Consider the following 57,671-nt stretch of genomic DNA (forward strand, 5'->3'; position numbering starts at 1 on the left):
CCCCAACTGCCTGCACGCGGAACCCGAACGCCAGGCGGTCTTCGCGGTCGCCCTCGGCAGATACGTCCCCGAGGACACCGACCCGGCGGAACTGGCCGCCGCCCTGGACCGGCTCCAGGACCAGCCGTGGTGGCCGCACGGCTACGACGGCTCGGCGGTGGCCCAGGCCCGCCTCAAGGACGCCACCAGCCAGCTCATCGGCCGCTTCTGCCTCGCCGCCGAAGGCGCCACACGCGCGGCCTACGGCAGCGGCCGGCTCACGCGCTACGCCGCAGAACTCGTCGTACCGCACGGGACAAGACTGGAGTGCGCGGTCCTCAAGGCCGTCGCCGACCGGTACGTCATGCAGCGCGCCGAACAGGAACGGCTGCGGGCCGACCAGCGGATCGTGGTCGCCGAACTCGCCGAGGCGCTCACCCTGCGCGCGCCGGACGGCCTGGAGCCGCAGTTCCGCGCGCTGTTCGACACCGCCCCCGACGACCGCGCCCGCAAGCGGGTCATCGTCGACCAGATCGCCTCCCTCACCGACGCCTCCGCCCGCTCACTGCACGCACGGCTGACGGGACGCCCGTGAGGGAGGCTCGTCCTGGTGGCTACTCCGCGACCTCGTCGTGGCCGGAGTGGAGCCCGCCACCGCTGCCGTCGCCGCCCGTGGTGGGCTCGGACACGACCGGTGTGCCGAGCGAGCTCAGGTCATGGGCGTAGGTGCCCACCGCGTTGGCGATGACACCGATGTTGACGCCGAACGCCTTCATGCTGATGTTCCGCAGGTCGTCGCAGGCCTCGTGGTAGCACGCGTCGTACGCGACCCCCGCCGTGCCGCCGTACTTCGCGGCCTGCGCCTCGGTCTTGATGCCCTCGGCGCCGGTGAAGGTGCCGCCGGAGGGGATGCCGACGGCGATGAACGGCCCGTAGTCGGAGCGGCCGGTGAAGTCGGTGCCCTCGTGCGGCCGGCCCTGGGAGTCGAGGTAGGCGTTGATGTCCCGCTCCAGCTGGGCGGAGCCCTCGGGGCCGGGGCCCGCGCCGGTGGCGTCCGAGTCGTCACCGTCGTAGACGAACTGGGCGTGGTTCGGGGAGGCGATCATGTCGAAGTTCAGATAGAGCCTGATCTGCCGGAGCTGCTCCTCGGTGAGCCGCTCGACATACGACTCGGAGCCGGCCAGACCGAGCTCCTCGGCCGACCAGAAGGCGAACTTCACCTTGTTGCGCGGCTGCTTGCCGGGATGGTGGCCGGTCTGCTGTCCGACAGCCTCGGCGAGTTCCTGCGCGACCTCCAGGAGACCGGCCGAGCCGGAGCCGTTGTCGTTGATCCCGGGGCCCTTGACGACGGAGTCGAGGTGGGCGCCGAGGAACACGGTGTCGTCCGCGTCGCCGCCGCGGGTCTCCGCGATGACGTTGTCCGTCGTGCGGGTCTCCTGGAGCTGCCGGACCTCGAAGGCGACCGTGACCTCGCCCGCGGCGACCTCGGCGGCCAGCGCCTCGCCCTCGGCCTGGCTCAGGCCCGCGGTCGGGATCCGGGCGCTCGCCGTGTCGCCGAGGGTGCCGGAGAGGACGCCCGAGGTGTTGTTGTAGATGATCGCGCCGACCGCGCCCGCTTCGGCGGCGATCTGCTGCTTCTGCGCGAAGGTGCAGCCACCGCGCTTGACCAGCGCGATCCTCCCGGTGAAGGCACCGGCCGCGTAGTCACCGGCCTCACAGCCGGGGGTAGCGTCCACCGCGGCGGCCGCGAGCGGGGCCGTGAGGCCGCCGACCGGCGTGGACCTGGTGTACGACATCGCCGAGATGCCGAGCTCGCGCGGCGCCGGCGAGACGACGGAGGCCTTCTCGGCGAGCGTCTCGATGTAGGTGAACTCGAAGGCGTCGTACGACACCCGGTAGCCGGCCTTCTTCAGCACCTTGTAGACGTACTCGGCGGATTCGGCGTGGCCCGGCGTACCCGCCGCGCGGTTGCCGCCGTTGGCGTCGGCGATCGCCTGAAACACCCTCAGATGTCTGTAGGCGTCCTTCGCGGACGACTCCCTCACCAGGGTCTTGGCGAGCTTCTTCGCGTCCTGCGCCGGAGTGCCGTGACCGCCGTGCGCGCCGGCTGTTCCGGCGGAGGCGATCAGCAGCGGTGCCGCGAGTGCGGTGGCGGCGATGACCGCCACGGCTCTGTGCGAGCGGGAGGATCTCTTGGATGATGCGTTCACAGACGTCCTTCCCCAGGGATGTGCGAACGAGGTGGGAGGGACGGTAGCGAGCCGCGGGAGACCCGAGTAGAGGGACTCATCCGAATGTGACCCTCCGTGGCCTGTTCGGGCCACTCCCTCTTCCCCCATCACGCTCCGTGCGGGACGCTCCCATGTGGCGGTACCCGCTGTGTTTTCCCGGGGGACACCCCCCGGACCCCCCGTAGGAGGCATGAAGTGGTCGACGCGGATCAGACATTCGTCATCGTCGGAGGCGGTCTCGCCGGCGCCAAGGCGGCCGAGACGCTCCGCACGGAGGGCTTCACCGGCCGCGTGATACTGATCTGCGACGAACGCGACCACCCCTATGAGCGCCCTCCCCTGTCCAAGGGCTATCTGCTCGGCAAGGAGGAACGCGACAGCGTCTTCGTGCACGAGCCCGCCTGGTACGCCCGCAACGACATCGAGCTGCACCTCGGCCAGACCGTCGACGCGATCGACCGTACGGCCAAGACCGTCCGCTTCGGCGACGACGGCACCCTCGTCCACTACGACAAGCTCCTCATCGCCACCGGCGCCGAACCCCGCCGTCTCGACATCCCGGGCACCGACCTCGCGGGCGTCCACCACCTGCGCCGCCTCGCCCACGCCGAGCGGCTCAAGGGCGTCCTCGCCGCGCTCGGGCGGGACAACGGCCACCTCGTGATCGCCGGTGCCGGCTGGATCGGCCTGGAGGTCGCGGCCGCGGCCCGGGAGTACGGCGCCGAGGTCACCGTCGTGGAACCCGAGCCGACCCCGCTGCACTCCGTCCTCGGCCCCGAGCTCGGCAGCCTCTTCGCCGACCTGCACCGCGAGCGCGGCGTCCGCTTCCAGTTCGGCGTCCGGCTCACCGAGATCGTCGGCCAGGACGGCATGGTGCTCGCCGCCCGCACCGACGACGGTGAGGAGCACCCGGCCCACGACGTGCTCGCCGCGATCGGCGCCGCCCCGCGCATCGCCCTCGCCGAGGCCGCCGGGCTGGAGATCGCCGAGCGGGCGCACGGCGGCGGCATCGTCGTCGACCAGCAGCTGCGCACCTCCGACCCCGACATCCACGCCGCCGGTGACGTGGCCTCCTTCCACCACGCCCTCTTCGACACCCGGCTGCGCGTCGAGCACTGGGCCAACGCCCTGGGCGGCGGTCCTGCGGCGGCCCGCGCGATGCTGGGCCGGGACCTCACCTACGACCGCGTGCCCTATTTCTTCTCCGACCAGTACGACTTGGGGATGGAGTACAGCGGCTGGGCGCCGCCGGGGTCGTACGACGAAGTGGTGATCCGGGGGGACGCCGGGAAGCGTGAATTCATTGCGTTCTGGGTGAAGGAGCGGCGCGTGCTGGCCGGGATGAACGTGAACGTGTGGGACGTCACAGAGCCGGTACAGCAGCTGATCCGTTCGAAGACACAGGTGGACACGGAGGCGCTGGCGGACCCGCACGTTCCGCTCGAAAACCTCGTCTCTTAGTTGTCAGTACGTCCCCGTAGAATTCACGCGTGGCAGGACGGATCAACGACGAGGACGTGAAGGCGGTACGGGACGCGGTCCCGATCGACGCCGTGGTGTCCGAGTACCTCCAGCTGCGCAACGCGGGCGGGGGCAACCTCAAGGGCCTGTGCCCGTTCCACGACGAGAAGTCGCCGTCCTTCCAGGTCAGCCCGAGCAAGGGACTCTTCCACTGCTTCGGCTGCCAGGAGGGCGGCGACACCATCACGTTCGTGATGAAGGTCGACCACCTCACCTTCTCGGAGGCCGTCGAGCGCCTCGCCGGTCAGGCGGGCATCACCCTGCGCTACGAGGAGGGCGGCTACAACCCCGCCCACCAGCGTGGCGAGCGGATCCGCCTGGTCGAGGCCCACAAGATCGCCGCCGACTGGTACATGGAACAGCTCGCCACCAGCCCGGAGGCCGACACCGGCCGCAAGTTCCTCGCCGAGCGCGGCTTCGACCAGTCCGCCGCCGAGCACTTCTCCGTCGGCTACAGCCCCCAGGGCTGGGACCACCTCACCCGCTACCTCCGCGGCAAGGGCTTCACCGACAAGGAGCTCCTGCTCTCCGGCCTCTCCCAGGAGGGCCGCCGCGGCCCCATCGACCGCTTCCGCGGCCGCCTGATGTGGCCCATCCGCGACATCGGCGGCGACGTCGTCGGCTTCGGCGCCCGCAAGCTCTACGAGGCCGACACCGGCCCCAAGTACCTCAACACGCCCGACACGGCGATCTACAAGAAGTCCCAGGTCCTCTACGGCATCGACCTCGCGAAGAAGGACATCGCCAAGGCGTCCCGCGCGGTCGTCGTCGAGGGCTACACGGACGTCATGGCCTGCCACCTCGCCGGGGTCACCACGGCCATCGCGACCTGCGGCACGGCCTTCGGCGGCGACCACATCAAGATCCTCCGCCGTCTGCTGATGGACAACGGCTCGGCACGCGTGATCTTCACCTTCGACGGCGACGCGGCCGGCCAGAAAGCCGCCCTGCGCGCCTTCGAGGACGACCAGAAGTTCGCCGCCGAGACCTACATCGCCATCGCCCCCGACGGCATGGACCCCTGCGAGCTGCGCCTGGCCAAGGGCGACGAGGCGGTCGCCGAGCTGGTCGAACCCCGCACCCCGCTCTTCGAGTTCGCCCTCCGCCAGATCGTCGTCCGCTACGACCTCGACACCCCGGCCGGCCGCGCCGCCGCCCTCGACGAGGCCGCCCCCATCGTCGCCCGCATCAAGAACAGCGGCGCCCAGCACGAGGTCGCCGTCCAGCTCGCCGGCATGCTCGGCATCCTCGACACCCAGTTCGTGGTCAAGAGGGTGGCCCAGCTGGCCCGTTGGGCCCGGGACCGCGGCGGCAAGGGCCCGGCACCGGCGGGCCGCGGCCCGCAGCAGCCGTACGACTCCGCCCCCCGCCCCACCGCCTCCGGCCCGGCCCTCAACCTCCGCAACCCCGTCTACGCCACCGAGCGCGAGCTCCTCAAACTCGCTCTCCAGCGCCCCGAGCTGGTCTCCCCGGCCTTCGACGCGTACGGCATCGACGAGTTCACCGCCGCGCCCTACGCCGCCGTACGCCAGGCGATCATGGAGGCGGGCGGCGCCGAGTACGGCGTACAGGATCCGCAGGACTATCTGGTCCGGGTCCGTGAGGCCGCGCCCGACGACGCGGTGCGGGCCATGGTCACCGAGCTCGCGGTCGAGGCGATCATGCGCAAGTCGGTCGACGAGATCTACGCGGGCGTGCAGTTGGTGGCGGTCCGCCGCCGGGCCGTCGAGCGCCGCGTCCACGACATCCAGTCCACACTGGCCCGGCTCGGCACCCATGGCGACCCCGCCCAATTGGCCGCCGTGCAGAACGAATTGTGGGTACTCCAGCAGTACGACCAGGCGCTGCGCGGGCACGGAGCCGCAGCTCTCTGAGGGGTTCGCGTCCGTCAGGGTAACCACCCGGTCACGGACCGGACTCAAAAAGTCACCGCACGCCCCTCGTGGCGGCCATGTGTCGTACTCCACACTGGGTTCCGGTGCCTGAGTCCTCGGAGCGCGGCCGATCCGTCCCCAGCGGGTCCCAGACCCCCGCGGTTCCGCTCATCGCGTACGGGACGGACAGCGGCGAGGCCGTCGACTCCGCCCCCGAAACAGCGCTGCCGCTCTCCTCCGCAGCGATCATCCTGGAGGTCGCCCCCGTGCAGACCCAGACCCTGACCCAGACCGAGAACAGTACGGACGGCACAGAGCCCGACGCGGAGACCGACGTTCTTGTCGCGGTCCCCCCGCAGAGCCGTGTCGTGCACCATCCCGAGGCGGAGCCGGAGGAGCCGCCGGCCGAAGCCCTGGAGGCCGCCGAACCGGAACCCGCCGAACCGGTCGAGGCCCCCGTACCGGCCCGCGGCCGCGCCGACACCGGCGGACCGTCCTCCGACCTGTTCCGCCAGTACCTCCGCGAGATCGGCCGCATCCCGTTGCTGACGGCGGCCGAGGAAGTCGAACTCGCGCGCCGCGTCGAGGCCGGCCTGTTCGCCGAGGAGAAACTGAGCAACACCCCCGATCTCGACAGCCAGTTGGCCGTCGACCTCGACCGTCTCGTCGTCATGGGCCGGATGGCCAAGCGCCGCCTGATCGAGGCGAACCTGCGCCTCGTCGTCTCGGTCGCCAAGCGGTACGTGGGCCGTGGCCTGACCATGCTGGACCTGGTCCAGGAGGGAAACCTGGGCCTGATCCGCGCGGTCGAGAAGTTCGACTACGCCCGCGGCTACAAGTTCTCGACGTACGCCACGTGGTGGATCCGCCAGGCGATGTCCCGAGCCCTGGCCGACCAGGCCCGAACGATCCGAGTCCCGGTCCACGTAGTGGAGTTGATCAACCGGGTCGTCCGCGTCCAACGCCGCATGCTGCAGGAACGCGGCTACGAACCCACACCGGAAGAGGTCGCCGCACACCTCGACCTCGCCCCGGAGCGGGTCAGCGAAGTGCTGCGCCTGGCACAGGAACCGGTCTCCCTGCACGCTCCGGTGGGCGAGGAGGACGACGTCGCCCTCGGCGACCTGATCGAGGACGGCGACGCGACGAGCCCGGTGGAGTCGGCGGCGTTCCTGCTCCTGAGGGAGCACCTGGAGGCGGTGCTGTCCACCCTGGGCGAGCGTGAACGAAAGGTCGTACAGCTCCGGTACGGCCTGGCCGACGGCCGCCCGCGCACACTGGAGGAGATCGGCCGCATCTTCGGCGTCACACGGGAACGGATACGCCAGATCGAGTCGAAGACCCTGAACAAACTGAGGGACCACGCCTTCGCGGACCAGCTGAGGGGCTACCTGGACTGACGCCGGGTGCGGGTGTGCGGGGGCTGGTCGCGCAGTTCCCCGCGCCCCTAGGCATCTCCAGCTGAGCCTGCGGGCATTCGTGCCGCCTGGGGCGGCACGGGTGGGCGCAGGCGGCCCCGCTAGCGCGGGCGAGCGCACCCACCCCCACCCCAGCCCCGACGGCGGGCACCCGCTCAGTCCACCTCGGCCACCGCCTGAGCGAACTGCGCCTTGTACAACCGCGCATACGCCCCGTCAGCCGCCAACAGATCCCCGTGCGCCCCCTGCTCCACGATCGACCCGTTCTCCATCACCAGAATCGTGTCGGCGTCCCGAATCGTAGAAAGCCGGTGCGCGATCACGAACGACGTCCGCCCATGCGCAAGCTTCGCCATCGCCTTCTGGATCAACACCTCGGTCCGGGTGTCCACCGAAGACGTCGCCTCGTCCAGCACCAGGATCACCGGGTCCGACAGAAACGCCCGAGCGATGGTGATCAGCTGCTTCTCACCCGCGCTCACCCCACTGCCCTCGTCATCGATCACCGTGTCGTAGCCGTCCGGAAGCGTACGGACGAACCGATCCGCATGAGCCGCCCGCGCCGCCTCCTCGATCTCCCCCCGGGTGACCTCGCGAGACGCCCCGTAGGCGATGTTCTCCGCGATCGTGCCGCCGAACAGCCAGGTGTCCTGGAGGACCATCCCGATCCCGGCACGCAGCTCGTCCCGGGACATACGGGAGATGTCCACCCCGTCGAGGGTGATCCGCCCGCCGGAGACGTCGTAGAACCGCATGAGCAGATTGACGAGCGTGGTCTTCCCCGCGCCCGTCGGCCCGACGATCGCGACCGTGTGCCCCGGCTCCACCTTCAGCGACAGATCCTCGATGAGCGGCTTCTCGGGGTCGTACCGGAACGACACGTGCTCCAGCGCGACCCGCCCCCGCAGCTCCGACGGCTTCTCGGCCTGCTCCGGATCCGCCGACTGCTCCTCCGCGTCCAGCAGTTCGAAGATCCGTTCGGCCGACGCCACCCCCGACTGCACGAGGTTCGCCATGGACGCGACCTGGGTCAGCGGCATGGAGAACTGCCGCGAGTACTGGATGAACGCCTGGACGTCACCGATGGACAGCGCACCCGACGCGACCCGCAGCCCGCCGACCACCGCCACCAGCACATAGTTGATGTTCGACACGAACATCATCAGCGGCTGCATGACACCGCTGTTGAACTGCGCCTTGAACCCGGCCTCGTACAGCGCCTCGTTCTGCTCGGCGAACTGCTTCGCCGACTCCTCCTGCCGCCCGAACACCTTCACCAGCGTGTGCCCGGTGTACATCTCCTCGATGTGCGCGTTGAGCTTGCCGGTCGAGCGCCACTGCTGCACGAAGTGCGGCTGCGACCGCTTGCCGACCCGGGTCGCCACCACGAACGACAGCGGCACCGTCACCAGCGCGACCAGCGCGAGCAGCCAGGAGACGTAGAACATCATCGCGAGCACACCGATGATCGTCAGCAGCGAGTTGATGAGCTGTCCCATCGACTGCTGGAGCGTCTGCCCGATGTTGTCGATGTCGTTGGTCGCCCGGGAGAGGACCTCACCGCGCTGCCGCTTGTCGAAGTACGACAGCGGCAGCCGCGACAGCTTCGTCTGCACGTCCTCCCGCAGCCGGAACATCGTCCGGTTGACGGCCTGGTTGACCAGCCGCGTCGCCACCGCCATCAGCAGACCGGCGACGAGGAACGCCCCGGTGGCCAGCAGCAGCACATGCCCCACGGCCGTGAAGTCGATGCCCTTGCCGGGCGTGAAGTCGGTGCCGCCCAGCATGTCCGCGATCGTGGAGTCACCGCGCTCGCGCATGTCGGCGAGGACCTGCTCCTTCGAGACCCCGGCCGGCATCTGCCGTCCGATGATGCCCGCGAAGACCAGGTCGGTGGCCTTGCCGAGGATCCACGGCCCGATCGAGTTCAGCCCCACGCTCACCACCACACAGGCCAGCAGCCCGTAGATGGTGAACCGCTCCGGCCGGAACTGGGCCACCAGCCGCCGTCCGGACACCTTGAAGTCCAGCGAGCGGTGGTCGGGACCGGTGCCCGCCATCATGCGCCCCATGGGCCCGGCCATCAGGCAGCCTCCGCTTCCGTCAGCTGGGAGAGCACGATCTCCCGGTAGGTCTCGTTGTCCGCCATCAGTTCGCGGTGGGTGCCGGTCCCCACGACCCGCCCCTCGTCGAGTACGACGATCCGGTCGGCGTCCCGGATGGTCGCCACCCGCTGGGCGACGATCACCACGGTCGCCTCCGAGGTCTCCTCGGCGAGCGCCGCCCGCAGGGCCGCGTCGGTGGCGTAGTCGAGGGCCGAGAAGGAGTCGTCGAAGAGATAGATCTCCGGGCGCTGCACGAGCGTACGGGCGATCGCGAGCCGCTGCCGCTGACCACCGGAGACATTCGTGCCGCCCTGCGCGACGGGGGAGTCGAGCCCGTTCTCCAGCTGCTCGACGAACCCCTTGGCCTGCGCCACCTCCAGCGCGTGCCACAGCTCCTCGTCGGTGGCGTCCGGATTGCCGTACCGCAGATTGGACGCGACGGTCCCGGCGAACAGATACGGCTTCTGCGGGACGAGCCCGACCGTCTTGGCGAGCAGTACGGGCTCGACCTCCGCGACCGGGACCCCGTCGACGAGCACCTCCCCGTCGGTCGCGTCGAACAGCCGGGGCACGAGGCCGAGCAGCGTGGACTTGCCGCTGCCGGTCGAGCCGATCACGGCGGTCACCTCGCCGGGCCGGGCCACCAGGTCGATCGCCTTGAGCACCGGCTCCTCGGCACCCGGGTAGCGGAAGCCCGCGTCCCGGATCTCCAGATGCCCGTGCCGCCGCAGCTCGGTGACAGGAGTCACCGGCGGAACCACGGACGAGGAGGTGTCGAGGACCTCCTGGATGCGCTCGGCGCACACCTCCGCGCGCGGCACCATCATGAACATGAAGGTGGCCATCATCACGGACATGACGATCTGCATCAGATAGGCGAGGAACGCGGTCAGATCACCGATCTGCATCCCGCCGCTGTCGATCCGGTGGGCGCCGAACCACACCACCGCGATCGACGACAGGTTCACCGTCGTCATGACCACGGGGAACATCAGCGCGAGCAGGTTTCCGGTCTTCAGCGAGATGTCCGTGAGCTCGGTGTTCGCCTTCCGGAACCGGCCCTCCTCGTACTCGTCCCGCACGAAGGCCCGGATGACCCGGTTGCCGGTGATCTGCTCGCGCAGCACCCGGTTCACCGTGTCCAGACGCACCTGCATGGACCGGAACAGCGGCCGCAGCCGCCGCACGATCAAGGTCACGCAGATGCCGAGCGTCGGCACCACGGCCACCAGTACCCCGGACAGCGGCACGTCCAGGCCGAGGGCCAGCACGATGCCGCCCACGCACATGATGGGCGCCGACACCATCAGCGTGAACGTCATCAGGGCCAGCATCTGGACCTGCTGCACGTCGTTCGTCGTACGGGTGATCAGCGAGGGCGCGCCGAACTGGCCGACCTCCCGCGCCGAGAAGGACTGCACCCGGTCGAAGACGGCGGCCCGCATGTCCCGGCCGAGCGCCGCCGCGGTCCGGGCGCCGTAGTACACGGCCCCGATGTTGCAGACCACCTGCGCCAGCGAGATCCCGATCATCAGCGCGCCGAAGGACAGGATGTAACCCGTGTCCCCGTTGACGACACCGTTGTCGATGATGTCCGCGTTCAGTGTGGGCAGGTAGAGGGTGGCGCAGGTCTGCAGGAACTGCAGCAGCACCAGGACGGAGATGGATTTCCGGTAGGGCCTGAGATAGGTCCGCAGAAGTCGTATGAGCACGCTACGTCTCTCGGAGTCGGCGACAGGGGCCGGAGGTGGTTGCCCCTGGCCCCTATCGTCGGACACTCCACCCGTGTTACCTCAACCGATTAAGCCGTCGGCAGTGCTTCGTACGGCCTTACGGGTCAGGCTCCTACCGGTTTCTCACCTTCCGCTTCTTGCGCCACGGCTGCTACGACCGGAACGCCCCGGGGTGGGTCTGCTCCCGCACCGACACGAACTGCTGGCGCACGGCCTGCCCCACGGCCAGCTCCTCACCCGGCTCCAGGATCTGCGCGGCGGCCGGCTGCCAGACGGGCGGGGTACGCGGATCGAGCGTGCCCTGCGACACCCCGAGCGCCCAGGCGGCCTGCCGCGCGGCCCCGATCGCCGCGTAGTCCGCGGGCTGCGGTACGACGACCTGCGCCCCGAAGATCGCCGGCGCCGCCGCCTGCACGGCCGCCAGTTCGGCGGCCGCCCCCAGCAGGAACACCCGCCGTACCTCGACGCCCCGCCCGCGCAGCACGTCGAGCGCGTCGGCGAGCCCGCACAGCATCCCCTCGAACGAGGCCCGCGCGAGATGCTCCGGCTTCATCGCCTCCCGCCGCAGCCCCGCCAGGGTCCCGGCGGTGTGCGGCAGACTCGGCGTCCGCTCACCCTCCAGATACGGCAGGAACACCAGGCCGTGGGAGCCCGGCGTCGACTTCATCGCCAGCTCGGACAGGCTCTCCAGATCGGACAGCCCGAGGAGTTCGGCGGTGCCGCGCAGGGTCCGTACGGCGTTCAGCGTGGTGACGACCGGGAGGTGCATGCCGGTGGCGTCGGCGAGAGAGGTGATCATCCCGGTGTTGTCGACGAGCGCCTCGGGGTGCACGGCCATGACCGACCCGGAGGCTCCCAGCGACACGACGGCGTCCCCGAGACCGATGCCGAGCCCGAAGGCGGCGGCCATGGTCTCGCCGGTACCGGCGGAGATCAGCAGCCCCTCCGGCGTCGTACCGGCGGCGTCCGCGGGGCCGATGACCTCGGGCAGCATGGCCTGGTGGCCGAGCGCCAGCTCGACGAGGTCGGTGCGGTAGGCGCCGGTGGCGGCGGACCAGTAGCCGGTGCCGGAGGCGCCCCCGCGGTCGGTGGTCCGGCGCACGGGCCGGCCGAGGAGCTGCCAGACCAGCCAGTCGTGGGCCTGGAGGAGTACGGCGGTACGGGCGGCCGCGTCGGGTTCGTTCTTCAGCAGCCAGCGCAGTTTGGTGACCGGCTGGGCGGCCTGCGGCACGGACCCCACGGCCTGCGCCCACGCCTCGCGTCCGCCGAGCGCGTCGATGAGATCGGCGGCCGGGACCTGGGCGCGCTTGTCGCCGCCGACGAGCGCGGGGCGCACGGTGTTGCCCTGGGCGTCGAGCGGCACGATGGCGTTCTGCTGGGCCGACACACCGATGGCCTGCACACCCTCGAGAAGACCGCCGCCGGCCGCTTCACCGAGGGAGAGCAGCCAGGCCTGTGGATCGATGTCGGAGGGTCGCCCTTCCACCGGATGCGGGGCATAGCCCTGCTTGAGCACGGCGCCCGTGTCCGCGTCGCAGACGACGATGCGAGTGAAATCGGGCGAACTGTCCAGCCCGGCGACTATCCCCATGGCGGAAATTCTATGGGCCGTACGCGGTGGAGGTATCCGTGGTCGGAAGGGGACCCGTGGGTGGGGAGCTTGTGTGCAGGGCCCCTGTGTCTTTGGTGCTCTACGTGTTCCGGTGCTCTACGTGTTCTGGTGCTCTATGTGTTGCTGGTGCCCCAGTCGTCCTCCGCCGCCCCGTTGGTGTTCCGGTCCCGCAGGGAGCGCACCCGCTGCGTCACCGACTCCGGGACCCGGTCGCCGACCTTCTCGCTCACCGCGTGGTACGCCTTGCCCGCGAACTGGCGGCCCTGCTGGGCGGCCGACTCCGCGGTGTTGCGGACCGCGGGGTTCTGGGCGACCTGACGTGCCGATTTCTTCAGCTGCTCGTAGCGTTCCCGTCCGGCCCGGGTGCCCAGCACGTAACCCAGTGCCAGCCCGGTGACGAACGTGAGCTTGTAGCGCATGGGAGCCACCCTTCCCTCATGGTCGGTCGGTGCCGGGGGGAACCGATTGGCGGAGCACCCCCCTGCTTGCGCTAATGTATGTGTCGCAGCGAGCGCCCGCCCCCTGGCGAATACCCAGGGAGGTACGTTCGATGCAGCGAGGCATTCCTCCGTAGCTCAATTGGCAGAGCAGCCGGCTGTTAACCGGCAGGTTACTGGTTCGAGTCCAGTCGGGGGAGCTTCGATCTTCCGTAGCTCAATTGGCAGAGCAGCCGGCTGTTAACCGGCAGGTTACTGGTTCGAGTCCAGTCGGGAGAGCGTCTTGAACAAGGACCCCCGAAGGGGTCCTTTTTCATGTGGTCACCCCAGTACCGGGAACCGCGCAGGTCACAGCGGAGTCCTTCAGGGCATGCGAAGTCGACCATACGAAGCAGGAGATCGTATGAGCGGCTATGCTGCGGCAGACGGCGCGCACACGTGTACGCGACACGCCGCTATGGGGCGGTAGCTCAGCCGGTTAGAGCAGCGGACTCATAATCCGCCGGCCGTGGGTTCGAGTCCCACCCGCCCCACCACACACCATCCGTGCAGAAACGATCTGACCAGTCAGATCGATCCGTCGAACCGCCCTGACCGCCCGCCGCCGACCGGTCTCGGGTCGAGTCCGCCCCGTCATGTGCCGAGATCGACTGCTCCCTCGTCGTCCGTCCGATCGCGTACGGCGGTGACATGGGTGACGGCGGCGGACAGGTGCCGCCGGGGTGCCGCGGGGAGGGGTTCGCCCCGGACGGAGTCCACCAGCTGACGGGCCGTGCGGTGGAGTTTGGTGTTGGTGTTCTGGGAGGTCATCACCAGGACCGTCCAGGCCTCCTCCGCGCTGAGGCTGAAGGTGGCCATGAGGATGCCGCGGGCCAGGTCGATGAGTCCCCGTGTCTGCATGGCCCGCCGGAGTTGTACGACCTCGACCCGGGGGTCCGTCGAGGGGTGCGAGGCGTCGTCCCGCTGGTGCACTTCGCCCTCCGGGTCGAACAGGGACAGGGTGCCGGTGAGTGCGAAGACCCGACCGGCGGCCGGGCTGATGGCGTGGATCGTGGCCGTCTTGGACTCGTCCAGGGCCTGTTGGCGGATGGCGAGCAGGGCGTTGAGCCCGGAGCAGTCGCAGAAGTCGACGCCGGCGAGGTCCAGGTCGATGCCCTTGGCGGAAGCGGTGAGCGCCGAGCGCAGGGCCTGCTGGAGCTCCGCGTCCGCGGAGAGGTCGAGATCGCCGGACACCGTGACCAGCGTCCGCTCGCCGTCGGGGCGGGCGCAGATTGTCAGCCGTGGCGAGCCGACTTGATCGGTGAGACTCGTGCAGCCGTTGGACGGCCCGCCGCAGCAGCGTGCCGAGTTGGGCATGGCTCTCTCTCCCCGGGGCTGGGAACACCAGCGTTTCTTCCGTCACCAGCCTTGCTCGCACGCTGATTCACGTCAAGAGATACGTGAAACTAAGTTCGTGTATTTTCATGCGTGAACTCTTGGGCGTACGATGCGCACATGAGTGGAGCCATTGAGCCGCATACCGGGTGGACGTTCATCACCAACCATGCGCGAGTACTGGCCGCCATCGCCGAGAACCAGAACGCGCGGGTCCGGGACATCGCCGCCCACTGCAGACTCACCGAGCGCGCCGTCCAGAAGATCATTTCCGATCTGGAGCAGAGCGGCTATCTCTCCCACACGCGCGAGGGGCGCAGCAACATCTACCGGATCGAGCAGGGGAAGATCCTGCGCCACCCCGCCGAGGCCGGACTCACCGTCGCCTCGCTGCTCGCCCTGCTCGTGCAGGTGGACGGCCACCACGAGACCGCCGCCCGCACCGGTGCGGGAGTCACCGAGAAGAGCTGACCGCCCGGGCGCACCCGGACGGTCCCGCCGACCTGCCCCCTGCCGTGGAACGACTGGAACGGCTCAGCGCCCGACGGCCTCCAGAACGACTTGCAGCTGCCGCAGCGGCTCAGGGCCCACGAAGCGGAGTACGACGGTGTCGGCGCCGGACGCCCGCAGCGCGCCGATCCGCTCGGCGGCCCGCGCGGCCGTGCCGGAGACGGTGAAGACGTCCTCCTGCGGGCGGCCGAGCCAGGCGCCGTGGCCCTCGGTGGACGGGTGCAGGGTGCGGACCACCTCGTCGGGGTCGTCGCCGACACAGGCGAAGGCGAACACGTTCAGCGTGTGGTCCTCGCCCGCGCCGCCCTTGGCGAGCAGGGCCCGGATGTTCTCCAGGTCCTGCGGGCCGTGCCCCTCGGCGATCAGGGTGCCGTCCGCGACCCGGCCGGACAGCTCCAGGGAGCGGGGCCGGACCACACCCGCGATCACGGGCGGCGGTTCGGCGGGCGGGTGGACGAGCTCGATGCCGTCGATCCGGACCTCCCGGCCCTCCAGGGTGACCCGCTCGCCGCGGAGCAGGGCGCGCACGGAGGTGATCGTCTCCTCCAGCAGCGAGAGCGGGGACTTCGGTGCGACGCCGACCTGCTCCATCCACTCCCGTACGCCGTGCCCCACGCCGGCGACCAGCCGGCCCGGGAACACCCTTGCCAGCGTGGCCAGTTCCATCGCCAGCAGCGCAGGGCTGCGCAACGGGGCCGGTGCGATCCCGATGCCCACCCGCAGCCGCCGCGTCGCGCCGAGCGCCACGGCTGCCGCCGAGACACCGCCGTTCCAGCCGAGGTCCTCGACCACCCAGAGGTCGTCCGCGCCGAGGGCCTCGGCCTGCCGGGCGAACTCGGGCAGTTCCTCGGGGGCCCAGTCGCGGTCGTACATCACGCCGATTCGGAGGTTCGTCATGCCCGGAAACCTATGGTTCCGGCACGGGAGCGATCAACGGCTTTGCCGGTACGGCGGGTTGGGGCCGCCGGGGGTCGGCCGCCCGGCGGCTCGGTCCGTTCAGTCGAGGCAGGTCCTGATCGCCGTACGCAATGCCGTGCGGACCTCCTCCGGAGGCAGTGGGCCGCCGGCGCCCGTGCCGGCGGTGAGGGCCGCGGCGACGGTGCGGAGCTTGGTGTTGGAGAGCTGCGAGGTCTTGCGCAGGATGAACCAGGCCTCCTCGGAGGTGCAGGCGTGGGCGGCCATGAGGATGCCGCGGGCTTGGTCGATGACCGGCCGGGAGATGATCGCCTGGCGCAGCTGCTCGACCTCCGCGCGCAGCACATGGAGTTGCTCCGCGCGCTCCAGGGCCACCGCCGAGGGGGCCGGGGGAGCGGGGGCCGGGCCGGGTGAGCGCGGGACGGCGCTCAGCGGGTCCGTCGTGTCCAGACCGGCCAGTTCGAGGATGCGGCGGGGCTGGCCGCTCCAGTGGGTGGCGGTCACCGGGATGTCCCGGCGGCGGCCGTAGTGGTCGAGCAGCTCCAGGAACTGCAGACCTGCCGTGTCCATGAACACCACGTCGGCCATGTCCAGTTCGACCCGGCGGACGCCGTCCGGCAGTGCCGTCAGGGTCTCGTCCAGGACGTCCGCGCAACCGTGCACGAGCTCGCCGCGCGGCCGTAGCTCGGCCCGGCCCGCTTGCGTACGGCCATCGATGACCAGGGTGTTCAGCCGCCCTGCGAGAGGTGTGCGTGCCGCTGATTTCATGTCCCCGCCTCGTCGGTCCCCGACCGTCATCACGCTGACGTGCCTCCAGCTGATGTATGTGCCTCCTTGCGGTGCCACCGGGTTCCGGACGCGAGCCAAGGACACAGCTCCGCGGGGCCCCGGCGGTGCTGCCCATCCGCCTGCCCGTCCGATGCCGTGCTACACCCGACGGTTTCAGGCCGCCGGGTGATGGGTTTTGGCCTGTGGGGCGATCGGGTTTGGTTGTGGGGATTGGTCGGTGATGGGGAATGACCGGCTCTCGTCCGGGTAAGCGCGTTTTCGGTTCAGAGGAGGTGGAGGCGGCGTGGATCTTCATCGGCGGTCACCGGTGCGGACCGATGGCGCGGCGCCTCGGTTGGTGGTGTCGCGATTGCCAGGGGACAGGGGCCTGCGGGCCGTCGGTGAGGTGGGACTCGGTACTCGGGTGATCTGGCAGAGGGCGTTGGAGCAGGCGGTTCGTGCGCGGACGGAGGTGTACCGGCTGGAGATGTCCGCCGTGACCCACGTCGATGTCGCGGGCGCCGACGACCTCGCGGCCGCGGCGCTGCGGCTGGAGGAGGGGCGGTTGATCGAGTTGTACCGGCCGCCGGTTCCCCTGAGCCGGGTGCTGGACATGTTCTGGCCGGGGCTGTCCGGGATCGAGGTGGCGCAGTCATGACCGAAACCGGTTTTCTGCACCCCGCCCTCTTCTACCGGGACGCCCAGGACTATCTCGACGGCACGCTGCCCTTCGTGCGCGAGGGGCTGGAGACCGGCGAACCGGTCGCCGTGGCCGTGCCCGGGGAGAACCTCCGTCTCATCCGCGACGGGCTCGGTGACGCCGCCGACGCCGTACGCCTCCTCGACATGCGCGAGGCCGGCCGCAACCCCGGGCGCATCATCCCCGGCGTGCTGCGGGCCTTCGCCGACGCGCAGCCGCCCGGACGGCGGGTGCGGATCGTGGGGGAGCCGATCTGGGCCGGGCGTACGGCCGCGGAGTACCCGGCGTGCGTACAGCACGAGGCGCTGATCAACGCGGCGTTCGAGGGGCGGGTCGTGACGATCCTCTGTCCGTACGACGTCCGGCGCCTCGACGAGCGGGTCCTCGCCGATGCCTACGCCACCCACCCCACCGTCATCCCCTCCGGTTCCGGGGGCGCGCTCAGCAGCTGGGGGTATGCGCCGGACGCCGTCGTCGCCCGCTACAACGAGCCGCTGCCCCCCGTACCGGACGTGCCGTCCCTCGGCTTCGACGCCGAGTCCCTGTCCGAGGTACGGCATCTGGCGACCGACGAAGGGGTGCGGCTCGGGCTCGCCGGGATCGCGCTGGAGAACCTGACGCTGGTGACGGCCGAGCTCACCACCAACAGCGTGGTCCACGGAGGCGGGGCCGGGTCGCTGCGGGTATGGGGCGAGGGCGATCACGTGGTCTGCGAGGTACGGGACAAGGGACGGCTCGTGGACCCGCTGGCGGGGCGGCGGCCGGTGGCGGTCACACAGCGGGGCGGGCGGGGACTGCTGCTGGTCAACCTCGTGGCGGACCTGGTACGGGTGCACACGGGGGAGGCGGGGACGACGGTCCGGTGCTGGTTCGCACGCGGCCCGCGGTGACGGGGTGAGGGCGGCCGGGGAGGCGGGCGCCCGAGGCTGCTGCCGGGGCGCGTGCCGACCACCCCGCGCCGACCGTCCCACACGCGTAGCGTGAGGTCATGCGGGTGTTGGTCGTCGAGGACGAAGGAGTTCTCCCGGGCCAGCCACAGCCCGTCCACATTGTCGGACGCGACATCGAGGAGCGGTACGCGGCCGGGCTCAGGGACGGGCTGGAGGCCGAGGGGTTCGTCGTTACGACGCGATCCTGCTCGACATCATGCTGCCCCGCCTCAACGGCTACCAGGTCTGCCGGGCGCTGCGCGGCGAGGGCGACTGGACGCCGATCCTCATGCTCACCGCCAAGGAGGGCGAGTGGGACGAGATCGAGGGCCTGGACACGGGCGCGGACGACTATCTGACCAAGCCGGTGTCGTACGCCGTACTGCTGGCGCGGCCGGCTGCGCCGGCGGCGGGGGATCTGCGGTTTGATCCGGCCTCCCGGACGGTGACCAGAGCGGACCGGGACGTCGAGATGACCGCGCGGGAGCTGGCGGTGGGACCTCGACACCTTCGGCAAGGCGCCGCAGGACCCCGCGGCGGCGCTGAGGGTGGTCCAGAACACCACTGACCTGCGGTTGCGCTACGAGTCCGTACGGGCCGTCGACCAGGACCGGTTCGCCGTGTGGGCGCGGCAGTTGGGCATCGACGCGGTGGCCGGGGACGTCACCGGGCTCGAACTGGTCCGGGAGTGGCTGGGCGGCGGTATCTCCGGGGATCTGAAAGCGGCCAGGGAGGCGGCCGGGGTGAGTGGCCGACCGTTCTTGCGTGACCGTTCTTGCGTCCAACGGGCGCTGTTGTAGGGCGAGTCGGCGGTCACAGCGGCGCCTGCCAGGTGACCGTCGTCCCCGTGCTCCCGTCCTCCGTCCGTCCGTCGTCGTGCACCGTCAGCCGCACCCCCTCCCGGCCGTCCGGCAGGGTCGCCGTCGCGTCCACCGTGACCTCGATACGGGAGACGGCGGGCCGGCGGGACGCGGTGGCGAGGGCGCGGCGCAGGGCGGTGAGGAGGTGGCCGGCGTTCGCGTCGGTGACACGGCTCTCGACGGCGCCGGTGAAGTGGGTGGACGGCGCGAAGCCCAGCAGCGCCGCCGCCCCCGCCGTCTCCCGGAGCACCTTGCCCCGGAAGGTCGTCGGCGCGTCCGCCGGAGGCTGCTGCAGCGCGAAGATCGTCGTACGGACCTCCTGGATCGTCGACTGGAGTTCGTCGACCGCCTTGCCCAGGGTCTCGTGGACGTCGTCCGTGGTGCCGCGGCGCTGGGTCGACTCCAGCATCATCCCGGTGGCGAACAGGCGTTGTACGACGAGGTCGTGCAGGTCGCGGGCGATGCGGTCGCGGTCCTCGAAGACGGCGAGGAGCTCGCGGCTGTGCTGGGCGTCGGCGAGGACCAGGGCGACGGCCGCCTGGGAGGCGAACTGGGTGGCCAGGAGGCGTTCGACGGAGGTGTACGGGCGGTCGCCGCGGCGGCGGGGGAGGGCGAGGGTGCCGATCAGACGGCCGCCCGCCTGGAGCGGGAGCATCATGCTGGGCCCGAAGCGGTGCCGGACATGGGTCGTCATCCGGGGATCGGTCGCCGAGTCGTCGATGAACACCGGTTCGCCGCCGAGGAGTTGCTCCAGGACCGGACTGCCGGGCGCGATGGTCGTACCGACGATGTCACCGGGGTCGTCGTACGTCGAGGCGGTCACGATCTCCATGCCGCCCGCCTCGTTGGGCTGGAGGATGACGCCCGCGGAGGCGTCGGCGAGGATGCGGGCGCGTTCGGCGACCGTGGTCAGGGCGTCGGTGGCGGAACCGTCGCTGAGCAGTGCGGTGGTGACGGCCGCCGCGCCCTCGATCCAGCGCTCGCGCTGCCGGGCCGCCTCGTAGAGACGGGCGTTGCCGATGGCGATGCCGGCCTGGGCGGCGAGGACGTGCAGGAGCTGTTCGTCCTCGGGGGTGAAGGCGGCCCCGCTCTCCTTGCCGGCGAGATGCAGCGTGCCGAACTCCTCGTCCTGGACGCGGATCGGCACGGTGAGCGAGCCCGTCGCGGGCGGGGCGGCGCCCGGCGAGCGCAGCGAGACGGGGGTCCCTCCGGACGGAGTCCGGGGGAGGAGCTCGATGAGTCCGTCCTGCCCCGGGTCGGCCGTCCCGAGCGCGGCGTACCGGGCGCCGGTGAGTTCGGCGGCGGCGTCCACGATGTGCTGCAGGGTGGTGCGCAGTTCGAGGTCGGTGCCGACGCTGAGGACGGCCTCCAGGAGGGGCGGGAGGCGGGGGAGCGGGTCGGCCACGACGTCGTGCCCTGCCGGGTCCGTCATGCCCTTACTCAGCCCGTCATGCCCTGCTCAGCCCGTCATTCCCTGCTCAGTCCGTCAGCGGGTCCAGTGCCAGCGGCTCGATACGGCCCTCCAGCATCATCCCGAGGCCCTCCACCGCGCACACCTCGGGGCGTTCGGCGATGTGCACCGGCATGCCCGTCGCGTGCCGCAGCATCTGGTCGAAGCCGGGAAGCAGGGCGCTGCCGCCGACCATCATGATCCCGCGGTCGGCGAGGTCGGCGACCAGGTCGGGCGGGCAGTCCCGCAGCACCTTGCCGATGCCGTCGAGGACGGCGGTCAGCGGGGTCTGGATGGCGTCGCGGACGGCGGCGGTGTCGACCTGGACGGAACGGGCGAGTCCGGTGGCGACGTCCCGGCCGTGGATCTCGGTGGAGGCGGGGCCCTGGGCGGTCAGCCCGTTCCCGGACAGGGCGAGCTGCAGCGGGCGTACGGACTGGCTCGGCAGCATCAGTTCGTGCTGGTGGCGCAGGTGCTGCACGATCGCGTGGTCCACGGCCTCGCCGCCGACCGGGATGCGGACGGCGTTCACGATCGAGCCGAGGGAGAGCACGGCGACCTGGGTGGCCGCGGCGCCGCAGACCAGCACCATGGTCGCCTCGGGCCGCTCGACGGGCAGCCCGCAGCCGACGGCGGCGGCGATGAGCGTGTCCACGAGCTCCACGCGCCGGGCGCCGAGGCCGACCATGGTCTCGATGCAGGCGCGCTGGGCGAGGGGGTCGGCGTCGTGCGGGGTGCAGGCGGCGGCGCGCAGGATCGGCTTGCGGCGCAGCGAGCGGCGGATCTTGTCGCCGAGCAGGTGCCGCAGCATGCGCTGGGCCATCTCGATGTCGACGACCGTGCCGCCGGAGACGGGCCGGACGACCCGGATGTAGTCGGGGGTCCGCCCCGTCATCTTCTCCGCGAACTCACCCACCGCGATCAGCGCACCGGTCTTGGTGTTCACCGCGGCGACGGACGGCTGGTCCACGACGAGCCCGGCGCCCTTCACATACACCCGCGTCCTCGCCGCACCCAGGTCGACGGCGAAGTGGCAGCGACGCAGCTGCTCCAGACTGGCGGTGGCGGTCATGGGCAGGTCCTCCCGAGAACACAGACCGGGGGCGCGCCGGGCGGCGGGCCTCACTCGGATCTTGCGAGGGGTCGGGGTGGGGCGCCTTTTGTGGGGGGCCGGGTGGGGCGCGGCTGAATGGGGGATTTTGCGTCTCAGATCCCATATGAGGGTGGCGTAAGCGTTCTGACGGCAGGTCATGTCAGGGCGCGTCAGGTCACAGGCTGCGGGCCGCGTCGAGGAGGGGTTCGAGAGAGGTGACGACCTCCTCGCAGCCGGCCTTGCGGAGGCGCCGGCCGGTGGCGGGAACGTCGGCGAAGCCGATGCAGCGCAGGCCGAGGCGGGTGGCGGCGGTGTACTCCGCGACGGACGAGGTGATCAGGAGGCCGGTGGGGGCGGGACGGCCGGGACGGGCGAGGGCGCGCAGCAGACAGTCGGGGTCCGGCATCAGCCGGGTGGGATCGTCGCTGCGGCCGTGGACGCTGGTCGAGGGGATGTTGTGGCGGGCCAGACAGTGCTGCGCGGCCTGTTCGCAGACGTCCGTCACGATCTCGACGCGGCGCGCGGCGGTCGTCAGGGCGCGGATCAGGGCGTGGGCGTCCGGGGTCGGATGGGTGTGCGGGACGGCGCGGAGTTCGAGGTCGTCCAGGCGGTGCCGCAGTGTCTGCGCGACGCCGCTGTCGGCGAAGGCGCGGAGCACGTCCAAGGGGTGCAGGACCTCTTCCTGAGCGCGGCCGAGGGGGCGGCCCTCCAGAGCCTCGTCCGGGTCGCGGTGCTCGGTGACCAGGGAGAGGAGGTCCAGGGCGGCGCTGCGGGCGGTGTTCGTCGTGAAGAGACGGGTGAGGGGGCCGTCGAAGCCGATGAGTACGGCTTCGGTTTCGCGGAGGAGGCGGGCGAAGGGGGTGTAGGGCGGGAGGTGGGGCTCGGGGCGCGGTGCCGGTTCCTCCTCTTGGACCAGCCCCACCGAGCAGCTCACCGACAGGCCCGGCACCGGCCAATTGCGCAGCCCCCCGCGGAGCGCCTGCTGGGCGGCGCCACCCCGCCCCAGGGGGTAGCGGCGTGTGATGCGGGCCGCCTCCTTCAGGAGGTGGTCGAGGAGAACCGCGGAGACGTTCTCGGTCTCGGCGCGCAGAAAGGAGACCGGGTCGTCGACGTGCCAGGACAGTTCGGCGACGGCCGGGAAGGGGCGGTGGCCGGAGCTGGGCAGGGAGATGTGGTGGGTGGCGCTCTGGATGGTGAGGTCGACCTCGTAGTAGTCGATGATGCGCGGCGGGCGTTTGCCCCACGGGTGGGCCGGGTCGAGCGGGGTCAAGGGGCCACCGGACGGGGCGAGCACGATGGCCGTGCGGCCCGCGGCGGGGGGTGCCAGCTGCGTGACGTCGTGCGTGGTGAACGGGCCGCGCACCAAGTCGCGGGCCACGGACTCCGGGGACGCCAGATGCAGCGGGCAGTACCAGGCGACGGGAGCCTCCTGACCGCCCGTCCAGAGCGGCTGGAAGCGGTCGGAGTCCATCGAGTTGTCGGCGAACTTCTTGTACAGCGCGGGGGAGACGAGCACGGTGACGTCCGCCCACGACTCGTCGAGTATCCCCTGCACCTGCGGCGGTACGACGGCCCTGCCGGGGTCGGCGAACCACGGGCTGTGCCAGAACGTCACCCGGACCTGCGGCGGTTCGTCCAGCGTGGCGAGGTGCTCGGGGAGCCCGCGCAGTACGGCGACCAGGGTGGGCAGCACAGGGGCCCCGGGCTCGGTGAGGACGGCGTAGCCGTTGTCGCGGGCCAGGAGTTCGTACTGGTGGGAGGCCAGATCGCCGCGGGCCAGGAGGCGGGGGACGATCTCGTCGAGGGTGTCGCGAGGGTCCTCGCCGTGGGGCAGTTCGAAGACGATCGTGGGGCGTTCCAGGTCCAGTTCGTCACGGATGGCGCAGAGGTCGCGGTGAAGGGCGTCGAAGCGGGCGCGGGTGGCTCGGGCGGCGGGGCCCGAGAGGTCGGTGAGGGGGTCACCGCGCCAGAGGTCCAGCGCCTGTTGGACGGCGGCGCGGTGGGTGGCCTTGTCGGGGATGCGTTCGCTGAGGAGTTGCTGGCAGTGGACCACGTCGATGTAGGCGTCCGGCGCGTGGACGGCGTATCCGTCGGGTAGTTCGGCGACCGTCCCGACACCGAGGAGCTGAGAGAGCTCCCGGGCCAACTGGCGGTGCACCTGGGTGCGTTCGGTGGAGGGGGCGTCCCAGAGGCCGAGGGACAGCTCGGTCTCGGTCACGCGGCAGCCCTGTTTGAGGAGCAGGATGCACAGCATGGCCTGCGCCTCGGGGGACGGGAGAGGGAGGGGGCGGTCGCCGCGGCTGACGCGCAGCGGGCCGAGCATTTCGATGCGCAGCGGCGCGGGATCGGTGTCGGGGCTCCGCGAGGCCAGTTCCTCCAGCAGGGCGCGGAATGTGTGCCGGTCCGCCACCGGGCCGTACCGTGACGACTGCTCATACCGTGTGAACCGGATGATCACGGCCGTGCCGCCCGGCTTCAACAGAACGCCGTCCCAGCCGTTTTGGCCGAGCACCCAGCCGTACGCGTTGAGCGCATCGAGCCCGGACTCCACACCCTCCCGTACCCGCTCGCACACCGTGGCGGACACTCCCGGCCCGCTCCCGCGCTCCAGCTCGGTCACGGTCACGCCGTCCACGAACTCCGTGGCGAGATAGGCCCGTGTGCCCTCCACCCAGGAGTCCACCACCGGCACCACGTTCGGATGCCGCAGCTCGGTGGGCCTGACCGCCGGCATCAGGAAGGTCTCCCGGTCCGACGTCTGCTCCGTGTACTGGCAGACCACCACCCGCCGCTCGGTCCGTACATCCACCGCCTCCCACATCCGCGGCCCTCGGACCCCCACCACCCGGTACCGCCCCTTGAACAGCAGCCCCTCTTCCTCGCCGCCCCCGCCCAGCCGCCGTACCGTCTCCTCCCGCACGGTCGCGAAGGCCGCACCCCCGTCCCCCGCCTCCGCCCGGAACTCGCCCGCCGCCAGTCCGGCCCGTTCGTCGATCAACCCGCCCACCTTGGCGAGGAATTCGCGGGTACGGCCCCGCGCCGTACGCGGCAGCGTCCGCAGCAGCAGGTCCCGTACGCCGGGGCGGAAGGTGTACGAACCCGGTGGCCCCGGAACCGTGGTGAGCATGCCGCTGAGGATCACCTCGGCGAGGTGCTGGGGGCGGGGGCTGTGTTCCAGGGCGCGTTGGACGAGGCGCATGACCGGGAGGGAGGGGTCGGCCAGGGAGAGATGGCCGGCGAGGCGGAAGGCCTCCGGGGAGGCGGTGGCGCGGAAGTGGAGGACGAGGTCGCGCGGGGGAAGGGCGGAGATGTCGGGGGTGGTGCCCGGGTCGTCGGTGGGGGGTACGGGGGCGGGGGCGAGCCATGCCGCCGCGCCCGCCACCCGGGACCGGTCCGAACTGGCGGTGAGCGCCGACCAGTTGGCCAGCCAGGACGGGCCCGGTTCCAGCACCGGCAGGGCGAACGCGTCGGCAGGGGCCCTCGCCGCGTCCGGGTCGTACGGGGTGAACCTGAGCGCCGATGACGGGGCCGCCGCGGTCGGCGCCGTCAGCAGGCCCGGTTCGGCGAGGAGCGCCGTGGTGTGCCACAGGCGCTCGGGCAGCGGTTGTACGACGGCCAGCGGCATCCGGGCCGCCCAGCGGCGGAGGGTGCGGTGCCAGCGTTCGCCCGCGGGGCCGGGACGCCACTGCGGGCCCATGCAGTCGCTGATCACCAGGGTGACGGTGCGGCCGTCCGCGAGGGCGGGGACATGGCGGGCCCGGCCGTCGGGGCCGGCCCGGTGCAGGGTGATCGTGCGGAAGACGCCCGACTGGGCGAGCGTGGTGTGCAGTTCGCGGATCAGCGGGCGCCAGACCGGCATCGTGGGGCCGGTGTCGTACACCAGGTTCAGACGCAGCCAGCGGTCCGGGGCCGGGCGCAGGACGGGCAGCCAGACGTCCGGGTGCGCGCCGAGCCGGGCGATGCGGTCGGCCGTGGCGTGCTCGTCCAGGACCCGGGCGCGGGGTGCGGGGACGTGCCGCTTCAGGGGGCGCAGGGCGCGTTGCAGGGCGAGGGGGTGGGAGAGCATCGGCGGTGCGGGGGCCAGGAGTTGGGGTGCGGTGGGGGTGGCCGGCCCGGGCAGGTGGAGGGGGATGCGGCCGTCGGGGGCCGGGGGTTCCTGGGGCGTCGGCGGCGGTGGGGTGGCGGGCTCGGGGTGAGGTTCCGGGGGTGGTGGTACGGCGGCGGGGGCCGGTGACGGGGGCACGGTGGGCGTCGGGGGCGCCTTGCGGGGGCCGTCGTCCGGTGTCGGCAACTGCTGTGCCAGCCACAGGAGTTCGGCCAGCTCGCGCGGTGTCGGACCGGGGGTGTCGGAGGAGCCCGCCGCAGCGGCGAGTACGGACGTCAGCCGGGACAGAGCCTCCCGCGGGCCCTGTTCGTTCCGCCCGTCCCGCCCGTTCGGCCCGCTCCCTCCGTTCCGTGCCTCAGAATCCATCGCCGTCCGCCGCCGCGCTCAGATACGGCATCAGCTGCTTGGCCAGCTCGTCGCGCGAATCGGCGTCCAGGCCCGCCACGCCCGTGAGGTAGATGGCGTTCAGGAGCTGGTCGGTGGCGAGTTCGCCGCTGTTCGCGCGGTTCAGGAAGCTCTCGATGAGCGACCGGGTCCGGTCGTCCGGGGTGCCCAGGTGGGCGCGGACGATGTCGTTCAGCTGCTCCAGGCCGGGTCGGCGGAGCTGCAGACGGACGCAGCGGCGCAGAAAGGCGGGCGGGAACTCGCGCTCGCCGTTACTGGTCAGGACGACGAAGGGGAAGGCACGGCAGCGGACCCGCCCGCGGCGCAAGGTGACCGGGGTGTCCGTGCCGTCCGCGAGGACCTCGGCGGTGCCCTCTGTGGAGTGGCGGGCCGCGCGGACCAGTTCGGGGATCTCGAACTGGCCCTCCTCCAGGACGTTCAGGAGGTCGTTGGGCAGGTCGAGGTCGCTCTTGTCGAGCTCGTCGACGAGGAGGGCGCGGGGTCGGTCGTAAGGGAGGAGCGCGGTGCCGAGCGGGCCGAGGCGGAGGTGGTCCTCGACACCGCCGCCGGACCCGGCCTCTTCGGTGCGGCCTCCCGCGGGGCGGGCCGCGTAGAGGCGGGACAGGGGATCGTACTGGTAGAGGCCGTCGGCGAGGGTGCTGCGGCTGGTGATGTTCCAGCGCAGGACCGGGCCGAGGGAGAGCTCGCGGGCCACGGCGTAGGCGAGGGAGGACTTGCCGGTGCCGGGCGGGCCGGTGACGAGCAGCGGGCGGCGCAGACAGAGGGCCGCGTTGACGAGCTGGACGCTCTCCGGGGTGGCCACGTAGGCGCGGGCGCGGTGGACGCGGTCGGGTGAGACGGCCGCCTCGTCGTCGGTGTCGCCGGGCGGCGGCAGCGCGGGTCCGCCGTCGAACGCCCGCCACGGAGGCGGCGCGGGCAGGTCGTCGATGCCGTCGTGCGGTTCGCTCGTGCCGGTGTAGACGGACCAGTGCGGCATGGTGCGGGTCTCCGGTGTGAGGGCGGCGGGACGGGCCGGCGGCAGCCCGTCGTACGAGGTCAGGGTCAGGCGACGGTGGACCGGGGGTCGGCGGCGGGGAGCCGGTCGTGGTGGACGGCGGGGCGGGGGAGCGTCCGTGCCACCGGTGAGCGCAGGTGTGCGGCCTCCTCGTGCGGGTCCTCGAAACAGCGCGGGTCGTCCCACAGGAGCTGGATGTCGCGTGCCCAGTGCTCGTCCTCCGTCTCGGCGGTGCGGCGCAACGACAGTACGGTGCGAGGGAGTTCGGCGGGCGTCACGCGGGAGACATGGGCGTCGAGCTCGTCCAGGAACACCGAGCCGGGGCAGCCGTCCCCGCAGCCGTCCGACTCCCCGCAGCCCCGCCGCGACCACACGATCGCCGGGGCCGGGGCGGTGAGCGAGGTCTTGAAGTGCTCGCTGGTGCGCGCCGGGTCCGGGGCGGCGGCGAAGCCCGCGAGGCACGGGTCCGACTCCAGCAGGGCCAGCCGCAGCTCGCTCGGCTTGCCGGGGCAGCCGCACGCGACGCGGTGCACGCGGGCGCCGGTACGGGAGTCGAGCCGGTTCCAGGCGCGGGTCAGGGCGTGCCGGGTGCGGGCTCTGCGGCGGACATGGTCGGTGACGACGACCGGCAGGGCGAGACCCAGCGGGGTGTCGTCCTCGGCGTCGCTCTCCCAGCGGTCCACCGGCCAGTCGAGCCAGTCCCGGGGCAGCGCGAACGCGACCAGCTCGTCGGCGCCGGGCGTCAGCCGGAGGAACGCCGCCTCGATGCCCTCCTGGACACACACGCGCAGCCGGGCGTACGGCACGGTGTCGGAGGCGACCGGATGGCGGCGGCCCCCGCTGTACGCCGACACCTCCACCCGGACCAGGTCCTCGCCCGCGCCGCTGTGGCTCAGCTCGATCAGGATGGGCGCCCAGTCCGGTGCCCTGTTCCGGCGCACGGCGGGCGGGGCGAGGAGGGATTCCAGCCGGTCCGCGAACCGGGCCGCCGTGTCCGGGTCGTCGAGCTCGCCCTGGACGAACCACGCGGCCGACCACAGGGAGTCGAAGCCCGTGGGCGGGGGCGGCGGGTCGAGGTCGCCGGCGGCGTCGGTGTAGAGCCGTACGGGATCGCAGTCCAGGCCGGTGCGCACCGCACGCTCCACGAGCCCGCGCAGTCGCCGCCGGGCGCCCGGGGCGCTGCCCGGGGCCGGGACGAGGCCGGCCAGGGCGGGCCAGTGGCGCTCGATGACGTCCGTCGGCATCATCCGGCCCGAGAGGACACCCTTCGCGCCGGCCGCCGCCGTCACCATGCCGACGACCTCGCCGGTCTCGGCCAGGACGACCGCGGCACCGCTGAAACCGGCGGCGAGCGGCTGGCCGTACCCGCTCCAGGCCTCCAGCTGGATCCACTCGCCGGCGACCAGGTCGGGGCCCGTGGTGCGGCACTCGGCGAAGGTGCCCTCGTCCCAGTGGGCCGGGAAGCCGTAGGCGACGAGCTTGCGGTCGCCGTGCGCGGTGGCGGCGGGTGCCAGGGCCGCCGGGGCGATGGTGACCTCCTCGGCCAGTTCCAGTACGGCGAGATCACCCGGGTCGGTGGGGCCGCCCTTCCAGTCGCCGTGCGCGACGACCCGGGCCGGGACGGCCGGGGAGCCCGGGCGCTGCGGGAAGGACACGGTGAGCGGGCCACGGTCGAGCGCCACATGGGCGCAGGTCAGCACGGTGCCGGGGGCCACCAGGAAGCCCGCCCCGGCCACCTTTCCCGCGCACTCCACGCGGGCGTGCCACTCGGTGCGCATGTGCCGTTCGGCGCCGCTCATGTCGTGGCCGGGGTCCAGGTGAGCTTGACGACCAGATGGCCCTCGGCGGTGCCCTTGGCGATGATCGCGCCCGTCTCGGCGGACAGCTTCACGCCGAACTCGATCTCCACGCCGTCCGGTTGGAGCGTGCCGTCCCGGAACACCCTGAGCGCCGCCTCCGCCGCCGAGCGCACCCCGTCAAGGGCGTTCTCGAAGGTGTGGGCCGCCCGGACCGTGCCGTCTCGCGAGACCAGCTTGGCCCCTCGTACGTCGTCGGCGGCCTCGACGGCGACCACCGCGCCGTCGCCCATCTTGAACTCGACCAGACCTTCCATGACGCCCCCGTCGTCCGGCGGAACCGAGCCCGTTCATTGTTCCGGACGGCGATCGGGCTTGTCCCGGTTTCCGTACGGCACCGCACGCGATCTCAGAATCGGCGGTCAGGCGCTGTGGGAGGACCCCTCCTCGTCCGTCCGGACCACCCCGAGATCCGCCAAGTCCTGCGGCCGGATACGGAGTTGGTCCGCCGTCGCCTCCACCTCCTCCGGCGGCCGCTTCAGGATGGCCGCTGCCGACTCCGGTGCGATGACGGAGAAGTAGCTGTCCGGGGTGGCGTACGTGTTACCGGGCGCCGCCAGGGCCAGCGCCCCGCCGGAGCCGCCCTCGCCGATCAGGAGGGTGGTGATGGGGGTACGGGCCGATGCCACCGCACCGAAGAGGTCCGCGATCGCCGCTCCCGCCCCCTGTCGCTCCGCCTCGGCGTCATTGGCGGCGCCCGGGGTGTCCACCAGGGTCAGCACCGGGATGCCGAGCCGGTCCGCGAGGCGGATGAGGCGGGCGGCGGTGCGGTATCCGGCGGGGCGGGTCGCGGTACCGGTCTGTGCGGCGTACGCGATCGTCCTCCCCTCGTGCTCGCCGAAGCCGCAGAGCATGCCGGGGTCGGTGCCGCCGCAGCGGTCGCCGGAGATGGCTGCGCGGTGGGTGAAGTAGGCGTCCAAGTAGGCGGTCGCGCGGGGGCGTTGGGGGGCGCGGGCGCGTTGGACCGCGTGCCAGCCGGTGTCGGGGAGGGTCCGTTCGCCCAGTGGCTCGGGGACGGGGGCCGGGGTGGGGTGGGTGTCGCTCGACCCGCGTCGGCGGGGTGCCGCTCTCTGCGGGTCGGGAGCCGCCTCAGCGGCGAGACTGCCCGCAGTTACGGAAGTTACGGAAGTTACGGCAGCTACGGCAGCTACGGCAGAGTCTGCGGCTGCGCCCGGGACCGCTGCCGCGCCCGAGCCTGTGCCTGCGTCTGCGTCTGTGCCTGCGCCTGTGCCCGCGTCTGCGTCTGCGCCCGCCCGCGGAGCCAGCAAGCGCAGCCAGCCGCCCAAGGTCTCGCGCAGGTTCTCCGGTCGTACGATCGCGTCGGCCGCGCCCGCCGCCACCTGGGACTCGGCCGTGTAAGCCGTCGGGTCCGCGTCCGCCGGGCGGACCCGGGAGCCCGCGAAGCCGACCTGGGCGCCCGGGAGGGCGAGGATCACGTCGGCGCCGGCGCCGAGGGTGGCCCAGCCGCCGCCTGTGGTGGGGTCGCGGAGGACGGCGATCTGGAGGAGGCCTGCCTCGCGGGTGAGGGTCGACTGCCTTGCCACGCGCTGGAGTTGGGTGAGTGCGAGCATGCCTTCCTGCATCCGGCTGCCGCCCGTGGCGACCAGGGACACGACCGGGAGGCGGTGTTCGCGGGCATGGGCGTACGCCGTCTCCAGGCGGTCGCCGGTGCGGACGCCCAGGGAGCCGCCGAGGTAGCCGAACTCGAAGGCGATCAGGACCGCCGGCGTCCCCTCGACCCGTCCCGTGCCGCACACCACGGACTCCTCCTCGCCGGTGCGTTCGGCGGCGCGGGCGCGGGAGGCGTCGTAGCCGTGCCAGGAGAGGGGGCCGTCGGGCTTGGAGTCCCTTGTCGGGTACGGGAGTTCGGTGAAGTCTTCCGTGACGAGGGCCAGGATCTCGCGGGCGGAGCGGCGTTCAGTCATGGGCGAGGGCTCGCTTCAGGATCTTGCCCATGTCGTTGCGGGGGAGGGTGTCCAGGTAGTGGACGACGCGGGGGCGTTTGTGGGGGGCGAGGCGGGCGGCCACGTGGTCGGCCAACGCATCCGCGGGGGGTGGGGAGTCGGGGTCCGCCGGTACGATCCACGCGACGATCCGCTCGCCCAGGTCGGCGTCCGGCTCGCCGGTGACCGCGGCCTCCCGTACCCCCGCGTGTTCGAGGAGCGCGTTCTCGATCTCGCCCGCCCCGATCTTGTAACCCCCGCTCTTGATCAGGTCGGTGGCCTTCCGGCCGACGATCCGGACGTAGCCGTCGGGGTCGCGCACCGCCATGTCGCCGGTGCGGAACCAGCCGTCGGGCGTGAACGCGGCCGCCGTCGCGTCGGGGCGGTTCAGGTACTCGGTGAAGAGGTTGGGGCCGCGCACCTGGATCTCGCCGACCGTCTCCCCGTCGTACGAGGTGACCGGCGAGCCGTCCTCCTCCGTCAGCCGTAGCTCGACCCCCGGCAGCGGCACCCCGACCGTCCCCGCCCGGGGCTCGCCGTCCGCGCGGACGCTGGTGTTCATCAGGGTCTCCGTCATGCCGTACCGCTCGATGACGCGGCGGCCGGTCGCGGCGGTGATGCGCTCGTGGTCGTGCACGGGGAGGGCGGCGGAGCCGGAGACGAGCAGCCGTGCCCGGCCCAGCGCCTTGGCCAACTCCGGGTCCTCGGGGAGGGCTTGGGCGATCCGGTGGTACATCGTCGGGACGCCGAACAGCATCGTCGCGCCCGTCGACAGCTCGCGCTGCACGCCCTCCGTGGAGAAGCGGCCCAGGTGACGGACGGCTCCACCGCGGCGCAGCGGGCCCAGGATGCCGAGGACCAGGCCGTGCACATGGAAGAGGGGGAGTCCGTGTACGAGTACGTCGTCGCCGGTCCACTGCCAGGCGTCGGCGAGCGCGTCCAGGGTGGCGGCGATGGCCCGACGGGGGATGACGGCACCCTTGGGCGGGCCGGTGGTGCCGGAGGTGTAGACGATGAGGGCGGGGTGTTCGTCGGTGACCTCGGCGTCGGGGGTTCCGGCCCCGGTCCCAGCCCCGGCCCCGGTCTCAGCCCCGGCCCCGGTCTCAGCCCCAGCCCGGGTCCCGGTTCCAGCCCCCGCCCCGCCGGCGCTCGCCGCGACGGAGTCGCTGGGGTTCCCGGAGACATCGATCCGCGGCAAGTCGCCCAGCGGCGACGGGAGTTCATCCCCCCGCGCCGCCAGCACCAGCGACGGGGTGCTGTCCGACAGGATGTGTCCGAGCTCCTTCTCCCCGGACTTCGGGTTCAGCGGCACCACGGGTACACCGGCCCGCAGTGCCGCCACCACGGCGAGCGCGGTCTCCAGTGCGGGGGTCGCCCATACGGCGACACGGCCCCCGCCCTTGAGCCGGTCCGCCAGCACGCCGGTCACGGCGGCGAGCTCCGCGTAGGTCAGGGACCGGTCGCCGAACCGCAGGGCGGGACGGTCCGCCGGGCCGTCCGTCAGGGCCGGGAAGAGAGAGGACACGCGTCGTACTCCTTAACTGTCGTCCTTAGACGTATTCCTGTGTTCCGGACTTCCGCTGGTGCGGGAATGCGCCGTCGCTAGCCGATGCCGGGCACCACCAGCACCAGCCACACCACCGCCGGGACCACTGCCACCACGATCCCTCCGTAGACCATCAACTGCCTAAAGAAACGCTCGCGGTCGACATCCGGCGCCGCCGCCAGGACCAGCGCGCCGTTCGTCGAGAACGGGCTGACGTCCACGACCGTCGCCGACACCGCCAGCGCCGCGATCATGCCCACGGCGCCGATCTCGCCCTGCGCCAGGAACGGCACCGCCAGCGGGATCAGCGCGCCCATGATCCCCACGGAGGAGGCGAACGCGGAGACGATCGCGCCGATGTAGCAGAGCAGTACGGCCGCCAGCAGGGGGACGCCGATGCCGCTCACGCCCTCGCCGGCCCAGGTGATCGTGCCCATCTCGTCCAGTACGCCGACGTAGGTCAGAACACCGCAGATCAGCAGCACCGTCGACCAGGCGATCTCGCCGACCGCCTTACGGCTGTCCGCAGGCCAGACGGTGCTGAGCACGACGGCGAGCGTGATCGCGGTGAGACCGGCGTCCAGGTCGAAGACCAGCACGGCGATGACGAGGGCGACCAGGGAGGTGAGGGTGGCGATGCGGGCGGGGGTGAGGAGGGGGGTCGTGGCGGGCTCCGCGGCCGGCGGGACCACGGTGGTCGTGCCCGTCGTGCCCGTCGCGGCCGGGGCGGTGTCAATGGCGCTTCCGGCCGGGCTCGGCCCGCCGCCTCCTGCGGGACTCGGCCTGCCCGCTCCGCCCTTCGTCCCGGGGGCCTTCCCGCCGCCCGTTCCCGGCGCGCTCCCTGCCACGGCGGCGTCTCCCTCCACCGCCCCCATCGCCCACAGCTTCCGTCCTCCGAACAGCAGGAAGACGACCGCCGCGATGACGACGTTGGCGGTCAGGGAGGCGAGGAAGAGGAAGACCTCGTTGCCGGGGAGGTTCTCGCGCTCGACGATGCCGTTGACGATCGTGCCGTAGATGCTGATGGGGGAGAAGCCGCCGCCCTGGGCGCCGTGGACCACCATCGCGCCCATCAGCAGCGGGCTGATGCCGTAGCGGGCGGCGAAGCTCAGGGCTATCGGGGCGACGATCGCGACCGCGGCCGGGCTGACCGCGCCGATCGCCGTGAGGGCGGCGGTGAGGGCGAACATCACCCAGGGGATCAGCGCCACCCGCCCCCGTACGAGCCGGATCGCGGCGTGCACGAGCCAGTCGGTGGTGCCGTTCGCGCGGGCGATGGCGAAGAGGTACGTGACCCCGACGAGGACGACGAACAGGTCGCCGGGGAAGCCGGCGAAGATGCCGTCCGCGTCGAGGTCGGCGACGAGCTCGCCCACCGCGAAGGCTGCGGCGAAGGCGAGCGCGCCCATGTTCACGGAGCGGGTCGTGGCGATGACGAACACCACGACGAGCACGAGGATCGAGATGAGTTCGGGGGACATACGGGCTCCCGTCTCTGGGTCCCGGAGCGGCTGACTGGATGGATGAAGGGGTGAAGGGGGGCGGGGCGAAGAGGGGTGGGCTGAAGGGGGTGGGATGAAGGGGTGGAGGGCTGGATCCCAGTGGCCGAGTGGCTGAGCCAATTGGCCACCTGCGAGGGCTGATCCTGCCAGCCCACGACCACGCGTCAAGGGAGTGCGTAAGAATTGGCTCAGCCAATCGGCCACGCCAGAAGGGGAACCCGTGACCGACGCCCTGCGCCCCATGACCAGACAGCGCCTCTACGAGCAGGTGCTCGACCGGCTGCGGCAGTACGTCGCCGAGGGCGGTCTGCGGGCCGGTGACCGTCTTCCGCCCGAACGGGATCTCGCGCAGCGGCTCGGGGTCAGCCGGGCCTCCGTGAAGCAGGCGATCGTGGTCCTGGAGGTCCAGGGCCTGGTGGAGGCACGGCACGGCGGCGGCACGTACCTCGTCCGGGACAGCCTGGACGTGGAACCCGTGGAGCGGATGGTCGAACGCCGCCGGCGCCTCCCTGACGTCCTGGACGCCCGCGAGGCCCTGGAGACGAAGCTCGCCGAACTCGCCGCGGAACGCCGCACCGACGACGATCTCGCCGCGATGCGCTCGGCCCTGGCCCATATGTCCGCCGAGATCGACGCCGGCGACCACGGCATCGAAGGCGACCGTCTCTTCCACGCGGCGGTCACGGCGGCCGCCCACAGCAGCCTCCTCGCCGAGTTCATGCGCTCCATCTCCGACCAGATCGCCGAGAGCCGCACCGAGTCCCTGCGCCAGCCCGGCCGCCCCCACCGCTCCCTGGCCCAGCACCGCGCCATCCTCGACGCGATCGCCGACCAGAGCCCGCGCCAGGCGGCCTCGGCGATGCGCCGCCATGTCCGTACGGTGGCGAAGGTGCGGCTGCTGGACTGGGAGCCGGAGGAGGACGACCGGTAGGCACTGGCCTGCGGAGCCACGAGCTCGTCCGACGTATGAGATCCGACCGTAGAGATCCGACTGTAGAGATCCGACCGTATGAGACATGAGAAAAGGAACCGCCGTGCCCCGAGTCGCCCTCGTCACCTACGACCCCCGGCCGGAAACCTCTTATGACCACGGTCTTCCCGTGATGCTCGATGCCCTGCGCGCGGCCGGGGCCGAGGCGGAGGCCGTGTTCTGGGACGACGCGGGGGTCGACTGGGGCGGGTACGACCTGGCCGTCATCCGGTCCACCTGGGACTACAGCTGGCGGGTGGAGGAGTTCGTGGCGTGGGCCGAGCGGTGCGGGAAGGCCACCCGGCTCGCGAATCCGGCCGAGGTCGTGCGGTGGAACACCGACAAGCGGTATCTGGGGGAGCTGGCGGAGGCCGGAGTGCCCACCGTGCCCACGCGGTACATCGCGCCCGGCGATGACATCGACGGCCTTCCGGACGACCGTGAGTACGTGGTCAAGCCGACCTCGGGGGCCGGGTCCCGGTACGTGGCGCGGTACGGCCCCGAGCAGCACGAGACCGCCGTACGGCAGATCGCGCGGATGCACGCTGAGGGGCTCGCGGCGATGGTGCAGCCGTACATGGCGGGCATCGACGTCGGGGGTGAGCGGGCGCTGCTGTACTTCGGGGGGCGGTTCCTGCACGCCAGCCGCAAGCGGGCCGTCCTCGAACCCGGTACCGCCTTCGACGCGGACAAGTTTCCCCACCCCGGGCTGGAGCCGTGGACCGCGACCCCGGCCGAACTCGCCGTCGCCGAGCGCGCGCTGGCCGCCGTACCGGATGGTCCCGAGCTGTTGTACGCGCGCGTGGATCTCGTCGACGGGGAGGACGGGAGGCCCGTGGTGATGGAGCTGGAGCTGGTCGAGCCGAATCTCTTCCTGGATCTGCATCCCCGGTCGTTGCCGTCGGTCGTGGCGGCGGTGCTGAAAGCGGCCGCGGGCCGAGGCGCGAGCGCCGGTCACCCTTAAAGGGCGGGAATTCCACGAACCGGGCCTGTCGCGCCCCGGCCGTGCCTACCCTGCGGGAAAACAACAGCACGTGCGGGGATCACTACAGAGGGCGTGACTGGTCGTGGGCGGATCAGAGTCGCGGCGTACTTCAGGCTTCCCTGCGGAGCTGACGAGCTTCGTGGGGCGCAGGGACGAGGCGGCGGAAGTCAGGCGGTTGTTGTCGGTGGGGCGGCTGCTGACACTGACGGGGCCGGGCGGGGTGGGCAAGACCCGGCTCGCCGGGCATGTGGCACGGCAGGTGGGGCGGGTCTTCCCCGACGGAGTGTGGCTGGTGCCGCTCGCCGCGTTGCAGGACGAGGCGTTCGTCCCGCACGCCGTGCTCGAAGCGCTCGGGGTGCGCAACGAGACGACCCGGCCGCCGCTGGACGTACTGGTGGAGTATCTGCGTGAGCGGCAGCTGCTGATCGTGCTCGACAACTGCGAGCATGTTCTGCGCAGTTGTGCCGTGCTCGCGGCCGCGGTGCTGTCGGCGACGGAGGGCGTACGGATTCTCGCCACCAGCCGGCACCGGCTGGGGCTGGCCGGTGAACAGCTCTTCGAGGTGCCGCCGTTGCCCGCGCCGACGCCGGAGGAGGCCGCCGGGGGTGCGCTCGCCACCGAACGGTTTCCTGCCTTGCGGCTGTTCGCCGACCGGGCGGCGGCCGTGGTCCCGGGCTTCACCCTGGAGGGGGGCAACCAGCAGGCCGTGGCTCGGCTGTGCCGCCGTCTCGACGGGCTGCCGCTGGCGATCGAACTGGCGGCGGTACGGGTGCGGGCGCTCGGCGTGGAGCAGCTGGTCGAACGCCTCGACGACCGCTACCGGTTGCTCACCGGCGGCAGCCCCGTCTCCCCGCCCCGCCATCGCACCCTGCGCTCCGCGGTCGACTGGAGTCATGAACTGTGCACTCCGCAGGAGCAGTTGGTGTGGGCCTGGCTGTCGGTGTTCGTCGGCGGCTTCGACCTGGCCGCCGCGGAGGCGGTCTGCGGCGGGGAGGGGCTCGGCTCGGCGGACGTTCTGGACGCGGTCGCCGGACTCGTCGACAAGTCGGTGCTGGTGCGGGAGGAGTTCGGCCGGCAGGTCCGCTTCCGGCTGCTGGTCTCCCTGCGCGACTACGGCCGGGAGAAGCTGGAGGACCTCGGCGAGGTGACCGGGACTCGGCGGCGGCACCGGGACCACTTCGCGCGGCTGGCCACCGGATACGAGCGGAACTGGTTCGGGCCCGACCAGCCGGAGATCACCGAGCGGCTGCGGCTCGACCGGGACAACTTCCATGCCGCGCTGGACTTCTGCCTCACCACGCCGGGGGAGGCCCAGCACGGGCTGCGGATGGCCTCCTCCCTGTGGTTCCACTGGGTGGCCGGCGGGGTCTGGGGCCAGGGCAGACACTGGATGGACGGGGCGCTGCGGGCCGGGGCGCATCCCGATGTGGCGCTGACCCGGGCGATGTGGGCGGGCGCGCTGATGTCGCTGGTGCACACGCGCTCGGCGGCGGTCCTCGCGGGCACGACGCCTGGCACGGGCAGCGGCTCCGGCACGGGGCCCGGCACCAGCCTCGGCCCTGGCCCCGGCACGGGCAGCGGCCCTGGCGCGGGCTCCGGCACAGGTACGGGCTCCGGCACAGGCCCCAGTCCCAGCCCTGGCCCTGGGCCCGGCACGGGCTCCGGTCCTGGCGCGGGCAGCGGCTCCGGCACGGGGCCCGGCACCAGCCTCGGCCCTGGCCCCAGCACGGGCAGCGGCCCTGGCGCGGGCTCCGGCTCCGGCGCGGGCTCCGGCACAGGCCCCAGCCCTGGGCCCGGCGCGGGCTCCGGTCCTGGCGCGGGCCGCGGCTCCGGCCCTGGCCCCGGGACGGGCAGCGGCCCTGGCCCTGGCTCCGGCTCCGGCACGGGCCCCAGCCCCAGCCCCGGCACGGGCCCCGTTACCGGCAAGAACCCCGGTCCCGGTTCCGCCGCGGACGACGAGCTGCCGGTGCCCACCCCGCCGCCCGTACCGGCCGAGGCCTTCGCGCCGGGCAACCGGGGTTCCTCGACGGCCAGTTTCATCGTCCTCACCCGTGTCGAACTGGCCTGCACCCTGGTCTGTCGGGGGCGGCCGGAGGAGGCGATACCGCTGTGCGCCGAGGCGATCGCGCTGTGCGAGGCGCACGGGGAGCAGTGGGCGCGCGGCTGGGCCTTGCGGACCCTCGCGCTCGCGTACTGGGCGGTGGGCGACTACGGACGGGCCGCCGAACACGCGCGTACGTGTCTGCGGCTGCCGTACACCGGCCAGCACGCCCAGAGTCTCGCCCGGACGCTCGATCTGCTCGCCGCCGCGGAGGCGATGACGGCGGCGGGGGCGGTGGAGCGGGCGGGGGTGCTGCGGGGGGCGGTCGACCGGATATGGCGGGACATCGGCGGCGACCCCGTGGAGTCGTTCCGGCCGGGGCGGACGCGGGTCGCCGAGCGGCATGCGCGGGAGTCGTCGGGGGACGCGGCGTACGAGCGGGCGCATCGGCGGGGCGGAGGCCTCTCCATGGAGGAGGCCGTCGCCTACGCGCTGGGGGAGGTACGGGAGCCGGCCCCGGCCCGGCCGCCGGCCGGGGCGGTACCGGTGCCGGTGCCGTCCATGGCGATGCCGGTGCCGGACGACGCGTTGCTGACGCCCCGGGAGGCGCAGGTCGCGTCCTTGATCGCGCAGGGGCGGACGAACCGGCAGATCGCGGAGAGTCTGGTGATCGCCCAGCGGACCGCGGAGGGGCATGTGGAGCGAATACTCGCGAAGCTGGGGTTCACCAACCGCAGTCAGGTGGCCGCGTGGTTCAGTACGCGGCGGGTGGACGACGGCGTGTAGGTCCCCGGCGTTCGGGTGGCGACGGCGACAGCGATGGCGCCGGGCGGGGCCCGTCCGGTCAGGACCGCACCCGTACCGCCAGCGCCGCCACCGTCCCCCGCTGATCCGGGCCGCTGTGCAGCTCCAGCCGGCCCGTCAGCGCCTCCGCCAGCCGTAGCCCGTGCCCCGCCGCCATCTCGGACCGCTCCGGCAGACCCGGCCCTCCGTCCATCACCTCGCAGCGCAACTCGTCTTCCACCAGCCGGAGTTCGATCGAGCCGTGCCCCCCGCCGTGCAGCACCGCGTTCGTGGCGATCTCCAACGCGGCCTGCACGAACGCCCCGTTCGCGGGCCCGGACAGCCCCGCAAGGATCGCGCCCTCCGTGACCAGGTGGCGCACCAGCGGAAGGTCGGACCGGCCGAACTCCCGCCGCAGCAGCAGCTCCCCGGGAACCCCGCCGCCTCGTCCGCTCACCCGGCGGCCTCGTCGTCCTCGTCGCCCTCGACGCTCAGCACCAACTGCGGTACGTCGTCGGCGCCGAGCTGCCGCAGCACGAGCGCCAGCAGCTCCCCGCACCGCACGGTCACCTCGCTGCCGTCCGGCAACGACCCGGCGAGACTGATCAGTTGCCAGGCGCAGTGCGCCTCCATGAAGCACAGGTCCCGCAGATCCAGTACGAAGCGGGCGGGACCGGTCGTGTTCCGGTGGGCCAGCGCCTCGCGCAGCGACTCCACGAACTCGGCGCGGGTGCCGAGTTCCGCGGAGCCGGAGACGCGGCTGCCGTCCTGGGTCTCGGCGACATCGATCGAGTCGAGGTTCTCCAGGACCCGCAGCGGGTGCACCTTGGCCATGTCCTTCAGCGTGCCCTCGCCGAAGCGCTCCCGGTCGTACCAGCAGATCGCGGTGAACAGCGGGTCCGCGAACAGCGGTGCCACGGCGGCCTCGTAGTCCAGGAGGCGTTCGTGATCGAGGCCGATCCTCGGCGCCCAGCTCATGTCCGCGGTCAGCCGCAGCCCCGCCCAGCCCTCGCTCTGACTGCGGTCGACCTCCTCGGTGTACAGCTCGATGGTGCGGTCCTCGCGGAAGCGGCCGTCCGGGAGATACATCTCCGTGTCACGTCTGAGGGAGAGTTGGCCGGTCTGCCGCGCGGCGGCGACCCGGCCGGTGCCGCCGTCGAGGAGGGCGACCACGTCGTCGTCGTTCATGTCGTCCGGGTTCATGACGAGCAGGACCTTCTCCCGGCGGGCGAGACTGGTCCGGGTGTACGCGGTGAACACCTTCCACGGCGTCCGGGTGTCGCCCAGGCTCATACAGGCGTGGTCGCCCAGCTGCAGCCGCTCGACGGGCACGGTCCGGTCTGGCGTCGTCTCGGTCACCGGGACACCGTAGGACCGGACGGGGTGTGATCTGCCGGGCGACCGGTTTTGGGGAGGAATCCGGTCAAGGTTGACCGGGTGGGACGGTTTTGAGTTCGCAGTGCGACGGAGTGGGGCCGGTCGAGTGGGGTTGGTCGCGCCCACGCGGCGGCAGCCGCACGCCGGCCCAGCCCCGCACCCCCCGAGCAGGTCAGCGCACCGCCAGCCTCTGCAGCAGGCCCCAGGTGAACTCCGCCGCGCACTCGTGCCGTACGCCGTCCTTGTCCGGGGCAGTGAACGCCAGCCCCCAGCGGGTCGGTGCCGTGCCCTCCAGCGGGCGGGCCGGGGCGAAGGCGCGGGCCGCCTCGTCGACCGTGCAGGACCAGGGGGCGAGGTCCTCCAGCGTGCTCAGCCGCGGGGCCGCCGCACCCGGCGCCCGTACCAGCCAGTCGTTCCACACCGCCCCGTTCGGTGCCAGCAGCACCTCGAAGCGCAGGTCCGGCCAGAGGGGGAGCGGCCACAGCCAGGCCTCGCAGTCCAGGTCGCCCACCTTGCGGGTGATCACCGACTCGGGGGTGCCGAGGACCGAGCGGTAGCGCGACGCGGCGGCCCGGGCTCGCGGGGAGCGGACCATCGCCTGCCAGCGTTTGTTGGCCTCCCGCATGTCGGCGAGGGAGGCGCCCAGCTCGCGGCGGGCGTCCTCGACCAGGTCCGGGTTGTGGTCGGCCATGCGGCGCAGGAGGACCAGTTGGAAGTCAAGAGACGGCATGTGCCCCATCGTGGCCCACCGGGCAGCGGCCGTCGGGGAGGAAGAGGACCGAATTGACGTACCGAGGGCCCCGGAAGGGCAGGACGCGGCGGAGCAGGCCCTGGGTGACCACGTACGACGTCCCCGCCTGGTGGGCCTCCAGCGGGAAGTGGCGCAGGGGCACCCAGTCACGGCCGGGCAGCACCCAGCCCTCGTAGCCGAGCAGGGACAGATACGTCACCACCGGGCCGATCGGCTGGATACGGGACTCCAGCTCGATGAAGAGGGCCGGACGGTCGCGGGCCAGGATGCCGGTGGCGCCGCGCAGCACCGCCAGCTCGCTGCCGTCGACGTCGACCTTCACGAAACCGACGTCCTTCAGGCCGAGTTCGTCGAGGGTGACACAGCCGACGGACAGGGCCTGGGGGTGGATGTCGCGGCGGACCAGGGAGGAGACCCCGCGGTCGCCGGCGTCGTGCGGGGGCAGCCAGAGTCTGGCCGTGCCGGGGCGTTCGGCCGCGGCGGCCTGGACCACGCGGACGTTGGGCGGGGCCGTCGCCGCGAGGAGCCGGGCCAGATGGGGGACCGGTTCCACGGTCACCACCCGGCGGGCCCGGCGCGAGAGGCGGCGCGTCCAGGGGCCGTACCAGCCGCCGACGTCCACGGCCGTCCCGCAGCCCGACGGGCAGAGCTCGGCCAGCCTCGCCAACTCCGGTTCGAAGCGCGGGTACACGGCGCGTGCGACGGCCGCGACCAGCCGGGTCGGCAGCAGCGGGGCGACTCTCGCGGTCAGGGTCATGGGGACATCCGCTTGAGGAGTGCCTCGTGCTCGTCGTCCGTGACCTGCTCCCCGGAGGACGGCAGCAGCTGCGGGATGCCGTCGACCACCGGGTAACGGCGGCGCAGACGCGGGTTGTAGAGGATCTCGTCCGGGGCCGCCGGGCCGTCCGGTACGACGAGGTGCAGCGGGCCCTTGTCGAGCGGGCACGCCAGGATCCGCAGCAGCGGGTCGTCGGGGTTCATGGGGGCGTCAACTCCTTGGTACCGATGGGGGGTTGGGCGGGGCTGGGGTCGTGCCTGGGCATGGACAGGAGCACGGTGACGGCCAGCGCCGTACCGGCGAGGCGCAGTGCGAGGTGCAGCGGGTCGTGCGGCAGCGCCTCGCCGAACGACAGCGTGCCGAGCACCGCGGTGAACAGACAGGTCACCGTCGTGCACACCGGCACGATCAGCGAGGCCCGGCAGCGCTGCAGCGCGGCCTGCGACATGACCAGCCCGAACGCGCCGGTGAAGAGCAGGAGATACGGGTACGGCGAGCGGAGGATGCCGGTCACCGCTCCGAGCGGTCCGCTTGCGGTCAGATGGCTCGACACGCCCTTGATGGCGAGCGAGCTGACGCCGTAGAGCAGGCCCACGGCCACGCCGTACTCGACGCCGGTCGTCGGCATCCGGTGGCGGTGCCGGGCGCGGCGCTCCGCCGACCCGTACAGCCAGACCCCGGCCGCCAGCGACGGCACGCACACCAGCAGGATCAGCGGGTAGGGGGCGGCCTGGCTGACGGTGTCCGTGCGCTCGTCCAGGGAGAGGACGACCATCAGCAGCGCCCCGAGGATCGCGCCGAGGGCGTACCGCTCCCGGCCGGTCGTCTCCTCGCCCAGCAGCCGCGAGGACAGCAGCACCAGCAGCACGAGGCCGGAGACGAAGATGCCCTGCGCGGCGGCGATCGGAAGCGTCCGGTAGACGACGAGCTGCGCCGCGAACCCGGCGGCCAGCGCCAGCGAACCCCCGATCCACAGCGGGCTGCCCAGCACCAGCCGCAGCAGCCGGGCAGGTTCCCGGATCGTCACCTCGGGCAGGGAGGTGAGCGCCCGTTTCTCCAGGACGAAACCTAGGCTGTACAGGGTGTTCGCCATCAGGGCCGCGGCCACTCCCCACCACATGGTCCCCGCCCCCTAGGTCTTCCGCGCGTGCAACAGCAGGATCGAGGCGAGGGGTGGTCTGCGGCACGCCAGCCGGTCGAGGGGCCGCAGCGGGCGCGGCACACCGTGGAAGGGCGCGCCTTCGAGGTGTACGACGGTGAAGCCGGCCGCGGTGACGAACTCCCGCAGCGCGCGCGGGGTGTAGAGCCGCAGATGCCCCACGACCTCCCGTCCCGGACGTCCGTGGATGGCACGCAGGCTGACCTCGGAGAACACCGGCTGGACACCCGCGAACAGCAGGGCGCGGTTGTACCAGGCGGCCAGGTTCGGGGTGGACAGCATGAGATGGCCTCCCGGGCGCAGTATCCGCCGTATCTCGTCCATCGCCGCGTCGGGGTCGACGAGATGCTCGATCACCTCGCTGAAGAGCACGGCGTCCACGGACTCGGCCGCGAACGGCAGCCCGCCGTCGCCGAGTTCACCGCGGACCGCGTACGGCAGCCGGGTGCGGGCGCGGCGCAGCGCGTCCTGGGACCAGTCGACGCCGACGAGCCGGTGGCCGGGGAGGAGGGGGGCGGCGACCGCGGCCGCGGTGCCGTCGCCGCAGCCGATGTCGAGGATCGTCCGGTCGCGCTCGGTGCCGAGCGCTCTCGCCAGCATGCGGGCCTGGCGGAGGCTGCGGGGGGTGCCGGAGGCGACGGGGACGGCGGGGTCCTCGTAGAAGTCGCGCAGCTCGGGGGGCTTGGCGGGGGCGCTCTGTGCCGTGTGTGCGGTCGTCATCGCTGCTCCACGTCCGTGGTGTGCAGATAGTGCTCGAACAGGTCCCGCAGGTGGGCGCCGTCGCCGTGGCTGAGGAGGGATCGCGACCAGCGGAGCGCGAGATGGAGCCGGCCTGCGGTGGAGGCGGTCGTGACCGTGAGGCCGCGCGGCATCCGGGCGGGCGCCGAGAACCACACGGCGTGCGCGCGGCCCGCCTCCTCGCCGAAGTCCAAGGGGTACGGGATGCGGCCGATGTTGCTGAGGAGCGTGGTGGACGTCCAGGGCGCGGCCGCCCTGCGCAGGCCCCTGGTGAGGGCGGCCCGCCAGGCCACGGGGGTGACCGGGGCAGTGAGAAGGGCGGCGCCGTGGCCGAGCTGGGGGCGGGGGAGGGACTTCAGGGCGCGGGTGCGGGTCGCTGTGCGCTGCAGCAGGCCGGGGAGGTCGCTCGTCGTCAACTCCTGGGGTGAGAAGGGGACTTCGACGAGCCGGGTGCCGTTGCCGATCGGCATGGTCGTGTCGCGGGGTCGGTCGTCCACGGGCATCGTGATGCGCAACGGGCGGGGGTGGACGCCGTGTTCGCGGTTCCAGTGGGCGATGGTCAGGGCCGTGCTGACCATGAGCTGGTCGTTCACCGTGTAGGGGGCGCCTTTGGGGCGGTGGGGGAGGGCGAGTTCGGTGACGAGCATGCCGTTGCCGGGGGAGGGTTCGGGGGTGCCGGGTGCCACCCGTGCGGGGGGTGACCAGTTGGAGGGGGTTTCCGGCGGGGCCTGCTGGGTCTCGGGCGGGCGGACCGGGGGTGCGGCGGGGGAGTTGTCGCGGCCGCCGTAGAGCTCGGCGGCGGTGGCGAGGACGCGGAGGCAGGCGGGGCCGTCCAGGGCGGTGTGGTTGATGGTGAGGAACAGGACCGTGCCTTGTCCGTGCCCGGCGGTGGGTATCGCTCGCCCGTGCTGGCGGGGTGCTGCTCTCTGTGGGTCGGGAGCCGCCCCAGCGGCACGACTGCCCGCAGCTATGCCGACTACATCGGACGCCTCGCTGCCTTCCACCGGCCGTGCCCCCTCCACCACCTCCAACCGGATCGGCGGTGAGTCCGTCAGCGGTGGAGCCGTGGTCAGGGCCCGGGTCCTCGCGTCCCGCAGCGCGTCCCGGCCCGGCGACGGGAACGTCACCACCTCCACGTCCGGGCCCGCGGTCAGCTCCCACTCGTAGCGGCGCCGGTACCAGGGCCCCCGCGCCTCCCGCATCAGGATGCGCGGGTGCCTCAGCAGTGCCTCGTGGAAGGCCTTGCGCAGGGCCGCTGGGTCCAGGCGGCCGGGGAGGTGGACCTCGATGTGGACCGTCTCCGGTTCCTCCTCCTGGAGGCAGTGGCGGGCCACCTCGTCCACGACCGGGAACGGGATGCGGTCGGGTGGTGCCGTGGTCATATCGGTCCGCCCCCTTCGGCTTTGGGCAGCCTCCGTGTCGGTGCCTCCGAATCGGGGGCCGGTGCCGGGCCGTCGTCACGGTCCCGTACGCTCACCACCCCCGCGAACAGGCCGATCAACGCCAGCAGTTGAGCCGTGTGGCCGAAGGCCCCGTGCCCCGCCGACACCGGCTCGCCCGCCCCCGTCGCCGCGGCGATCCCCGCACCCGCGAGCGCCACGAACGCGATCGGCACGAGCCATTCGTGCCGTCGGTGCGCCAGCAGCGCGAGCGCCGGGACCAGCAGGGCGAACCAGCCGGCGATCAGCACACCCACCGCGGTGAGGGCGATCGTGCCGAGCCAGAGACCCGGCGGCGGGGGCGGCGGCTGGGGCTCGTCGGGGTTGGGCGAGCTGCGGCGCCACAGCACCAGGCCGATCAGCACGAGCACGGCCACACCACTGGCGATCAGCGCAGCGTCGTACGTCACCGCCGGCTCGTACGACAGCTTGACCGTGCCGCCCGCCCCGGACGGGATCCGCCAGCCCTGCTGCCAGCCGTCGAGCCGCACCGACGAGAGCTCCTTGCCGTTCAGCGTGGCCTTCCAGCCGTCGTTGTAGTTCTCGTACGTCGTGAGATACGTGGCCGCACCCGAGCCGACCGTCACCTCGCGGCGGTCGCCCAGCCAGTCCCGTATCCGCAACTCGCGTCCCGCGGGCGTGGGTTCGGCGACCGTGCCGCGGGTGAGGGTGATGCCGGTCAGCACCAGCGGACCGGCGTCGCCGCCCTCGACCTGGTGGGTGCCGGAGGAGAGCTCCAACTCCCCGTCGTCCCGGCCCTCCTGGCACAGGGTCACCTCGACGGCCCGGTGTTCCCTGAGGTCGCCCACCGTTCCCTTGACGCTGGTCTGGTAGAGCTCCCGGTCCACCGACACGTCGGGGCCCTCGCCGCACGGCAGGGTGAACTCCCGGTCGCTGTCCGGCTGGGGCGTCCGGTGGGAGGCGTCGGCCGTTTCCAGGGACGGGAGATACGCCTCGGTCAGGCCCACCGGCAGCCGCAGATCCTCGTCGACCACGGGGTTGTAGAGGGTGATCGGGGCCGTCTGGGTGATCGTGATGTCGAGACGGTCGGTGGTGATCGCCGGGAACCGCACCCAGCCGTTCTCGTCGACGCCGGCGATGGTCGCGCCGTCCGGGGAGCTGATGTTCACCTCGGTCGGGCGGGTGGACAGGCCGCCCGCGGGGGCCAGCACCAGTTCGCCGACGGGCTGTTTGCCGTCCCAGCGCAGGTGGATGGTCGGGCGGTCGCCCGCGATCCACGCCGTGGTCAGGTCGCCGTCGGTGAGGTTGCGCGCGGACAGGCCGGCACCGAGGGCCGCCGTGGAGTCCGCGGTGGCGACCACACGGCGGTCCTGCCCCTCGGGGGCGACCTCGTACAGCAGCCGGTCGAGCGCCTCGCCCGGCACCGGGACCGCGCTCGCCTCGAACGAGTACGTCCCTCCCGCGGCCGTCGAGAAGCGCCGGTGCAGGCCCGCCTCCATGCCCGTCGCGGAGAGACCGGTCGGGTCGGCCGGGCGGTGCAGGGAGATCAGCTCGGCGGCGGCGTCGGTGTCCTCGGCGTCGGTGGGCAGCCGCAGCAGGCGGGTGACCTGGACGTCCGGCAGGGTGATCTCGGAGAAGCCGGCGCCCAGCAGACCGGAGCGTCGTTCGACCGAGTCGACGATCGTCAGCTTCATCCAACTCGTCGCACCCGGCGGGGACTTGATGGTCTGCGTCATGCCGTCCGCGCGCAGGAAGCTGGTCTCCGACCCCTTCTCGGTCTCCACCCGCACCTCGGTCGCCGCCGACCGCACGCTCTCCTGGGGCAGCGGTGTCACCTTGAACGACGACGGCATGTCGTACTCGTCGTCCGAGAACTCGATCCGCAGCCACTGTCCGTCCGCCGGCCCGGTCGAACCCTCTGCCCAGGCGGTGTCCGGATTGCCGTCGAAGGCGTTCACCGGGTCGTACTGCGGGAGATGGAACAGCCAGTTGCCGTACGAGGACGCCGACACCTCGCGGGCGCCGCGCAGTTGGGCCACCGTCTGATGGTCGAGGCCCTTGGCCGGCAGGATCTGGTGCGGTTTCCCGCCCGCGTCCTCGGCGGCCTCGGGGGCGTTGCGTTCGTCGCTGGTGTACGTGTACGAGGTGTTGGCGTTGACCAGCCCGAACCGGGTGTCCGCGCGGCGCAGTCCGTCGCCGACCACCTGCAGGGGCGGGGTGCCGACGCCGGGGTGGTTGTCGCCGGTCAGCACGGTCGGGCGGCCGCGCAGCTCGGTGGCCAGCGGCAGCAGGGACTCGGGGCCGCCGGAGACGACGGCGGTGTCGGCGACCGGGAACACGCCGGCCTGCCGGGGGTTGGGGACGTCGTCGGCGGGCTTGTAGATCTCCACCGCCCGCTGCCTCGGATACAGGCCCTCGACGGCGAGCGGGGCGTCCTGGATGATCCGGCCGCCGGTCATGACCGGGCCGAGGCCCGTCATCCGCTGGTAGCCGGACTGTTCCAGGGTCCGTTTGACCGTCGTGGTCGGGACGTAACCGATCTGGTCGGGGTCGAGATCGTTGCGGACGACGATGTAGTAGATGCCCGAACGGCTCAAGTAGTCGGCCAGGCCCGGGACTTCGCCGCCCGTCATCAGCGCCTGCTCGACGGCGTCCATCGCGCGCCGGTTGCCCGGGGTGCCGAACGGGACGTAGTCGCGTTGCGCCCAGCGGGACTCGGCGACCACGTCGAGGGGCTGGTCGATGGTGGAGCCCCAGGTGTAGATGCCGTGCGCGGTCGCCGGGACGACCAGGGCGCGGGAGTCCGGCGAGTACTTCTTCAGCCAGTCAGCGGTGGCGGACCAGTACTTGGGGATCTCCTGGAAGGAACCGGGGCTCAGGATCGACCCGTTGAGATACGGCCACATCAGCCCGGGCAGGATCAGCACCGCCGCGACCAGCGGGGCGAACCTGCGCCCCCGCACCTGCCGCGCGCCCCGCGCCTCGGTGGCCACCCCCACCAGATGGGCGAGGCCCAGCACCAGCGCCAGGGCCAGCCCCGTCTGGAACTTGTAGATGTTGCGGAACGGCACGAGACCGCCGTTCAGCCAGTCCTGCACCACTCCGTGGAAGGGCGCCCCGAAAGCGCCGCCGTACCCGGCGAGCAGGATCGGGGCGACCACGATCACCGTGAGCGTCAGCCAGCGCCGCTCCGGCATGTCACGTCTGGCCAGGCCCGCGAGCCCCAGCCCGGCCGCGAGCGCCGAGCAGACGATGACGACGACCGAGGCGGCCACGGTCCAGCCGGCGGGCAGCCAGGCCTCGCCGAAGTGCAGATACGCCACCCAGTTGCCGGCGCCGCGCAGTGCCTCCGTCGCCGACATGGTCTCGGTCGTGGTCTGTGAACTCTCCACGTACGGAAGGAAGTTCTCGCCGTAGACGCCGAGCAGCAGCAGCGGGATCCACCACCAGGCGGTGGCCAGCACCAGCCCCGGCACCCACCAGGCGATCAGCTTGCGCTGCCGCGGCCCGGGCGGGCGGGACAGCAGATAGAGCCCGACCGGGAGGAGGGACGCGAGCGTCGAGGCCGCGTTGACACCGCCCATGAACGGGATGATCACCGCGGAGCGCAGGGCGGCGACCCGGGCGCCGTACCGCTCGTCCGTCAGCGGCAGCAGCACCCAGGGCAGGAACGCGCCGGGCAGCGCGGCCGCCGACGTCGACCCGACGACGATGGTGAACACCGGCCACAGCGCGTACGCGACGGCCGCGAGCAGCCGCGCACCGCCACTGCCGATCCGCAGCCGCTCGGCCAGCCGCAGCGCGCCCCAGAAGGCGACGGACACGATGAGCGACAGCCACAGCCGTTCCGCCAGCCACACCGGCAGCCGTACGGCGTCGGCCAGCCAGTAGAACGGCAGCATCGGCCACAGATAGCCGGCGTACTGGTCCGAGATCCCCCCGAAACTGCCCTGGTCCTGCCACAGCTGGCCCAGATCGGAGAAGAACCGGCCCGGGTCGACGGTGACACCCAGCTTGGTGTCGAAGGTCTGCCGGCCCGGATGCACCGCCAGGAACAGCACGAACACCACGGCCCAGAACCCCAGCAGCCAGCGCCTCGACCGCGGGCCCTCCGGCGGGCCCGACATACGTGCGGTGGAGGGTACGGCGGCCGGGGGAGGGGCCTGGACCGTGGACGTCGTCATGGTGGACACCGCCGGAGGATGAGGAGGAGGTTCCAGGTGGCGACCTCGCGGATCCCGGGCGCCTTGACCACGGTCTCCGCGAGGAACGGCCAGTAGCGTGAGCGCGCCGAGACGACCCGCACGTCGTCCCGGGCGCGCACCTGCCGCAGAGTCGTACCGATGTGCACGGCGAAGAGGTTCTCGCCGAGGGTGTGCTTGGCGGCCTTCCCGGTGCGCCGCAGATAACGGGCCCGCGCCCGCTCGGCCCCGAGGTAGTGCCACGGCGCCCACTCGTGACCGCCCCACGGGGACAGCCAGTTGGTGAACGACAGATAGATCAGCCCACCGGGCCGGGTGACCCGCACCAGCTCACTGACGAAGGTCTGCGGATCGGCGACGTGCTCCAGGACGTTGGAGGAGAAGGTGACGTCCGCGGCCCCGTCGTACAGGGGCAGCAGATACCCGTCGGCGATGACGGCCCCGTCGGGCGGCTTGGGACCGAGTTCACTCACATCGGGCTCGAACAGATAGGCGTTGGCGCCCCGTCTCCGGAACTCCTCGGTGAAACACCCGCTGCCACCGCCGACGTCCACGACGGTGCGACCGGCGACGGGCCCGTCGTAGGCCTCGACCTGGTCGACGGAGTCGCGGGCGAGGAGTGAGTAGCAGGCGTCGGGGTCGTCCTGCTCGTGGAGGAAGGCCCGGAAGAGGGCGACCGACCTGCGTATCGAAGGATCCTTGAGGCTGGTCATGGGCCCCAGCCCCTCACCGCCTCGGCTGCCACGGCACGGAACTGTCTTACCGTCCGATCCCACCGATACCGCGCCGCGTGCTCCCGGGCACTCTTGCCCATCAGCTCCCGCCGCTCTCCGGACAACGCGAGCGTGCACCACGCGGCCGCGAACGAGGACTCGCCGTGCGCCAGCATCCCCGTCTCCCCGTCCACGACGGAATCCCGCAGACCGGGCACGTCGAAGGCGATGGTCGGGGTCTCGCGCGCGGCCGCCTCCGTGACGACCAGACCCCACCCTTCCACCGCCGACGGATGCATCAACAGCCACGCCTCGCACAGCAGCCGGTGCTTCTCGGCCTCGGAGACATGACCCGTGAACTCCACTCCAGGACCGGCAAGTTGCTCCAGCCGCTCCCGTTCGGGCCCGTCCCCGACGATGACGAGCCGCCCGCCGGTCACGGGACGTACCCGCTCCCACAGCCGCAACAGCAGATCGATCCGTTTGTACTCGACGAGCCGGCCGACGGCGACGAACAACGGCTCGGGCGACCGGTCGGCCCGCGGCCCCGGCTCCTCGACTCCGTTGTGGACGACACGAATACGATCACGCTCCACGCCGATCCCGCGGAGCGCATGCGCGGTGGACGGCGACACCGCCACCAGCAGGCTCCGGCGCTGCGCACCGGTCAGCGCCCAGTGCTCAAGTCTTCGGCCGAGCCGGGCCGCGGGCGCCATGGGGCCGCCGAACCGCATCTTCCACAGATCGGTGTGCACATGGTTGACCAGGCACAGCGTGGGTCCGCGGTGCCAGACGGGCGCGAAGTACGGCATCCCGTTGCAGACCTCGACCAGCAGATCGCAGTCGCCGACCTGACGGGAGAAGGCCGAGCGGGCGCGCAGGAAGTGACCGAGTTCGCCGCCCGCGGAGACGACCCGGTAGTCGCGGTACGACGCGGGACCGCCGCACAGCAGGGTGACCTGGTGGCCGAGGCCGGTGAGGCCGTCGGCGAGCCGGTCGACGAGGAGCTCGGAGCCCCCGGCGGCCGGGTTGTCCAGGTCTCGATGGGCTAGGAAAACGATTCGGCGCGGAGGTGGGGGGAGCGCCGAGGGGTGCTGCGACACCCGGGGGAACAGGGCGGGCAGCGAGGGTGGCACGTGCTGGGGCATGTGTGCTCCAACTCGTCTCAGGGTGCGGAACTTTGAGCGTGGGGCGGTGCTTTGCGTTCCTGTGGGGGATTTGAGTGCTTACTGGGAGGGTGCTGTGGGTGGACTGTGCTCGGGTGGGGGTGGACAGTTTTCGCCCACCCGTTCCCCGTGGCTACTCACCGAGGTGACAATTTCCGGGCTTATTAGAGCTGACGTCCAGTCACATCGTGAGGGGAGAATCGGGCGAACCGGAAGAACCGGGATGCCGCCTCCCTCGTACCACCAAAACGGAACCGGCCACGACCAGGACGAACCCCACCACAGCCGCTCCGATCGGCACCGTCTCGCCGATCGCGCGCAGCTGACCGCTGTCCCGCTTCGCCAGCCGCACCGCCTCCTTCTGCGTCTCCGTGGTGAATGCGATCTTCCTGCTCTCCAGCAGCACCTGCGCGTCCGTCTTCGCGCCCGGCGCCCGCAGCGTGCGCTTCGGGCCGGTCTGCGCGTAGAGCACCCGGCCGGTGCGCTGGTCGACGACGAGTTCGAATCCGTGGTTCGAGTACCACTCCTCGGCCAGCACCTGGGGTGTGTCGTCGAGGCCGACGATGGCGCCCGGCACCAGCCGCGAGCCGACCTTCGTCGGGGCGACCGTGCCGGTGAACCGGTAACCCGTGTACCCCTGGACCTTCTTGGTATCCCGGTAGCGGAGGACGATCGTGGAGCCGAGGGTGTTGTCCCACCACTGGTAGGAGCGTTTCTCCACGTCGAAGGGGAACTTCAGGTAGGCCTCGCCCTCGATGTACGGCGTCTCGCCGCAGCAGTGCACGGGCTTGGTGGTCCTGCGGTCCATGACCCAGCGATGGGGCACGAAGTCCAGCGCGTCGTGCGGGTCCGCGGCCGGCAGGGTGTCGTCGTCGTCCACCGTGGTCGTCACGTCCCAGACCGTGTCGCCGCTGCGCTCGCTGTCCTCGACGTTCCCGCGGACCCGCTGGGTGACGGTGATGGTCTCGGGCACGGCTTCGAGCTGCTCGGTGTCGAAGACCCTGCCCTGGCCCTTGTAGACCGCGGTCTGGTCGATGTCGATCGGGTTCACTGCGGCCCGTGGGGTCACGTACCACGCCAGCATGGGCGCCAGGACCAGCAGGAATGTGCCAAGTCCCAGCAGGATGAGAGAGATTGGAGAGGCTGTACGGCGCATCCGGGCACTCCTGGGGCGTTTGTTGACGGAGTTCGGGCCGCTCTATGGGCCGGGAACCGTAGGCGCCCCTTGACGGAGTGTCAATGTCTTGCTGACACTGGGGCCGACAGGCAGGGTGGGTTGCCGGGGTGGGGACGACCGCCGGACAGAGCCACCTGAAGGCTGGAAAGGCTGACCCTGCGATGTCCAGACTGCTTGCCGCCGCACTGACCGTCGCCCTCGCCGCCGCGCTCGCGGTGGGCGCCGCGCTCGGCATCGTCGCGGTGCTCGAAGCGACGCCCGACCAACCCGACACCCCCTTGATCACGTATGAGCAAGCAGGTCAGGGGAGTTGACCGGTGACGGCGGTGAACTACCCGTGACGGCGGTGACTTCCCGGTCGGCCTGGCTCGATGTCCCGCGTAGGCAGGTGCGCCGGTTCGCGGCGATCGCGATGGCGGAGGCGCCGGAGCTCGCCGAGGAGATCCTGCGCGAGATCCGCCGCGAGTACCCCCATCTGCCCGTCGTCCTCGACGAGTCGGGCGAGCCGATGGCCCTGGTCGGCATCCGCCGCGCCATCGAGGTCTTCGTCCAGCACCTGGAGACCGCGGAGGGCCGCCCCTCCGTCCCGCCGGGTGTCTTCCAGGAGTTCGGCCGCGGCGAGGGCCTGGGCGGCCGCAGCCTCGACTCCCTCCAGGCCATCTACCGCATGGGCGTACGACTGGCCTGGCGCCGGTTCGCCGAGATCGGCCAGCGCGTCGAGATCCCGCCGCCGGCGATGTACGAACTCGTCGACGCGGGCTACGAGTACCTCGACGGCCTGGTCGACCAGTCGGTGCGCGGTTACGCCGAGGCGGCGGCCCGTCAGGCGGGCGAGCGTCTGCGCCTCCAACGCCGCCTGATGGAACTGCTGCTGGCCGAACGCCACCGCCACGGCGACCCGGCCGAGGCGCTCACCGAGCGCGCCGCCCGTATCGGCTGGTCACTGCCCAAGAGGGTGGCCGTCGGGGTGCTGCTGCGTCCGGCACGGGAAGCCGTCCCACCGGCGGTCGGCCAGGGTGTGCTCCTGGACATGGAGTACGAACAGCCCCGGATGGTCGTCCCCGAACCGGACGCGGCGGGCCGCCCGGAGCTGCTCCACCGGGCCCTGACCGGCTGGGCGGGCGCGATCGGCCCTCCGGTTCCCCTCGCCGACGCCGCGAAGTCCCTGCGCTGGGCCGAGGCCGCCGTACGCCTCATGGAACGCGGGCTCCTGCCCGCCGGTGAGGTCCTGCACTGCACGGAGCACACGGAAGCGCTGGTGCTGCTGCAGCCGGAGGAACTGATAGACGACCTGGCGCTCAGGTGTCTGGCACCCCTGGCCCACTGCGGCCCCACCCACGGCCGCCGCCTCGCCGAAACCCTGCTGGCCTGGCTGGAGACCCGCGGCGGCGCCCCGGAAGTGGCCGCCCGCCTCGGCGTCCACCCCCAGACCGTCCGCTACCGCCTCCGCCAGATCCGCGAACTCTGGGGCGCGGAGATCGACGACCCGGACCGGCGCTTCGAGCTGGAACTGGTGCTCAGGGCACAGCGGTTGAGGGGAGTGCTGGGTGAGACGCGCGGGTGAGGGCGGCGCACGGGTCGGCTAGGACTGGGAGTCCGACCGGCGCTTGAACTCGACCGGCCCCGCGTTCATCTCGATCGTGCCGTCCGGGTGCAGCACCGGCCGACGTTCGTTCATGCGGCCGCTGTAGGACTCGATGTGCTGGACGGCCGCGCCGTCGGGTGCGGTGAAGTCGACGAGGGCGATCGCCACCCAGTAGCGGGTCTTGGTGTTCTCGTACAGCGGCACCGTGACGACGGACCCGCGTCCGTCGTCGACCACGACCTTCGCCCCGAAACTCTTGAAGGAACCGAACCCGTTGCTGACGGCCGAGTAGGCGCACAGCAGGACGTACCCCTGCTCCTCGGGCCGCACGATCCGGACGGTCTCCCGGCCGGGAACACGGGCGTCCCCGTCGAGCTGGATGTACGGCGCCTGCTGCAGCGAGCCGAGGTTCTTGTAATAGACGACGTCGCCGACGCCGCCCTTGCCCTTCTTCTCCCCGCGCCCGGTCTTGACGATCGTGCCCGGCGCCTGCGTGCCGCGCTGCGCCTGGCCGGCGGGCACGAACAGCGCGTACAGATCGAGGTCGGCCCCCCGGCGCCGCCGCTCGTCACTGCCCCCGTCCCACTCCAGCGCCACGGTGACGACCAGCTCACGGTCCTTCTTGTCCAGGCTGAGCGAGACCTGGCTGCCCTTGTCGAGGCTGATCCTGCCGAGCGGGGGCTTGGTGAGGTCGGCGGGGGCCGGGGCGGGTGGAGCCGGAGCGGGGGCCGGCTGCAGGGGTGCCACGGGTGGTGCCGGAGCGAGGGCCGGCTGCGGGGGTGCCGCCGGCTCCGGCTCGGACACATCGATCCCGAAGTCCGTCGCCAGCCCCGCCAGTCCCTCGGCGTACCCCTGCCCGATGGCCCGCAGCTTCCACCCGTCGCCCCGCCGGTACAGCTCCATCAACAGCACGGCCCGCTCACCGTCGGTCAGCGCGGGCGCATGGAAGACGACGGCCTCGCCACCGGCCTGCTGGGCCCGGACGGTGACCTCCTTGACGTCCCGGAACGTACGGGCAGTGTTGTCGGGATCGCAGCTCGCGACCAGGACGACCCGGTCCACATCGGCCGGCAGCCCACCCGGTTCCACGACCACCCGCTCGGGCCCGGAGGCATCCGCCCCGACATGCCGCACGGCCCCGCCCTCGGCCGACGGCTGGTTGTAGAAGACGAGATCCCCATCGGACCGCACCCGCCCGTCGGCCCCCACCAGCAGCGCACTGAGATCCACCTGATCGCCCACGGTGTGCAGCTCGGCGCTCAGGGCCCCGGCCCCGACCACGGTGTTCCCGCCCTTGAGAAGCTCAGGCACAGCATCCCCCCAACGCTTTTGGGTCACCTTGTCACACCGGGTCTGTCCGGGACCATTGCCCGGGCAAAGACGAGTTGAGTAGCCTATGTTCGTCATTCCGATCGGCTGTTGAAATTTCGAACACAGCCTCTGAGGTATCAAAGGGAGGGGACCGGACGTGGGACGTCTCGTACCTGCCGTGACCCGGGCGCTCGACATTCTCGAGCTCTTCCTCGACGGGGACGGTACGCTCTCCGCCCCCGACATAGTGCGCAAACTGCAGCTGCCGCGCACCACCGTGCACGAGCTGGTGACGACGCTCGCCGCGCGGTCGTACATCGTGCCCGTGCCCGGTCAGCCCGGACGCTACCGGCTCGGGGTGCGCCCGTACCAGCTCGGGAGCCGATACGCCGAGCAGCTCGATCTCGCCGCCGAGGGCCAGCAGGTCGCCCGTTCCGTCGCCGAGACCTGCGACGAGACCGTGCACGTGGCGATCCTCGAGGGCACCGACGTCATCTACATCGCCAAGGTCGACTCGACGCACGCCGTGCGCATGGTGTCCGCCGCCGGACGCAGGCTCCCCGCCCACTGCACCTCCGTCGGCAAGATGCTGCTCGCCTCCCTGCCCGAGCCGGAGCTCACCTCCCGTGTCCCGGACTCCGCCGAGCTGGTCGCGATGACCCCCAACAGCATCACCGACCCCGCCGCCCTGCGCGAGGCCCTCGCCCACATCCGTGAGCGCGGCATCGCCGTGGAGAGCCGTGAGTCCAACCCGGACGTCTCCTGTGTCGCCGCCCCGGTCCGCGACCGCACCGGCCGGGTCGTCGCCGCGCTCTCCATCTCCGTGCCGATGATCCGCTGGAGCGACGAGCGTCGCGACGAACTGGAGCAGCTCGCCGCCAAGGGCGCCGCCGAACTCTCCGAGCGCCTCGGCCACCGGAGCGCGGCATGACCTCCGGCAGGGCATCCAGGGCATCCAGGGCGTACGCGTACGAGGTCGCCGTCCGCGCCGAGGCCACCCTCGGCGAGGGCCCCACCTGGGACGCCGCCGCCGGTCGGCTGGTCTGGCTCGACATCCTCGGCGGCCGTATCCACACCTACGACCCGGCCACCGGCCACCGCGCCGTCCGTGTCACCGACCAGCACATCGGCGCCGCCAAGCCCCGCACCGGCGGTGGCCTCGTCCTCAACCTCCGCGACGGCGTCGCCCTCCTCGACCCGGACGACACCTTCCGCTGGCTCCACCACGAGCCCGTCCCCGGCCGCCGCGCCAACGACGCCGCCGTCGCCCCCGACGGCTCCCTGTGGGCGGGCACCATGCGCTACGACGAGGCCCCGGGCGGCGGCACCCTGTCCCGCTTCACCGCCGACGGCTCCGTCGACACCGTCCTCGACGACGTCGCCGTCAGCAACGGCACGGGGTGGAGCCCCGACGGCCGCCTCATGTACTACATCGACTCCCCGACCCGCCGCGTCGACGTCTTCGACTACGACGGACAGGTCACGAACCGACGGCCGTTCGTGGAGATCGAGGAGGGTGCCGGCTTCCCCGACGGCCTCACGATCGACGCCGACGGCTGTGTGTGGGTGGCGCTGTGGGACGGTGCGGCGGTGCGGCGCTACACCCCGGACGGCGACCTGGACCGCGTGCTCACCCTGCCCACCCCGCGCGTGACGGCCTGCGCGTTCGGCGGCGCGGACCTGACCGACCTGTACGTCACGACGGCACGGGTGGGACTGGACGCCCCGCACCCGGTGGCGGGCTCCCTGCTGGTGGTGCCGGGTGCGGGCAAGGGCCTCGCGCAGCCGGCCTTCGCCGGGTAGCCCTGGTAGCTCGGATAGACCGGGCAGCTACTGAAGCAGCCCGGCCCGCTTCAACTCCTCGGCCGTCAAAGGCGGTTCGGTCAACGCGGGCTTCAACGGCCCGACCGCCGCCGCCAGCAGCACCGAGGGACTCAGCAAGACCTCCGCCCGCCGCTCCAGCGATGTCACGTCGGTGACGCGGCGGGCGACGCGTCCGTTGCCGGTGGCCGTGTACATGAGCCGCTCGACGTACGCTGCCCCGATCCGGTCCCGCAGGGTGGGCCCGTGCTCCGTGGCGCCCGGATAGAACACGTCCTGTCCGATCGCCAGCTCCCACGCCGCCCCGACCGGCCGGGCGACGGCCTTCTGGATACGACGGGACAGCCCGGCGGTGCCCCAGCCGCGGCGCCGTACGACGTCCCGCAGCGCCACCGCGCCCTGGGCCGCCACCGACATGCCGTGCCCGTAGACCGGGTTGAACGCGGCGAGGGCGTCGCCGAGCACGGCGAAGTTCTCCGGCCACAGCGGCATGCGCTCGTAGTAGTGGCGGTGGTTGGCCGTCGTACGGGTCAAGGCCACCTCCGTCAGCGCCTCGGCCCGGTCGATCAGGTCGGCGACGAGCGGATGCCGCAGCTCCTCGCGGGCGTACCGGCCGAAGTCGTCGGCGTCGGCGGACGGTTCGCCGCCGCGCGTGCCGTAGACCGTGACCAGCCACTGTCCGTCCTCGATCGGCAGCAGCACGCCGCCCCGGCCGGGCTGCCCCGTGCGGGCGTCGGGCTGCACGTTGACCACGGGGAAGCCGCCGCGGACGGCTTCGGGGGCGCGGAAGCGGCGGCTGGCGTAGGTGAGCCCGGCGTCGACCTCGCGCCGCTCGGGGACGGGCAGGCCGAGAC

Annotated in this window: 46 protein-coding genes, 3 tRNA genes and 1 pseudogene (2 of these 50 only partly in view); 19 read left to right on the forward strand and 31 right to left on the reverse strand. The window is 72.0% G+C overall.

Features of this window, described 5'->3' with window-relative positions; all coding sequences use genetic code 11:
* Nucleotides 1-574, forward strand: partial view of a deoxyguanosinetriphosphate triphosphohydrolase gene (locus PH203_RS00550; RefSeq protein ID WP_289914798.1) — the final stretch only. Its footprint begins 680 nt before the window's first position; 574 of the gene's 1,254 nt are visible here — the last part of the coding sequence; its start codon lies off the left edge, out of view; it ends in the stop codon at nucleotides 572-574.
* A gap of 19 nt (nucleotides 575-593) precedes the next feature.
* On the opposite strand, the gene PH203_RS00555 is transcribed toward PH203_RS00550, so the two are convergent.
* Nucleotides 594-2,189 carry a M28 family metallopeptidase gene (locus PH203_RS00555; protein ID WP_289914801.1) on the reverse strand — a complete coding sequence of 532 codons (1,596 nt, stop codon included), beginning with the start codon at nucleotides 2,187-2,189 and terminating at the stop codon, nucleotides 594-596.
* Between the two features lie 216 nt (nucleotides 2,190-2,405).
* On the opposite strand from PH203_RS00555, the gene PH203_RS00560 reads away from it, so the two are divergent.
* From PH203_RS00560 to PH203_RS00570, 3 genes are all read left to right on the forward strand, one after another.
* Entirely contained in the window at nucleotides 2,406-3,671 is a 1,266-nt protein-coding gene (locus PH203_RS00560) for an FAD-dependent oxidoreductase (protein WP_289914804.1), read from the forward strand.
* A gap of 29 nt (nucleotides 3,672-3,700) precedes the next feature.
* Entirely contained in the window at nucleotides 3,701-5,605 is a 1,905-nt protein-coding gene (gene dnaG / locus PH203_RS00565) for a DNA primase (RefSeq protein WP_289914806.1), read from the forward strand.
* A 104-nt stretch (nucleotides 5,606-5,709) separates the two neighbouring features.
* A complete protein-coding gene (locus PH203_RS00570; RefSeq protein WP_289914808.1) occupies nucleotides 5,710-7,005 on the forward strand; it encodes an RNA polymerase sigma factor in 1,296 nt (431 codons plus the stop codon).
* Nucleotides 7,006-7,178: 173 nt separating this feature from the next.
* On the opposite strand, the gene PH203_RS00575 is transcribed toward PH203_RS00570, so the two are convergent.
* The 4 genes from PH203_RS00575 to PH203_RS00590 form a co-directional block, all read right to left on the reverse strand.
* Nucleotides 7,179-9,107: an ABC transporter ATP-binding protein gene (locus tag PH203_RS00575; RefSeq protein WP_289914811.1), complete on the reverse strand. Its 1,929-nt coding sequence runs from the start codon at nucleotides 9,105-9,107 to the stop codon at nucleotides 7,179-7,181.
* On the reverse strand, nucleotides 9,107-10,840 hold the full coding sequence (locus PH203_RS00580; protein ID WP_289914814.1) for an ABC transporter ATP-binding protein: 1,734 nt from the start codon (nucleotides 10,838-10,840) through the stop codon (nucleotides 9,107-9,109). The genes PH203_RS00575 and PH203_RS00580 overlap by 1 nt, the downstream gene beginning before the upstream one ends.
* 172 nt (nucleotides 10,841-11,012) lie before the next feature.
* A complete protein-coding gene (locus tag PH203_RS00585) occupies nucleotides 11,013-12,452 on the reverse strand; it encodes an FGGY family carbohydrate kinase (protein WP_289914815.1) in 1,440 nt (479 codons plus the stop codon).
* A 134-nt stretch (nucleotides 12,453-12,586) separates the two neighbouring features.
* Nucleotides 12,587-12,892, reverse strand: a complete 306-nt coding sequence (locus PH203_RS00590) for a YtxH domain-containing protein (protein ID WP_289914817.1) — start codon at nucleotides 12,890-12,892, stop codon at nucleotides 12,587-12,589.
* A gap of 145 nt (nucleotides 12,893-13,037) precedes the next feature.
* Here PH203_RS00590 and PH203_RS00595 point away from each other — a divergent pair.
* From PH203_RS00595 to PH203_RS00605, 3 genes are all read left to right on the forward strand, one after another.
* Nucleotides 13,038-13,110, forward strand: a tRNA-Asn gene (locus tag PH203_RS00595).
* A 6-nt stretch (nucleotides 13,111-13,116) separates the two neighbouring features.
* Nucleotides 13,117-13,189, forward strand: a tRNA-Asn gene (locus PH203_RS00600).
* 180 nt (nucleotides 13,190-13,369) lie between these two features.
* A tRNA-Ile gene (locus PH203_RS00605) sits at nucleotides 13,370-13,446 on the forward strand.
* 97 nt (nucleotides 13,447-13,543) lie between these two features.
* Here the strand turns inward: PH203_RS00605 and PH203_RS00610 are convergent.
* Nucleotides 13,544-14,266 (reverse strand): ANTAR domain-containing protein, encoded by a 723-nt coding sequence (locus tag PH203_RS00610; protein ID WP_289914819.1) that lies wholly within the window; start codon nucleotides 14,264-14,266, stop codon nucleotides 13,544-13,546.
* Between the two features lie 138 nt (nucleotides 14,267-14,404).
* On the opposite strand from PH203_RS00610, the gene PH203_RS00615 reads away from it, so the two are divergent.
* Nucleotides 14,405-14,755 carry a MarR family transcriptional regulator gene (locus tag PH203_RS00615; RefSeq protein ID WP_289914821.1) on the forward strand — a complete coding sequence of 117 codons (351 nt, stop codon included), beginning with the start codon at nucleotides 14,405-14,407 and terminating at the stop codon, nucleotides 14,753-14,755.
* Nucleotides 14,756-14,818: 63 nt separating this feature from the next.
* Here PH203_RS00615 and PH203_RS00620 read toward each other — a convergent pair whose 3' ends face one another.
* Nucleotides 14,819-15,691 carry an LLM class flavin-dependent oxidoreductase gene (locus tag PH203_RS00620; protein ID WP_289914822.1) on the reverse strand — a complete coding sequence of 291 codons (873 nt, stop codon included), beginning with the start codon at nucleotides 15,689-15,691 and terminating at the stop codon, nucleotides 14,819-14,821.
* A 99-nt stretch (nucleotides 15,692-15,790) separates the two neighbouring features.
* The gene (locus tag PH203_RS00625) at nucleotides 15,791-16,477 is read right to left on the reverse strand and encodes an ANTAR domain-containing protein (protein WP_289914824.1); all 687 of its coding nucleotides are present in this window, start codon (nucleotides 16,475-16,477) and stop codon (nucleotides 15,791-15,793) included.
* 424 nt (nucleotides 16,478-16,901) lie between these two features.
* Here PH203_RS00625 and PH203_RS00630 point away from each other — a divergent pair, with 424 nt between their 5' ends.
* The 4 genes and pseudogenes from PH203_RS00630 (at nucleotide 16,902) to PH203_RS00645 (ending at nucleotide 18,906) form a co-directional block, all read left to right on the forward strand.
* Nucleotides 16,902-17,135, forward strand: a complete 234-nt coding sequence (locus PH203_RS00630; protein ID WP_289914826.1) for an anti-anti-sigma factor — start codon at nucleotides 16,902-16,904, stop codon at nucleotides 17,133-17,135.
* The gene (locus PH203_RS00635) at nucleotides 17,132-18,067 is read left to right on the forward strand and encodes an anti-sigma factor RsbA family regulatory protein (protein ID WP_289914827.1); all 936 of its coding nucleotides are present in this window, start codon (nucleotides 17,132-17,134) and stop codon (nucleotides 18,065-18,067) included. Before PH203_RS00630 ends, PH203_RS00635 begins: the two co-directional genes overlap by 4 nt.
* A 98-nt stretch (nucleotides 18,068-18,165) precedes the next feature.
* Nucleotides 18,166-18,602: pseudogene (locus PH203_RS00640) on the forward strand (response regulator transcription factor); the annotation flags it as partial.
* A gap of 52 nt (nucleotides 18,603-18,654) precedes the next feature.
* Nucleotides 18,655-18,906, forward strand: coding sequence for a hypothetical protein (locus PH203_RS00645; protein ID WP_289914829.1), 252 nt, complete (start codon nucleotides 18,655-18,657; stop codon nucleotides 18,904-18,906).
* A gap of 13 nt (nucleotides 18,907-18,919) precedes the next feature.
* On the opposite strand, the gene PH203_RS00650 is transcribed toward PH203_RS00645, so the two are convergent.
* The 9 genes from PH203_RS00650 to PH203_RS00690 form a co-directional block, all read right to left on the reverse strand.
* Nucleotides 18,920-20,398, reverse strand: a complete 1,479-nt coding sequence (locus PH203_RS00650; RefSeq protein ID WP_289914832.1) for a GAF domain-containing protein — start codon at nucleotides 20,396-20,398, stop codon at nucleotides 18,920-18,922.
* A 46-nt stretch (nucleotides 20,399-20,444) separates the two neighbouring features.
* Entirely contained in the window at nucleotides 20,445-21,488 is a 1,044-nt protein-coding gene (locus PH203_RS00655) for a rod shape-determining protein (RefSeq protein ID WP_289914833.1), read from the reverse strand.
* A gap of 196 nt (nucleotides 21,489-21,684) precedes the next feature.
* Nucleotides 21,685-25,980: an SAV_2336 N-terminal domain-related protein gene (locus tag PH203_RS00660; protein ID WP_289914834.1), complete on the reverse strand. Its 4,296-nt coding sequence runs from the start codon at nucleotides 25,978-25,980 to the stop codon at nucleotides 21,685-21,687.
* Nucleotides 25,970-26,995 (reverse strand): MoxR family ATPase, encoded by a 1,026-nt coding sequence (locus tag PH203_RS00665; protein WP_289914836.1) that lies wholly within the window; start codon nucleotides 26,993-26,995, stop codon nucleotides 25,970-25,972. Before PH203_RS00665 ends, PH203_RS00660 begins: the two co-directional genes overlap by 11 nt.
* Nucleotides 26,996-27,060: 65 nt before the next feature.
* The gene (locus tag PH203_RS00670) at nucleotides 27,061-28,812 is read right to left on the reverse strand and encodes a trypsin-like peptidase domain-containing protein (RefSeq protein WP_289914838.1); all 1,752 of its coding nucleotides are present in this window, start codon (nucleotides 28,810-28,812) and stop codon (nucleotides 27,061-27,063) included.
* Nucleotides 28,809-29,126 (reverse strand): CU044_2847 family protein, encoded by a 318-nt coding sequence (locus PH203_RS00675; protein WP_289914842.1) that lies wholly within the window; start codon nucleotides 29,124-29,126, stop codon nucleotides 28,809-28,811. The genes PH203_RS00670 and PH203_RS00675 overlap by 4 nt, the downstream gene beginning before the upstream one ends.
* A 105-nt stretch (nucleotides 29,127-29,231) precedes the next feature.
* A complete protein-coding gene (locus PH203_RS00680; protein ID WP_289914844.1) occupies nucleotides 29,232-30,794 on the reverse strand; it encodes a carboxyl transferase domain-containing protein in 1,563 nt (520 codons plus the stop codon).
* A complete protein-coding gene (locus PH203_RS00685; RefSeq protein WP_289914846.1) occupies nucleotides 30,787-32,337 on the reverse strand; it encodes an acyl-CoA synthetase in 1,551 nt (516 codons plus the stop codon). The genes PH203_RS00680 and PH203_RS00685 overlap by 8 nt, the downstream gene beginning before the upstream one ends.
* A 77-nt stretch (nucleotides 32,338-32,414) precedes the next feature.
* A complete protein-coding gene (locus tag PH203_RS00690; protein WP_289914847.1) occupies nucleotides 32,415-33,839 on the reverse strand; it encodes an SLC13 family permease in 1,425 nt (474 codons plus the stop codon).
* 241 nt (nucleotides 33,840-34,080) lie between these two features.
* Between PH203_RS00690 and PH203_RS00695 the strand changes: the two genes are divergently transcribed.
* The 3 genes from PH203_RS00695 to PH203_RS00705 all read left to right on the forward strand — a co-directional run bounded on the left by PH203_RS00695 (nucleotide 34,081) and on the right by PH203_RS00705 (nucleotide 38,642).
* Entirely contained in the window at nucleotides 34,081-34,791 is a 711-nt protein-coding gene (locus tag PH203_RS00695) for a FadR/GntR family transcriptional regulator (RefSeq protein ID WP_289914851.1), read from the forward strand.
* Between the two features lie 103 nt (nucleotides 34,792-34,894).
* Nucleotides 34,895-35,794 carry a hypothetical protein gene (locus PH203_RS00700; RefSeq protein WP_289914853.1) on the forward strand — a complete coding sequence of 300 codons (900 nt, stop codon included), beginning with the start codon at nucleotides 34,895-34,897 and terminating at the stop codon, nucleotides 35,792-35,794.
* Nucleotides 35,795-35,954: 160 nt separating this feature from the next.
* Entirely contained in the window at nucleotides 35,955-38,642 is a 2,688-nt protein-coding gene (locus PH203_RS00705) for a LuxR C-terminal-related transcriptional regulator (RefSeq protein ID WP_289914855.1), read from the forward strand.
* 58 nt (nucleotides 38,643-38,700) lie between these two features.
* Here the strand turns inward: PH203_RS00705 and PH203_RS00710 are convergent, their stop codons facing one another.
* From PH203_RS00710 to PH203_RS00765, 12 genes are all read right to left on the reverse strand, one after another.
* Nucleotides 38,701-39,096, reverse strand: a complete 396-nt coding sequence (locus tag PH203_RS00710) for an ATP-binding protein (RefSeq protein WP_289914857.1) — start codon at nucleotides 39,094-39,096, stop codon at nucleotides 38,701-38,703.
* Nucleotides 39,093-39,998 carry an MEDS domain-containing protein gene (locus tag PH203_RS00715; protein WP_289914859.1) on the reverse strand — a complete coding sequence of 302 codons (906 nt, stop codon included), beginning with the start codon at nucleotides 39,996-39,998 and terminating at the stop codon, nucleotides 39,093-39,095. Before PH203_RS00715 ends, PH203_RS00710 begins: the two co-directional genes overlap by 4 nt.
* 190 nt (nucleotides 39,999-40,188) lie before the next feature.
* Nucleotides 40,189-40,746 carry a hypothetical protein gene (locus PH203_RS00720; RefSeq protein ID WP_289914860.1) on the reverse strand — a complete coding sequence of 186 codons (558 nt, stop codon included), beginning with the start codon at nucleotides 40,744-40,746 and terminating at the stop codon, nucleotides 40,189-40,191.
* A complete protein-coding gene (locus PH203_RS00725) occupies nucleotides 40,733-41,524 on the reverse strand; it encodes an FkbM family methyltransferase (protein ID WP_289914862.1) in 792 nt (263 codons plus the stop codon). The genes PH203_RS00720 and PH203_RS00725 overlap by 14 nt, the downstream gene beginning before the upstream one ends.
* Nucleotides 41,521-41,748: a Trm112 family protein gene (locus tag PH203_RS00730; RefSeq protein ID WP_289914865.1), complete on the reverse strand. Its 228-nt coding sequence runs from the start codon at nucleotides 41,746-41,748 to the stop codon at nucleotides 41,521-41,523. Before PH203_RS00730 ends, PH203_RS00725 begins: the two co-directional genes overlap by 4 nt.
* A complete protein-coding gene (locus tag PH203_RS00735) occupies nucleotides 41,745-42,653 on the reverse strand; it encodes a hypothetical protein (protein ID WP_289916580.1) in 909 nt (302 codons plus the stop codon). The genes PH203_RS00730 and PH203_RS00735 overlap by 4 nt, the downstream gene beginning before the upstream one ends.
* A 24-nt stretch (nucleotides 42,654-42,677) precedes the next feature.
* A complete protein-coding gene (locus PH203_RS00740; protein ID WP_289914868.1) occupies nucleotides 42,678-43,424 on the reverse strand; it encodes a class I SAM-dependent methyltransferase in 747 nt (248 codons plus the stop codon).
* A complete protein-coding gene (locus tag PH203_RS00745) occupies nucleotides 43,421-44,824 on the reverse strand; it encodes a condensation protein (RefSeq protein ID WP_289914871.1) in 1,404 nt (467 codons plus the stop codon). The genes PH203_RS00740 and PH203_RS00745 overlap by 4 nt, the downstream gene beginning before the upstream one ends.
* Entirely contained in the window at nucleotides 44,821-49,026 is a 4,206-nt protein-coding gene (locus tag PH203_RS00750; protein WP_289914872.1) for an alpha-(1->3)-arabinofuranosyltransferase, read from the reverse strand. Before PH203_RS00750 ends, PH203_RS00745 begins: the two co-directional genes overlap by 4 nt.
* Nucleotides 49,023-49,757: a class I SAM-dependent methyltransferase gene (locus PH203_RS00755; RefSeq protein WP_289914875.1), complete on the reverse strand. Its 735-nt coding sequence runs from the start codon at nucleotides 49,755-49,757 to the stop codon at nucleotides 49,023-49,025. Before PH203_RS00755 ends, PH203_RS00750 begins: the two co-directional genes overlap by 4 nt.
* Nucleotides 49,754-50,905, reverse strand: a complete 1,152-nt coding sequence (locus PH203_RS00760; RefSeq protein WP_289914876.1) for a glycosyltransferase family 4 protein — start codon at nucleotides 50,903-50,905, stop codon at nucleotides 49,754-49,756. Before PH203_RS00760 ends, PH203_RS00755 begins: the two co-directional genes overlap by 4 nt.
* A 199-nt stretch (nucleotides 50,906-51,104) precedes the next feature.
* Complete coding sequence (locus PH203_RS00765) at nucleotides 51,105-52,079, reverse strand: DUF3068 domain-containing protein (protein WP_289914878.1); 975 nt, start codon at nucleotides 52,077-52,079, stop codon at nucleotides 51,105-51,107.
* A 182-nt stretch (nucleotides 52,080-52,261) separates the two neighbouring features.
* Between PH203_RS00765 and PH203_RS00770 the strand changes: the two genes are divergently transcribed.
* On the forward strand, nucleotides 52,262-52,414 hold the full coding sequence (locus PH203_RS00770) for a hypothetical protein (RefSeq protein WP_289914879.1): 153 nt from the start codon (nucleotides 52,262-52,264) through the stop codon (nucleotides 52,412-52,414).
* A 32-nt stretch (nucleotides 52,415-52,446) separates the two neighbouring features.
* A complete protein-coding gene (locus PH203_RS00775; protein ID WP_289916582.1) occupies nucleotides 52,447-53,664 on the forward strand; it encodes a helix-turn-helix domain-containing protein in 1,218 nt (405 codons plus the stop codon).
* A gap of 18 nt (nucleotides 53,665-53,682) precedes the next feature.
* On the opposite strand, the gene PH203_RS00780 is transcribed toward PH203_RS00775, so the two are convergent.
* Entirely contained in the window at nucleotides 53,683-54,996 is a 1,314-nt protein-coding gene (locus PH203_RS00780) for a TerD family protein (RefSeq protein ID WP_289914881.1), read from the reverse strand.
* A gap of 157 nt (nucleotides 54,997-55,153) precedes the next feature.
* Here PH203_RS00780 and PH203_RS00785 point away from each other — a divergent pair, with 157 nt between their 5' ends.
* The gene (locus PH203_RS00785; protein ID WP_289914884.1) at nucleotides 55,154-55,927 is read left to right on the forward strand and encodes an IclR family transcriptional regulator; all 774 of its coding nucleotides are present in this window, start codon (nucleotides 55,154-55,156) and stop codon (nucleotides 55,925-55,927) included.
* A complete protein-coding gene (locus tag PH203_RS00790; protein ID WP_289914886.1) occupies nucleotides 55,924-56,799 on the forward strand; it encodes an SMP-30/gluconolactonase/LRE family protein in 876 nt (291 codons plus the stop codon). Before PH203_RS00785 ends, PH203_RS00790 begins: the two co-directional genes overlap by 4 nt.
* A 27-nt stretch (nucleotides 56,800-56,826) precedes the next feature.
* On the opposite strand, the gene PH203_RS00795 is transcribed toward PH203_RS00790, so the two are convergent.
* A protein-coding gene (locus PH203_RS00795) for an FAD-dependent oxidoreductase (protein WP_289914887.1) crosses the window boundary here: on the reverse strand, nucleotides 56,827-57,671 show its 3' portion. Its footprint extends 559 nt past the window's final position; the window shows 845 of its 1,404 coding nt (coding positions 560-1,404); its start codon lies off the right edge, out of view; its stop codon occupies nucleotides 56,827-56,829.

Source organism: Streptomyces sp. S.PB5 (genome assembly GCF_030403745.1).
In the GTDB taxonomy this organism is placed as follows: Bacteria; Actinomycetota; Actinomycetes; order Streptomycetales; family Streptomycetaceae; genus Streptomyces.

What these genes read in the sequence shown, in the direction of transcription:
- PH203_RS00745 (WP_289914871.1), bottom strand. Translation starts at nt 44,824, where the DNA reads ATGACCACGGCACCACCCGACCGCATCCCGTTCCCGGTCGTGGACGAG.
- PH203_RS00750 (WP_289914872.1), bottom strand. Translation starts at nt 49,026, where the DNA reads ATGACGACGTCCACGGTCCAGGCCCCTCCCCCGGCCGCCGTACCCTCC.
- PH203_RS00635 (WP_289914827.1), top strand. Translation starts at nt 17,132, where the DNA reads ATGACCGAAACCGGTTTTCTGCACCCCGCCCTCTTCTACCGGGACGCC.
- PH203_RS00755 (WP_289914875.1), bottom strand. Translation starts at nt 49,757, where the DNA reads ATGACCAGCCTCAAGGATCCTTCGATACGCAGGTCGGTCGCCCTCTTC.
- PH203_RS00740 (WP_289914868.1), bottom strand. Translation starts at nt 43,424, where the DNA reads ATGACGACCGCACACACGGCACAGAGCGCCCCCGCCAAGCCCCCCGAG.
- PH203_RS00770 (WP_289914879.1), top strand. Translation starts at nt 52,262, where the DNA reads ATGTCCAGACTGCTTGCCGCCGCACTGACCGTCGCCCTCGCCGCCGCG.
- PH203_RS00650 (WP_289914832.1), bottom strand. Translation starts at nt 20,398, where the DNA reads ATGACGGACCCGGCAGGGCACGACGTCGTGGCCGACCCGCTCCCCCGC.
- PH203_RS00665 (WP_289914836.1), bottom strand. Translation starts at nt 26,995, where the DNA reads ATGCCGCACTGGTCCGTCTACACCGGCACGAGCGAACCGCACGACGGC.
- PH203_RS00615 (WP_289914821.1), top strand. Translation starts at nt 14,405, where the DNA reads ATGAGTGGAGCCATTGAGCCGCATACCGGGTGGACGTTCATCACCAAC.
- PH203_RS00720 (WP_289914860.1), bottom strand. Translation starts at nt 40,746, where the DNA reads ATGCCGTCTCTTGACTTCCAACTGGTCCTCCTGCGCCGCATGGCCGAC.
- PH203_RS00760 (WP_289914876.1), bottom strand. Translation starts at nt 50,905, where the DNA reads ATGCCCCAGCACGTGCCACCCTCGCTGCCCGCCCTGTTCCCCCGGGTG.
- PH203_RS00610 (WP_289914819.1), bottom strand. Translation starts at nt 14,266, where the DNA reads ATGCCCAACTCGGCACGCTGCTGCGGCGGGCCGTCCAACGGCTGCACG.
- PH203_RS00590 (WP_289914817.1), bottom strand. Translation starts at nt 12,892, where the DNA reads ATGCGCTACAAGCTCACGTTCGTCACCGGGCTGGCACTGGGTTACGTG.
- PH203_RS00575 (WP_289914811.1), bottom strand. Translation starts at nt 9,107, where the DNA reads ATGGCCGGGCCCATGGGGCGCATGATGGCGGGCACCGGTCCCGACCAC.
- PH203_RS00585 (WP_289914815.1), bottom strand. Translation starts at nt 12,452, where the DNA reads ATGGGGATAGTCGCCGGGCTGGACAGTTCGCCCGATTTCACTCGCATC.
- PH203_RS00670 (WP_289914838.1), bottom strand. Translation starts at nt 28,812, where the DNA reads ATGAGCGGCGCCGAACGGCACATGCGCACCGAGTGGCACGCCCGCGTG.
- PH203_RS00625 (WP_289914824.1), bottom strand. Translation starts at nt 16,477, where the DNA reads ATGAAATCAGCGGCACGCACACCTCTCGCAGGGCGGCTGAACACCCTG.
- PH203_RS00675 (WP_289914842.1), bottom strand. Translation starts at nt 29,126, where the DNA reads ATGGAAGGTCTGGTCGAGTTCAAGATGGGCGACGGCGCGGTGGTCGCC.
- PH203_RS00655 (WP_289914833.1), bottom strand. Translation starts at nt 21,488, where the DNA reads ATGACCGCCACCGCCAGTCTGGAGCAGCTGCGTCGCTGCCACTTCGCC.
- PH203_RS00790 (WP_289914886.1), top strand. Translation starts at nt 55,924, where the DNA reads ATGACCTCCGGCAGGGCATCCAGGGCATCCAGGGCGTACGCGTACGAG.
- PH203_RS00725 (WP_289914862.1), bottom strand. Translation starts at nt 41,524, where the DNA reads ATGACCCTGACCGCGAGAGTCGCCCCGCTGCTGCCGACCCGGCTGGTC.
- PH203_RS00680 (WP_289914844.1), bottom strand. Translation starts at nt 30,794, where the DNA reads ATGACTGAACGCCGCTCCGCCCGCGAGATCCTGGCCCTCGTCACGGAA.
- PH203_RS00730 (WP_289914865.1), bottom strand. Translation starts at nt 41,748, where the DNA reads ATGAACCCCGACGACCCGCTGCTGCGGATCCTGGCGTGCCCGCTCGAC.
- PH203_RS00620 (WP_289914822.1), bottom strand. Translation starts at nt 15,691, where the DNA reads ATGACGAACCTCCGAATCGGCGTGATGTACGACCGCGACTGGGCCCCC.
- PH203_RS00660 (WP_289914834.1), bottom strand. Translation starts at nt 25,980, where the DNA reads ATGGATTCTGAGGCACGGAACGGAGGGAGCGGGCCGAACGGGCGGGAC.
- PH203_RS00765 (WP_289914878.1), bottom strand. Translation starts at nt 52,079, where the DNA reads ATGCGCCGTACAGCCTCTCCAATCTCTCTCATCCTGCTGGGACTTGGC.
- PH203_RS00690 (WP_289914847.1), bottom strand. Translation starts at nt 33,839, where the DNA reads ATGTCCCCCGAACTCATCTCGATCCTCGTGCTCGTCGTGGTGTTCGTC.